This window comes from Nonomuraea bangladeshensis (assembly GCF_039529455.1).
In the GTDB taxonomy this organism is placed as follows: domain Bacteria; phylum Actinomycetota; class Actinomycetes; order Streptosporangiales; family Streptosporangiaceae; genus Nonomuraea; species Nonomuraea bangladeshensis.
In genome coordinates, this window is the sequence record NZ_BAAAMV010000008.1 from 1 (window position 1) to 55722 (window position 55722).

Here is a 55722-nt window from a genome sequence, read left to right on the forward strand (position 1 = left end):
GGGGCGCGCGCGGCGGCCCGGCGCGCGGCGGCCCGGCGCGCGGGGCGGGCCTGTGCGGGGCAGCCCTGTGCGGGGGCAGACCGGCGCGGGGGCAGACCGGCGCGGGGGCGGCGCGCGTGCTCAGCTCGTGGGTGGGCTGGCCGCGCGCCGCGCTTTCCTGGCGAGCAGCGTGATGAGGTAGCAGCCGCCGATCACCGTCGTCACCACGCCCACGGGCAGGGCGACCGGGGCGAGCAGGACCTGGGCGACCACATCGGCGGCCGGCAGCAGCACCGCGCCCGCCAGCGCCGCCGGGGCGAGCGCGACGCCGGCCGTGCCCGCCAGCAGCCGGCCGATCTGCGGCGCGGCCAGCGCGATGAACATGATCGGCCCGGCCGCCGCGGTCACCGTCGCCGTGCAGCCGACGCCGGCCAGCACGAGCAGCAGCCGCAGCGGGTTCAGCCGCACGCCGGAGGCGATCGCCTGCTCGTCGCCGAGCGCCGTCTGCCGCATCGCGGGCGAGAGCGCCGCCAGCAGCAGGGCGAGCGCGGCGATGACGGCGATCGGCACGGCGATCTCGTCCCAGTCCAGCCCGTTCAGCGAGCCCGAGCTCCAGCCGGTGGCGGCGATGGCCACGTCCAGGTCGGCGCGGAGCACGATCCAGGAGTTGAGCGCCGTCAGCATGGCGTTGACCGCGATCCCGACGACGATCAGGCGCAGCCCGCTCAGCCGCGTCCCGAGCGACAGCAGGTAGACGGCCGCCGCCGCCAGCAGGCCGCCCGCGACGGAGCTGCCCGCGAGCGTCCCGGCACCGCCGCCGAGCACGGTGATCGCGAACAGCGCGCCGGTGTAGGCACCGGCGTCCAGGCCGACGACGTCGGGGCTGCCGAGCGGGTTGCGGGTGAGGCTCTGGAAGACCGCCCCCGCCAGGCCGAGCGCCGCGCCGAACGCCAGCCCGGCGACGACCCTGGGCAGGCGCCACTCGCGTACCACGACGACCGAATCGCCGTAACCGGCCAGCGCGGCCAGCACCTCGCCGGGGGCGGTCCACGAGCCGCCGCCCAGGCAGAGGCCGAGCAGGCCGACGCCCAGGGCCGCGACCAGCAGCGCGCCGGACACCATCAGCGTCCTGCGGCCGGCACGGAAGGACCACGAGCCCACGCGCAGCACGACGGACCGGGCCAGGACGGGCGGAGCGGCGGTGGCCCGGCTCATGCGACTCCGCCTTCCGGTGGGCCGGCTCATGCGGCCACCCGCCCGCCGGTGGGCCGGCTCATGCGGCCACCCGCCCGCCGGTCAGCCGGCTCATGTCGCCACCCGCCTGCGCGCCCGTACCGCCCAGATGAGCGCGGGCGCGCCCGCGAAGGCCGTGACCACGGCCACCGGCACCTCGCCGGTCGGCAGCAGCACCCGCGCGGTGACGTCCGAGGCCAGCAGCAGCACCGGCCCCAGCACCATCGTGTACGCCATCAGCCACGGCACCGACCCACCGGCCGGCCGCCTGGCCAGGTGCGGCACCATGAGCCCGAGGAAGGCGATCGGCCCGGCGACCGCGGTGGCCGCCCCGGCCAGCAGGGTGACCAGCACCAGCACCGCCACCCGGGTGCGCACGACGTTCCCGCCGAGCGAGCGCGCGGCCTCGTCCCCCAGGGCCAGCGCGTTGAGCGGCCGGGCCACCAGGACGGCTCCGGCCAGCGCGAGCACGATCGTCGCGGTGGGGAGGGTGAGCGGCGCCTGCTCGTGCCCGGCCAGCGAGCCGATCGACCAGAACCGGTACCTGTCGAACACGTCGGGCAGCATCAGGCGCAGGCCGAGCGAGATCCCGGAGAGCACCGCGCTGAGCGCGACGCCGGTCAGCACCAGGCGCAGCGGCTCGGCCGAGCCGAGCGCGTACACGAGGACGGCGGTCAGCGCGGCGCCGAGCGAGGCCAGCGCGAGCTGCCCCGCCTGCCCGCCGGCCAGCCCCAGCAGGCCGCCGACGTTGATCGCGAAGCCGGCCCCGGAGGTGACCCCCAGGAGGCCGGGCTCGGCGAGCGCGTTGCGCGTGAGCGTCTGGACCAGCATGCCCGCGACGCCGAGCGCCGCGCCGACGCAGAGGCCGAGCAGCGTGCGCGGCCCGCGTACGTCATGCACGATCAGGTACGCCTCGCCGCCGTCGGCGCCGACGAGCGCCCGCCAGACGTCGGCCGGCGCGATCGCCCGCGCTCCCACGCAGACGCTCGCGACCAGCGCGGCCAGCAGCAACAGGACGAAGACGGCGAGAACGACCACCCGGCGCCGCGCCGCCTGGGCGGCCGGCCGGGCGGAAGAGCCGGTCCCCAGGACGCCCCGCCGCCCGGAAGAGTCAGTCCCTGGGGCGCCCCGCCGCCCGGAAGAGTCAGTCCCTGGGGCGCCCCGCCGCCCGGAAGAGTCAGTCCCTGGGGCGCCCCGCCGCCCGGAAGAGTCAGTCTTCAAGCCCGGCGACTCCGCGCTTCCAGTAGCCGGTGAACAGCGCGTCCAGCCGGCCGGTGCTCCAGGCGCGCAGCGGCTTGATGTCGCCCGCCTCCCCCGCCGCGAACAGGAACGCGGGCCCCTCCGGCAGCCGCAGCCCCCGTACGGTCTCGGCCAGCAGCGACCGCCCGCCCTCGCGGACGAGCCAGGTCACCTCCACGCCGGCGCGCTCGGCCAGCGGGTACGCGTGTTCGGCCGGATCGTCGGTCTCGATCACCAGGTGCGCGGAGACCCCGGACGGCGACTCCTCCAGCCAGCGCGCGGCCGCGGGCAGCGCGGTGGCGTCCACCGCGAACACCCAGTGCCGGTAGTGGTGCGGGAACGCCTTGGCCCCCGGCGGCCCGGCGATCGTCACCGGGTCGCCGACCGCGACGCGGGCCGCCCAGCCGGCCGCCACGCCGCCCTCGTGCAGGACGAGGTCCAGGTCCAGCTCCCGCGAGGCGGCGTCGTAGCGGCGCACGGTGTACTTGCGGGTGGTGGGATACGGCCTGGGCCAGTCCAGCTCCAGATGGTCGTTCGGGACCGGGGCGCGCAGGGTGCCGTCGGCGTCCGGGAAGACGATCTTCACGTGGTCGTCGGCCTGGTAAGTGTGGAAGCCGTCCAGCTCGGGGCCCGCCAGGGTGAGCCGGAGCATGCGCGGCGTGACGAGCTCGCGCCGGGCGACCGCCGCCGTACGGACGCCGATCGGGTAGCCGATCCTGGCCACCCCGGTGCCGCCGGCGTGGTGGGCGGCAACCCGGCCGCGCGGGTCGTGGCGCTCGATGTCCACGGCCCGGCTCACTGGGCGAGCAGCGGCGCGAACGCCTGGTCGATCGCGTCCAGGGTCTTCATGGCCGAGGAGTACGTGGCCGCCTCGCTGTAGCGGACCGGGAACGTCCGGCCCGCCTTGACCGCGGGCAGGCTCTTCCACAGCTTGGAGTCGAGGACGTACTGGACGGCCTCGTTCGGCTTGCCGTCGGCCTGCACGGTGTAGGTGATCGCGTCCGCCTCGCCGAGGCTCTCGTTCAGCTCCTCGATCGAGGGGTACTCGCTGACGTCCGCGGCGTTGCCGCCCTTCTTCTTGACCTCGCCGTAGTAGGTGACGCCGATGTCCGTGGCGATGTTGGTGCCCCAGGAGCCGGCGAACTCGCGCTGGAACGTTCCGCCGGCGATTTCGCCGTACGCGCCGACGTGGCCGAACTTCAGGTCCGCCAGCACGTCCTTGTACTTGGCGGTCAGCTCGCCGGCCTTCTTCTCGTAGGCGGCCTTGGCCTCGCCGAAGTTCACGGCGCGGCCGGCGGCGTCGCTCTGGCGCTGCGACAGCTCGCGCCACGCCGACGGGACGGTGGGGCCGATGGCGACGACGGGCGCGATGGACTTCAGCCGGTCCAGGTCGAGGTCTGCCATGGCGGGCGCAGGAACGCCGATGACGATGAGGTCGGGCTTGGCCTTGGCGATGGCCTCGTAGTTGGTCTCCGCCGCGGTCTCCCCGGCGATCTTCTCCAGCCTGTCGTAGGTCGCCCGGTCCTCGTCCGACATCAACGGCAGGCCGCGCTGCCAGGAGGAGATGCCGACCAGCGCGGCGTCGGCCTCGATGAGGGCGGGCACCGCGTAGCCCGTGGCGACGACCCGCTTGGGGTCGGCCGGGATGGTGACCTCGCCGTTGTCGGCGGCGAAGACGCGCGTGGCGGACCCGGCGCCCGCGGCGCTGTCGGCGGTGCTGTCGGCGGTGCTCTCACCGGATCCGGCTGAGCCGCAGCCGGCCGTCATCGCGAGCGTGAGTACGAGGGCTCCGGCGGCGCGCCGGAGGTGGACGTGGTGCATGGGGTTCCTTCAACTCCTAGAGATGAGGTTAGGCTACCCTTACCACTGGTTCCGCTGATGTCTCTGAGAGGCCAACCGATGTCGCCGAGACGCCAATCCGTCACCCTCGCCGACCCCGTGGGCACCGACCCGCTGTGGTGCGAGGAGTACGGCTACGGCCTCGGCCGACCGGACGGCATCCTCGTGCTCAAGTACCGCTCCGCGGCCGTGCTGGAGTTCAGCGAGGGCCGCCAGGACTTCCTGCACCAGCTCTACTGGTCCCCCGACGGCATGCTGGCGACCAGGTACGGCGCCCGCACCCAGTTCGTCGGGCCACGCGAGGCGTTCTGGGCGCACCGGGCCGTCACCCACGAGGTACGCGCCGCGGACCGGCAGAGCGTCTACCGCGTCTGCCTGCGCCAGGTGCCCGAGGCGCTCGCCGGCCTGCGGGCCGGCGCGGTCTCGATCGACCCGAAGGCGGCGCGGCTCGTCGAGGCCATCTGCCGACCCGGCCACGACGAGGGCGCCGCGCTCGCCGCCCGCGCCCGCATCATGGCCGGGCTCGGCGCGGGCGCCGCCGACTACGTCGGCCACCACGCCACCGGCACCGGCTTCGCGCTCACCGTGGCGCGGGCGCTCTCCCACGACCCTGGGGACGAGGCCGGGCTCGCCGAGTGGGCCGAACGGCTGCACATCAGCGTCAAGACGTTGCAGCGCGACTTCGAGCGGGAGTTCGGGATGCCGTACTCGAAGGTGCGGACCAAGCTGCGGCTCAGCACCTCGCGGGTGCTGCTGGAGACCCGGCCGGTCGCCGAGGTGGCGCACCGCGTGGGCTACTCCAGCCCGTCGGCGTTCATCTCGGCCTTCACCAAGGAGTACGGCTGCACGCCGGGCCGCTACGCCGACCGCCGCCCGACCATGGACGCCTGACCGCTTCAGTCCAGCGGTTCAGTCCAGCAGTTCAGTCCAGCAGTTCAGTCCAGCAAGGTGCGCTCCAGCACGTCGGTCACCCAGGAGGCCCACCGCTCCACGCCCCAGTCGCGGTCCACGACGAGCGCCCGGATCGCGGTGGTGGTGAACAGCGCCCAGACGACGTCCGCCGCCTCCGCCACGGTGATGCCATGCCTCAGGCCGGGGGCCAGGGCCTCGGCGATGGCGGTCATGTCGGTAAGGCGGCGCTCCTCGTAGGTCGCGAACACCTCCGCGATCTCAGGGTCGGCGGCGGCCGCGGTCTGGAAGGCGTGCATGACCGGCAGCGCGTACGGGATGCCCGCGACGAGGATCTCCCGCAGCCGCCGCAGGACCTCGCGGGGGTCGGACGCCTCCAGGACGCCGCGCATGCCCGGCCGCTCCAGCACCGTCTCCGGTCCCTCGTCGCCCGCCAGCGCCCGGTCCACCACCTTGAGCAGCAGCGACGCCTTGTTGCCCTGGGCGTAGACCGTCTCCACCGAGACGCCGGCCCGCGCCGCGATGTCCTTCATCGTGGTCGCGACGTAGCCCGTCTCGACGAAGCACCCGGTGGCCGCGTCGATCACCGCGGTACGCGTCCGCCGGGCCTGCTCCTCCCTGAGCGGCGATCGGTACCTTCTTGACGGCTCACGGTTTTTGGCTACAGTCATCTTGTATCCAATCCAGCTCGGCTGGGATAAACACTACCAAGGAGCCGCGATGACCGCGACCTCGGCCGAACGCCGCCACCCCTCCGACGCCGGCACCTCCCCCATGAGGCGGGAGGGAAGCGTGTCGCGGGTCATCGCCGCCGATCCCCTGCGGCTCTACCACTGGGTCTCCGACATCACGCGCACCCCCGAGTGGAGCCCCGAGACCCGGCGCTGCACGTGGACCGGCGACGTACGCACGGCCCGCGCCGGTGCCCGCTTCGCCGGGGTCAACCGCTTCGCGCTGCTGCGCTGGACCCGGCAGTGCGAGGTCGTCGTGGCCGAGCCCGGGCGCGAGTTCTCCTTCCGTACGCTGCCGGACGCCAAGGTGGCCGACTCGACGGTGTGGACCTTCCGCCTCGAACCGGCGCCGGGCGGGACGCGGGTGACGCACGCGTACGAGATGGTGGCCCACCTGACGCCCGGTCAGGAGCGGCTCGCGACGCTCCTCATCCCCCCGCACCGGGACCGGCGGCCGGACATGGCGCGCTCACTGGACCGCCTCGCCGACGCCGTCGAGGGACGCACCCACGCCCGGCAGGCCCGGCTCGGCCAGACGCACACGGCCGAGGGTCCGATCGACCTCACCGGCGTGTACGCCCTCCACCACGCCCTCCGCCGGGACCTCGACCTGCTGGCGCGCGCCGTGCCCGCCACGCCGCCCGCGGACGCCGAGGCGTGGGCGGCGCTGGCCCGGCGCTGGCATCTCTGCGCGGCCGTCCTGCGCCACCGTACGACCGGGGCCGACGCCGTCCTGCCGCTCCTGCTGGAACGTGCCGAGACCGCCGGCGACCCGGCGGCCCGCGAAGCGGCGGAACGGGCGCGGACCGAACGCGACCGCCTGACCCCGATGATCGACGCCTGCGCCGCGGCCTTCCACACCCTCACCTCCGAGCCGATCCCCGGGGCCGGGATCCGGGAGCGACTCGCCGCCGAGGTCGCCGGCCTTCGTGACGCGCTGGTCGACTTGCTGGCGTACGAGGAGAGCACCGTCCTGCCGCTCGTCCAGCGACACCTGTCGGTGGCCTCGTGGCAGGAGGCCGAGCAGGCGGCATGGCAGGCACTCGGCCGGCTCGGCCCCGACGTCACCCTGCCCCGACTCGCCCTGCCCTCGCTCGCCCTGCCCCGACTCGCCCTGCCCTCGCTCGTCCTGCCCTGGCTCGCCCAGGACACACCGCGCGACGAACTCGGCCACGTCCTCGCCCACACCGGCAGCCCCATCGCCCGCGTTCTCCTCGCTCTCACCCGGCGCCGCTTCGAGCGGGAGCACCACGTCGCCTTCCGGTGGCTGTGACGGACCGCCCCTCTCCAAATCCCTGTCAAACGACCGCGAAATCGCCCTATATGCGATATTTCGTCCCTATTTGCAAGCTAGCGTCGTGTTGAAGGGATCAGACCGTCAGAGGGAGGAACCATGGCCGGATATGGGTTCCGCGAAGGCGGAGGCTGCTGCCGCCGCCGCCGTTGGTGCGGTCGTCGCTGCCGCTACCGCAGACGGTGGTGGGGCGGCCCCTGGGGAGGGGACGACTGGGGTGGCTGGTGGTGGTGATCCATCCCCAGTGAGAGCAGCCGGCGAGAGCAGCCGGTGAAGACAGCGGGTCACGACGGCACGCGACAACCGCGCCCGTACCGGCATCGGTAGCGGCTGCGGTTCTCGCCCGACCTCACGGCCGATTCCCGTCCACACTCGGCCGTGGTCCGGCCAAGCCGCCGTGATCCGCCCTGTTGACCCCGGTCAGAAGGTGGCGATCGGGTTGACCGGGCTGCCGGACGTGCCGGCGAAGCGGACCGGCGCGACCGCGAGCTGGAAGTCCCACTGGCCGAGCTCGGCGGCCGTGCTCGCGCACGCCTCCAGGTCGCAGTTGTCGAGCATCCACAGCCCCATCGCGACGAGGCTCACGGCGTGAACCGGCATGAGCACGCCTTCGTACCCCGACGGCTGAACGTCCTGGGGCGTGTCGGCGCCGATCAGCGCGACCTCCCGTTCATGCAGCCACGGCAGGCAGGACGCGTGCCACCCGGCCTGCGTGAAACCGCCGGCCGGACCGTTCTCGTGCCGGTGGCGGCCGTAGCCGGTCCGCAGGAGCACCGCGTCGCCGGATCGCACCCGCACACCCTGACGACGCTCGGCCTCCTCGAGATCGTCGGGGAACACGCCCTCCCCCGGCTCCAGCCACGGCACCTCCCGCACGCTCGCGACGTCCAGCAGGACCCCACGCGTGACGATCCCGTTCGCCGCCGCCGTGACGGACGCCCACGCCGATCCCGTCGCGGCGTCGACCAGCTCGTGCGACCGCCCGTTGTACATCGCGCCGTCCCAGAAGATGTGGCACGGCGAGTCGAGGTGCGTGACGGTGTTGCCGTGGAAGGTGAGGCCGAGCCGCTCCGACGAGAAGCCCCAGTGCCGGTCGTTGCGGAACGTGGACGACGGCATGTTCTCGGCGCCCGGCATGTCGGCGGCGCACGGGCACGCCGTCGTCGACCGCTCCATCTCTTCCGGTACGGCGACCTCCCAGGCGCACGACACGCTCCTGCCGTGACGAACGGCTCGCGCCGCCGCCAGCCGGACTTCGTCGGTGATGTGGTTCAGAGTGCCGAGCTCGTCGTCGTCGCCCCACCGGCCCCAGTTCGACAGGGTGTCGAAGTATCCGAGCACGTCGTCCTGCGTAGGCATCGTTCGCTCTGCCGTCATCCCAGCATCGACTCCTTCAGTCACGCGGTTCGAAGCACGGCGGGCAGGTCATCCCGCCTCACCAACTGCGAGGGATCGGTCCGACCGCGCGAGATGTGACCGTACGGCTGCGCCCGATCTCCGTGGCCCGCCATCGTGGAGGTCATGCACGACGACCCACTGCCCACCACCGACGCCCCACCCCCCGCACCCAAGCCACAGGATCCGCCCGAGTCAGCAGACCCACCCGATCCCGACCCCGAACCCGTCCCCGAACCCAAGGCCGAGCTTGAGCCCGACCTCGGGCTTAGACCCGACCCCAATCCCGACTCTGATCCCGGCCTCGGAACCGAGCCCCACCCCGGCCTCGGAACCGAGCCCGCCCCCAGACCCGAGCCTGTCCCCCACCCCGAGCCGCTGCACGTCCGTGACCTGTTCACCTGGTGCGAGTCGAACCCCCCGGGCCGCTGACCGGGCCTCCCGGCCTCCTCCGGGGTCACCCCTCACACCGCGTGCACCGGCCGGGCTTCCTCGGAGCCCTCCGCGTCGCCCGTACGGGCGGGAAGCAGCAGGGCGGTGCCCACGACGGCCACCGACAGCACCGCGCCGATGACGAACGCCAGCCGCATGCCGTCGAGTTGGGCCAGCGCCTCGGGGACCCCCGCCTCCCGCAGCGAGCCGGCCCGCGCGCTCATGACGGTGATCACCAGCGCGGTGCCGAACGCCGCCGCGACCTGCTGCAGCGTGCTGAGGATCGAGCTGCCGTGGGAGTAGAGCCGCGGCGGCACCGCCCCGAGCGCGAGGGTGAACACGGGGGTGAAGGTGGCGGCCAGGCTGACCATGAGCAGCGCGTGCAGGCCGAGGATCTGCCAGTAGGGCGTGGTCATCGACACCTGGGTGAGCCCGGCGAGCGTGAGCATGATCCCGACCGCGCCCGGGACGACCAGTACCCGGCCGCCGAACCGGTCGAACAGCCGCCCGACGGTCGGCCCGAGCAGCCCCATCGCGAGCCCGCCCGGCATCACCAGCAGCCCGGTCTCCAGGGCGTTGAGCCCGCGCAGGCTCTGCAGGTAGAGGGGCAGCAGGATCATGGAGCCGAGCATCGCCATGAAGGCGATCGACATCAGGATCAGCGCGACGGTGTAGGTGCGCTGGCGCAGGGTGCGCAGGTCCAGCAGCGGCACGCCGTGCTTCTGCAGCCACAGCTGGCGGAAGACGAAGACGGCGATGGTGACCAGGCCGGCCGCCACGATCGCCGCGGCGAAGGCGGGGTCGCCGCCCTCGAACCGGCTGAGGCCGTAGACCAGGCCGCCGAACCCGGCCGCCGCGGTGACGACGCTGAACCAGTCGATGCTGCTCACCTCGGTCTCCCCGACGTCCTGGAGCCGCTTCAGCCCGCCCCAGGTGATGACGGCGGCGATGGGGAGCACCACGGCGAACAGTAGCCGCCAGGAACCGAACTGCAGGATCACCCCGGAGACCGCCGGCCCCATGGCGGGCGCGACCGACATGGCGAGGCTGACGTTGCCCATCACCCGGCCCCGGTCCTCCTCGGGGACCACCCGCATCAGCGTGGTCATCAGCAGCGGCATCATCACGGCCGTCCCCGCCGCCTGGACGATGCGGGCGCCCAGCAGCACCTCGAACGTCGGCGCAACGGCGGCCAGCGCCGTGCCGGTCAGGAACAGGCCCATCGCGGTGGCGTAGGCGTGGCGGGTGGTGACCCGCTGCAGGAACCAGCCGGTGGCGGGGATGACCGCGGCCATGGTGAGCATGAAGGCGGTCGAGAGCCACTGCGCGGTCTGCTCGGTGATGGCGAGGGCGCTCATCAGCCGGGGGATCGCGTTGATCATGATGGTCTCGTTGAGCACGACCACGAACGTGGCGAGCACCAGGAGCCGGATCACCGCCGGCGTGCCGCCAGTGGACTTGGCTCGGGAGTGGGGCTGTCGGCCGGACACGGCACCTCGTTCAGGGTCGTCGGACGGAACGTGCTCACGGCCGGCGTCGCGGCCCTCGATCGCGCAAGCGGAATTCGTTGTCATGCACAGAATGACAGCCGCCACCGACAGAACTCATCGGTGGCGGCCGGCCAAAACCGTAGGGTGTCAGTGACCGCCGGTCGGCTCCCCGGACAGGGCGCCGCGCATGCGGGCGCTGGGCTGGTTGAGCCCGACGATCCGCACGCTCTTGCCACGGGCGGCGCACTCGGCCTCGACGGCGTCCAGCGCGGCGACGGAGGAGGCTACCAGGGCGGCCGGCGAGCCGACGACCACGCCCACCGCCAGGTTGTGGGTGACGACCACGACGGCGACGGTGATGACCATGACGCCGATCTCGCCCGCGGGCATGCGCCTGAGCAGAACGTGACCGCCCGCCGGCGCTGTTCCGGCGCGCCGGTCAAGAGGTCTCCAGCGACCCGCCGCGCGGGCTCAGCAAGCCTTCGATGAGGTCGGCGGCCCGCGTGGTGCCGCCCTCGGCCCGCACCTCGGCCTGGAGCCGCGCCGAGCGGCGGCCGACCTCGGGGTCGGAGACGAGCTCGCGCAGGGCGGTGCGAAGGGCCTCCGCCGTGGCGTCCTCGGTGTCGATCCGGCGGGCGACGCCGAGCTCCACGAGCCGGTCGGCGTTCTGGAACTGCTCGGCGGCCTGCGGCACGGCGATCATGGGCACGCCCGCCAGCAGCCCTTCGCCGCAGCCGCCCATCCCCGCGTGGGTGACGAACGCGTCCGCCTGCTCCAGGATCGCCCGCTGGGGGACCCACGGGTGGACCTCGACGTTGGCGGGGATGTCGCCCAGCTCGCCGGGGTCGGTGTGGCGGCCGATCTGCAGGACGACGTGCCAGCCCGGCAGGTCGCCGAAGGCGGCCAGGCACTGGCGGTAGAACTCCGGCCGGCGGGTGTAGGCAGAGCCGAGGGAGATCAGCAGGACGTTCGCGGCGCCCGCGGGGCGGCTCCACGCGTCCTTGTCCTCGCTCAGGTCGAAGCAGGGGCCGACGAAGGTCACCCGGCGGCGATCGACCCGGTCGGCGTGCGGCTGCATGGCGTACGGGATGAGGGCGAGGGCCCGTTCGGGGCGGCTGGAGAAGGCGTCCACGTCGGTGGTGGTCGCGCCGCAGCCGGCCAGCCAGCCGGCGAACCTCTCCCGGTAGGCGGCGGCGCCCGGCAGCTCCCAGAGGTGCGCGGCCACCTCCTGGTCGTAGCCGTCCCAGCCCACGATCGTCGGCGAGAGCTGCAGGAGGGGGCGGCCCTGCGCCTCGGCGAGCGCGCGGGCGGCATAGGCGCCGATGTCGTACAGGTAGAGGTCGGCGGGGTCGTCGTCGTAGACGGCCCGGAGCTGCGGCAGGGCCTGGACGGCGTCGTCCAGGAAGAGGCTCATCGCGGCGATGGGGTCGTCGGGCCAGAGGTTGTCGGCGACCGGCAGCGTGGACGAGCACGGCACCAGCTCCGCGCCGGCCCCGGTGACCAGGTCGCGGACCGCGGGGTCGTTGGCGTAGGTCACCCGGTGACCGCGGGCGGCCAGCTCGCGGATGATGTCCAGGCTCGGCAGGACGTGGCTGACGGCGGGAATGCCGATCATGGCGATGTGGGCGCGGGAGATGTGGGCGCGGGACACGTGGGAGTCCTTCGGTTCGGTTCTGGGGACGCGACGGTGGTCAGGAGCGGCCGACGGCCGGCGCGACCGCTTCGAGCTCGGCGACGGTGCCCGACATGATCGTGCGCACGTGCCGGGTGATGTGCTCGACCGGCCAGTCCCACCAGGCGACGGCGAGCAGCCGGGCCACGTCCTCGTCGCTGTGGCGGACGCGGATGAGCCGGGCCGGGTTGCCGCCGACGATGCCGTAGTCGGGGACGTCCGAGGTGACCACGGAGCCCGCGCCGATGATCGCGCCGTGGCCGATGCGCACGCCGGGCAGCACCGTCGCGCCCCGGCCGAACCAGACGTCGTTGCCGACGACCGTGTCACCGCGGCCGGGCAGGCCGGTGAGCAGGTCGAAGTGCTCGGCCCACGAGCCGCCCATGGTGGGGAACGGGAACGTGGAGGGGCCGTCCATGCGGTGGTTGGCGCCGTTCATGATGAAGCGCACCCCGGTGCCCAGCGCGCAGAACCTGCCGATGACCAGCTTCTCCGGCCCGTAGTGGTAGAGCACGTTGCGGGTCTCGAACGCGGTCGGGTCGTCCGGGTCGTCATAGTACGAGAACTCCCCCACCTCGATCAGCGGGGACGTCACCAGCGGCCGGAGCAGCACCACCCGCGGCTGCCCCGGCATGGGGTGCAGGACGTCGGGGTCGGCGGGGACGAGCGGTTGCATCGGCCATTCCTTCACCATTAATGCGACAACTTATACATTAGGATGGTGTCATGACCTCGTCCGCAGGGCAAACGGATTCAGGGGAGACGCCCGCCCCCGCCCGTCAGGTGCGCCGCCGCCCGGGCGGCCGGACCAGCCGCACCCGCGCCCGGGTGCTCGACGCGGTGCGGGCCGAGCTGGGCGAACGCGGTTACGACGCACTCACCCTGGACGCCGTCGCGGCCCGCGCGGGCGTGCACCGCGCCACGGTGTACCGGCGCTGGCGGGACGTCGGCGGTCTGCTCGCGGATCTGCTCGCGGCCACCGGCGACGACGACTGGCAGCCCCGGGACACCGGCTCCCTGCTGGGCGACCTGACGGCGCTCAACGAGGAGAACCAGGAGGCGCTGACCGCACGGCCGTCGGTCGCGGCCGCCCTGCTCGCCGCCTCGTTCCGGTCCGAGGAGGCCGAACGCGGCCTGCTGCGGCTCTGGACGGACCGCTACACCCGCTGCGAGGTGATCGTGGCCCGCGCGGTGGCGCGGGGCGAACTGCCACCGGACACCGACGCGCGGCGGCTGCTCGTCGCCGCCACCGCGCCGCTCTACCACCAGCTCATGCTGCTCCGTACGCCACCCGACCCCGAGCTGCCCGCCCAGGCGGCCAGGACCGCCGTCCTCGCCGCGTCCGCCGGCGCCTTCACCGGCGCCGGCGAGGCGGTCAGCTGACCGCGAAGAGCAGGGCCGCGCAGATCAGGACGACCACGGCGGTCGCGAAGTGGATGCCGAACGCCGCGGCCTTCGTCCCGCCGTTGCGCAGCACGATCAGGGTGTCGCCGAACGGCACCAGCGCCACGACCAGCATGAACCATGCCTCGGCGGTGGGCCCCGCGAAGGCCAGCAGCGCCAGGCCGATCAGGCCGCAGACCCCGTCGCGCACCCCCTTGACGGCCAGGTACGCCCGGTCGCCGCCGGCCTTGGCCGGCACGCCGTAGGCGGCCGCCGCGGCCTGCGGGACGAGCAGGAAACGGGCGCCGATGAACAGGATCATCAGGTTGAGCACGACGGCCAGGCCGTAGGCGAGGTAGGTGAGCATCTTCGTCTCCAGGGGAATCTAGCAGCGCTAGGAACAAGAATCACGCTAGCAGAGCACTGACAATTCAGCTAGCGATGCTAGATTCTGAAGCATGACAATCCAGTCGCGCCGGGAGCGTGAACGCGCGGAACGCGAGAAGCTGATCATCACGGCCGCCCGCGAGCTCGCCGAGACCGAGGGATGGGAAGCGGTGACCACCCGGCGGCTCGCCGACCGGGTGGAGTACAGCCAGCCGGTGCTCTACAGCCACTTCAAGGGCAAGGACGCCATCATGGCGGCCGTCGCGGTGGAGGGCTTCGCCGAGCTGGCCGGCGAGCTGCGCGCCGCGCGCACGGCGGCGCGCGACGAGACCGGCGCCCTGGAGGGGGTCGGGCAGGCGTACGTCGCCTTCGCCGAGCGGCGGCCCGCGCTCTACGACGCGATGTTCCGGCGCGGCGTGGACCTGCCGTTCGCCACCCCGCAGGTCCCGCCCGCGCTCGCGGCGAGCTTCCAGGAGCTCGTCGAGGCCGTCCGGCCGCACGCCGGCGACGACGACCTCGCCCTGCTGGCCGAGACGTACTGGGCCGCCCTGCACGGCCTGGTGACGCTCACGCTCGGCGGCCGGCTGCCCCGCGAGCCGCACGAGCGCAGGCTGGCGCTGCTGCTGGCCCGGTTCACCGCCGGGAGAGGCTGAGGCCGGGCCAGGCGAGGTGGTCCACGGCCAGGAACGGCTCCGCGGCGAGGGCCGACGGCGTCGCCCCCGTGAACGCCATGACCTCGCGGCGCAGGTGCGACTGGTCGGCGTAGCCGCCCTCCGCCGCCACCCGGGCCGCGCCCTCCCCCGCCACCAGGCGATGGGCGGCGCGGTCGAAGCGGACCAGCTTCGCGGCGCGCTTGGGCGGCAGGCCGAGCTGCGCGCGGAACCGGGACCACAGACGTTTGCGGCTCCACCCGACCTCGCCGGCCAGCCCCTCGACCCGGACCAGGCCGCGGCCTGCGACGATCCGCCGCCAGACCCAGGCCACCTCCGGATCCACCGGCGGCCCCGCCCGGTGCCGCCGGAGCCGAACCCCGGCCCGGCGGCGACGTTCCCGACCGGCCGCGGCCCGGCGGCGTGGTCCAGGACGGGCGTCCCGTCGCCGAACCCGACGAGCAGCGTCACGGCGGGACGCGGCACCATCCGGATCGTCCGCAGGTCCGGGATGCGGAACCCGGCCATGGTGACGCCGGCGACCCCGCTGGGCCGGAACGGGCACGCCACGCCCCACGCGGCGGCGCCGTGCACGAAAGTCCGTACGCTCCGATGCCAGGTCCCGATGCCGGCGGAAGAGGCCGGGAACATTCGTCCCCCGCTGCTGACCGGCCGCGACTACCTGGAGGAGCTCCGCAGGGCCGAGCGGGTTTGTCCCGCGACGCTGAGGGCATGGTGGTGTGCCCGACCGAGGGAACGTACGTTCGAGGAGATGAGCACATGAGCCACGGACCGGTGGAGAAGGACCCGGAGGAGTGGACGACCGGCGACGAGCCCATGACCGGGCCGCAGGAGTCCTACCTGCGCACCCTCGCCCGTGAGGCGGGCAAGGAGGTGCCGGAAGGGCTCAGCAAGGCCGACGCGTCCCGGATGATCGACGAGCTCCAGCAGGACAGCGAGCGTCTGCGCGCGTCCGACGCGCCTTCCCGGGATTCGAAACCGCGCCGCACGACATGAGCGCCTCGCCGGGTGTCCGGCGAGGTCACGACTCCGCTTCACCCGCTGTTCTTCCGCGGACGCGAGAGTAACCTCGCGTCCAGCGCCGGCATCCGCGCCGGCGTCCGGCGAGGAAGGGTGATCGCGTGTCCCAGCCCGGCGGACCCCCGGCTCCGGGACGGACTCCCGCGTGGCGTTACGCCGTCGGGATGTTCGGCACCTCGATCCCGATCAACATGATCAAGGGGTCGATGATCCTCTTCTACGTGGACATCCTCGGGCTGGACGTCCGCGCGTACGGGGTGGTCATGGTGGTCTACGCGGTCATCGACGCGCTCGACAACCCCGTGCTCGGCCACCTCTCCGACCGCACCAGGACCCGGTTCGGCCGGCGCCGGCCGTGGCTGCTCGTCGGTGCGCCGCTGCTGACCGCCTGCATGATCGCGTTCTTCTCCGCGCCGTCCTCGCTGGAGGGCATGGGCCTGCTGATCTGGTTCGCGGTGTTCGCGATCCTGTGCGAGGCGTTCGACTCGATGCTCAACGCCAACTACGGCGCGCTGCTGCCCGAGCTGTATCCGCGCGAGCGCGACCGCGCGGTGGCGAACGGCCTGCGGCAGGGCTTCCAGCTCGTGGCGCTGGTGATCTCGCTCGCGGTCACCCCCGTGCTGACGACCCAGGTGTTCGGCACCGAGGACTCCACCGAGGGCTTCCGCACCACGGCGGTCATCTACGGCGTGGTGGCGCTCGCCGTGATCGTGTTCATGGCGCTCGGCGCCCGGGAGAACCCCCGCTACTCCACCCGCGAGCAGCCGATGCTGCTGCGCAGCGTGTGGTCCATCGTGCGCAACCGGCTGTTCTGGACAGTCGGGCTCACCGGCGCCTGCTACGGCATCGCCATGGCGCTCGTCCTCGCGGGCATCCAGCTGTACGTCCGCTACTCGCTCGGCCTGCCGGTCGGCAACGCGCTCTACCTCCAGGGCGTCGTCATCCTCGTCACGGCGGCCGGCCTGGTGGCCTGGACGCGGGTCGTGGCCCGGCGCGGCGCGCTGTGGGCCTGGCGGGTCGCCTTCGTGGTCCTCGCGGCCGGGTTCGCGGCGCTGTTCTTCGCGGGCGACCTGGTCACCGCCATCGCGGCCGGCGTGGTCGTCGGCGCGGGCTGGTCGGGGATGCTCGCGACGAACGACCTCATCGTCGCGCGGGTGCTGGACGCCGACGCGGCGCGTAACGGCGAGCACCGCGAGGGGCTGTTCCTGTCCGCGTTCGGCTTCTTCGGGCGGCTCAACGGGGTCGTGACCGGGCTCGCGCTCACGTCGCTCGGCGTGTTCTTCGGCTACAACTCCGGCGACGACCCCGGCGGCGATCCCGGGCTGGCGTTCCGGGTCTATCTGTGCGTGTACCCGTTCGCGTTGACGGCGATCGGGGCGGTGGCCGCGCGGTTCGTCTCGGTGCCGGTCGCGACGCCCCCCGAGGCGGCCGTACCGGAGGATCCGCCGCCCGCGGACCCGGCCGGCGAGCCCGCCGTGGAGCGTCCCCGATGAGCCGCCGCCTGGTGATCACCGCCGACGACCTCGGCAGGGAGCCCGGCTCGACCGAGGTCATCATGGGCCTGCTCGCCGAGGGTCACGTCAGCGCGACGACGCTCATCTGCCTGTCGCCGTCCGCGGCCCACGCCGCCGAACGGGTCCGCGCGCTCGGTGTCGTGCCGCGCGTGCACGTCACGCTGACGAGCGAGCGCGGGGTCCCGCCCTGGCGGCCGCTCACCGGCGGCGCGAGCCTCACCGGCCCGGACGGGGCGCTGTTCGACGACCCGTTCGCGCTCGGCGCCCGGGGCGAGGCAGGGGACGTCGAGCGGGAGGCGGAGGCGCAGCTCGGCTGGCTGCGCGAGCGCGGTCTCGCGCCGGAGGCGGCCGACTCCCACGCCGGCACCCTGTACGGCCTGCACGGCAGGTCGTGGCTGGCCGAGACCCTGCGCTGGTGCGCCCGGCACGGCCTCGCGTTCCGGCTGCCAAGGGACCCGGAGCCGTACATGGGCGGGCCGCTCCCGCCGGAGCTCGCGGCGGCGCACGGGCAGGCCGTCGCCCTCGCGGACGCGCTGGGCGTGGCCCTTCCCGAGACGATCGCCACGAACCGCAGCACGGCGGCCGAGCTGGGCGGCTACGAGCGGCTGCGCGAGGACTACCTGCGCCGGCTCGCGGCGCTGCCCGAGGGCACGAGCGAGCTGTTCCTGCATCCGTCCAGCGAGGAGGCGGTCGCGGGCCCGGACGGCGTCGTACGGTCCTGGGAGGCCCGGCTGCTGCGCGACCCCGTCTGGCACGACGCGCTGAAGAGCGAGGACATCGAGGTCGTCGGCGGCTGGTGGCCGCCCCGCCCCTGACCGGCGGCGGGAATCAGGGCAGCAGGATGATCTTGCCGCCGGTGGCGGTGCCGGCCTCGGCGCGGCGGTGGACGGCGGCCAGTTCCGTCAGCGGGAGCCGTTCGGCGACGTCCACGGCGAGCCGGCCCTCCTCCGCCAGCGCGGCGAGAGCGGCCAGGTGGGCGGCGTCGTTGCGGGCCACGAAGCGGATCGCCGTGACGCCGGGCGGCGCCTCGACCGGCACGGTGGCCGAGACCAGCACGCCCCCGGGCCGCACCAGCCGGGCCAGACCGGCCCCGTCGGCGGGGTCGAGCGGGACCAGGTTGATCAGCGCGTCGAGACCTCCTGGCAGCGGGTCCGTCCGGTGGTCCACGACCTCGTCCGCGCCGCAGGCCCGCGCCCGCGCCGCGCTGCGCGCGCTCCCGGCCGTGGCGATCACGGTGGCCCCGGCCAGCTTGGCGAGCTGCACGGCGAACCCGCCCACCCCGCCGCCGGCCCCGTTGACCAGCACCCGCTGCCCCGGCCCGATCCCGGCGTGCTCGTGGACGGCCTGCCACGCCGTCAGCCCGGCCACCGGGATCGCGGCGGCGTCGGCGAGGGCCACGCCGTGCGGCGCGCGGACGAGCACGCGGGCGGGGGCGAGCGCGTACGAGGCCGCCGCGCCCCCGTCCAGCCGGCCGACCACCTCGTCGCCCACGCGCGGCCGGCCGACCCCGGGGCCGGTCTCGACGACGGTCCCGGCGACGTCCCAGCCGAGCACGTACGGCAGCGGCAGCCCGGCGAACTCCGGCACCGCCGCCGCGAGCAGCCCGGAGCGCAGCCCGGCCTCGGACGGGTTGAACGAGGTGCCCGCCACCTTGATCAGCACCTCGCCCGGCCCCGGCGCGGGGATCGGGACCTCGTCGTGGCGGATGACGGAGGGGTCGCCGTAGGCGTGGAGGCGCGCGGCCCGCATGGTGGCGCGGAAGCGGTGGGCGTGCTCGTCCGCCCAGGCGCGGAAGGAGCGGGCGCCGGGGCGCGGGGTCACCGGCCACGGGGAGTCCACCAGCTCGGCGCGCGCCCGCAGCACGCCGTCCGCCACCTCGGCCGGCCACCCGGCCGCGACCAGGCGGCGGCGGCCCTCCTCCGGAGGCCGTTCCTCCCAGCGGGCCGGGCGGCCGGCCGCCTCGCCGACGATGCGCACCTGCTCGGCCTGCGTCAGCGTCTCCGGCCCGGTCAGCTCGTGCACGACCCCTGCGGGCCCGCGCCCGGTGAGCGCGTCGGCGGCCACCTCGGCGAGGTCGCGCTCATGGATGGGGGGCGCGGCCGACTTCCCGTACGGCTCGGCGACCACGCCCTCGGCCAGGAACCGCGGATCGGCCGCCCAGCGCAGGGCGGCGCCGGCGAACTGGTGCGGGCGCAGGATCACCCACTCCAGCCCGGAGCGCCGGACCATCCGCTCGATCTCGCGCTCGGCCGGGCGGCGGGCGGCCGAGGAGAGGTACACGACGCGGCGGGCGTGCCGGGCGAGCACGTCGAGCACCGCGCCGAACCCGTCGGCCGTGCCGAACGGCCACAGCAGGAAGGCCGCAGTGACGCCCTCGACGGCGGCGGCGAACGAGGCGGGGTCGGTGAGGTCGCCGCGCACCGGTTCGACGCGCGGCGGGAGTACGGCGGCGGGGTCGCGGACCAGGGCGAGGACGCGCGGCCCCGCGGGGTCGGCGGCCAGCTCGGTCACGAGGGCGCGGCCGACCGTGCCCGTGGCCCCCGTGACGAGGATCTTGGTTGACATGACTGCCACGCTAGGGCGGCGGCGCGAGACGACCAATGTCCTGGAATCCGGGAAACATACGCGTTCGTCGGTAGGGTGGCCGGATGGACGTGCTCAGCGACGTGATCGCCCTCATGCGCACCGGCCGGCCGAACACCGCGCGCATCGCCTGGCACGGCACCTGGGGGCGGCGTTTCCCGTCGGTGCCGGGGGCGGCCGGGTTCCAGGTGATTCTCAAGGGGGCATGCTGGCTCATCCCGCCGGAGAGCGACCCCGGCGCCGCGCCGCTGCCGCTGTCCGCCGGTGACGTCGTGTTCTTCCCGCACGGCGAGCCGTACGGGCTGGCCGACTCCCCCGGCACCCCGCTGGCCGTCACCGGCTGCGATCCCCTCGCCGAGCAGCCGGCCCTGTTCGCCACCGACACCGTCGGCAGCGGCCCCACGGGCGTGGTCACGCTGTGCGGCGGCTACCGGCTCGATCCCCGGCACGCGCACCCGCTCCTGCACGACCTGCCCGGCCTGATCCACATCCCCGGACCGCGGGGCGACGCCGCCCCGGCGGCGGCCGGGCTGCACGCCCTCGTCGAGGTGCTGGGGCGGGAGATGGACCAGCCGCGGCTCGGCACGGACACCGTCATCCCCGCGCTGCTCGACACGCTCCTGCTGTTCATCCTGCGGGCCTGGCTGGAGGAGCGGCCCACCGGGGACGACGCCACCGGCTGGGCGGCGGCGCTGACGGATCCGCCGGTCAGCGCCGCGCTGCGCGCCATGCACCGCGAGCCGGAGCGGCCGTGGACGGTCGAGTCGCTGGGGCGCGCGGCCGGGATGTCGCGGGCGGCGTTCTCGGCCCGGTTCACGGCGCTGGTGGGACGGCCGCCGCTGACGTACCTGACCTGGTGGCGCATGACGACCGCGGCCCGGCAGCTGCGGGAGAGCGACCTCGGGCTGGCGCAGATCGCCGCCGGGGTCGGCTACAGCTCGGAGTTCGCCTTCGGCACGGCCTTCAAGCGCGCGTACGGCACCGCCCCCGGCCGCTACCGCCGGGCCGCGCAGGGCGGCTGACTCCCCGGGCTCAGGCCAGGAAGTCGATCTCGGTGCCGACGCCCCGCCGCCTCGCCTCGCGCCAGGCGAGCAGGCTGAGGGCGAGGTCCTGCCACGGGAGGCCCACCGGCCCGTACACCGTGATCTGCTCGGGGCCGGTGCGGCCCGGGTGGTCGCCGCGCAGGATCTCGCCGAGGGTGGCGTGGGCGGCGCCGGCCGGCAGGCCGGTCGCGGCGAGCACGCCCATGGCGGCGGCGAGCGGGCGGTCGTCGACCGCGAGCACGCCGGCGGCCCGTACGAGGGCCGGCGAGAGCTCCTGCTTGCCCGGCTCGTCCACGCCCAGCGTGGTCAGGTGCCGTCCGGGGCGGACGTCGGCGAGGTCCAGGAGCGGGGTGCGGGACCAGGTGGCGAGCACCACGATCCCGGCGCGGGCGGCGACCTCGGCGGCCGAATCCACGACCGAGCCCACGGCTGAGCCCGCGACTGAGCCCACCACTGAGCCCGCGGCTGAGCCCGCGACGCGGCCGCCGTGCCGGGCGGCGAAGGCGGCGGCCCGCTCCGGCGACAGGTCGTGGACGACCAGGTCGCTCACCGGGCGCAGCAGGCGCAGGCCGGTCACCACCAGGTCGGCCTGAGCGCCCGCGCCGACGACGCCGACGACATCGCTCTCGCCGGCGAGGGCGTGCGTGCCGAGTGCCGCCGCGAGCCCGGTGCGCCAGGCCGTGATCGTGGCCGAGTCGAGCAGCGCCAGCAGCTCGCCGTCCGCGCCGCCGTGCAGGCAGATGACGCCGCGCAGCGCCGGTGAGGCCGCGGGGAACTTGGCGTTGACCTTCACCGTGTACGCCTCGGCGCCGGGCAGCAGGCCGGGGAGCAACGCGGTGGCGGTGCCGGGGAACGGCAGGTCCGTACGGATCCGCTGCCCCGCGACCGCCGCCCCGCCGGCGTCCCCGACGAAGCCCTCGCGCAGGGCGTCGAGGCAGGCGCCGGGATCGAGCAGGGTGAGCAGGTCGCCGCGGGTGAGGATCGTGGTCATCCGATCATGATGGCAGGCCGCTCAGGTGTCCTCCTTGGCCACCGCGGACAGCGAGATCAGGTCGTCCACGAAGCGGCGCATCAGGCGTTCGAGCTCCAGCAGGTCGCGGTCGCTCCAGTGCTCCAGCACCGGCGTGGCGATCCGCTGGCGGGCGGCGTCGAGCGCGTCGGTGACCTGGCGGCCGGCGTCGGTGATCAGCGCCTCCTTCACCCGCTTGTCCACCGCGCCCGGCCGCCGCTCGGCCAGGCCGAGCTCGGCGAGCTTGGCCACCTGCCTGCTCACGGTGGTGTGGTCGCGGCCCGTCCGCTCGGCGAGCTCGCCGACGCTGATCGGGCCGAACCGCTGGATGCCGATGAGCAGGGGGAACAGGGCCCGGTCGAGCTGGAGGCCGGCCTCGGCGAGAAGCGCCTCGTCGCGCTGCGGCAGGTTCATGAGCACGGTGAGATCGACCATGGACTCGTGCAGGCGCCTGAACGCGGCCTGCCGGCGGTGCTTGGAGGTCATGCTCGTCGTGCTGCCTTACGTAGACGGGCGGGGCGGTGCTGACGCGAGGATACCGCTACGACGAATATGTTCTCCTTACACGGATATTCATGCTGTTCACAGGCTCTATCTTGACCAGGTCTCCGAATTATGTGCAGAATACACGCACTTATCCAAGGAGGCACACACCCATGACCGCACTCGGCGTGATCATCTGCGGCGCCGGTCCGACCGGCCTGACCCTGGCCATCGACCTCGCCCGCAGGAACGTCCCCTTCCGCCTGATCGACGCGGCGACGAGCCCGTTCCCCGGCTCGCGCGGCAAGGGCATTCAGCCCCGTACGCAGGAGGTGTTCGAGGACCTCGGCGTGCTGGACCGCGTCGTCGCCTCCGGCGGCGAGTACCCGTACCAGCGCCTCTACACCGATGCCGGGCCCGTCGACCGGCCCGCCGGGCAGCTGCCCGACCCGACGCCGGCCGAGCCGTACCACCTGGCGCTGCTCGTCCCCCAGTTCCGCACCGAGAGCAGACTGCGCGAGCGGCTGGCCGAGCTCGGCCACGCCCCCGAGTACGGCCACCGCCTCACCGGCTTCGAGCAGGACCCGGACGGCGTCACCGCCACGATCGAGACGCCCGGAGGCCGCGAGACCGTACGGGCGGGCTACCTGGTCGGCGCGGACGGCGGCGCCGGCTCCGTGCGCAAGGCCCTCGGCATCGGCTTCCCCGGCAAGACGCTCGGCGTGCGGGCGCTCGTGGCCGACGTGCGGCTGGACGGGCTCTCGTCCGGCTTCTGGCACCGCTGGAACCAGGGGACGCCGGAGGACGTGTCGCTGTGCCCCCTCTACGGCACGGACCTGTTCCAGCTCCAGGCCCCCGTCCCCTTCGGCGTGGACGTCGACCTGTCGGCCGAAGGGCTCACCGCGCTGGTCCGCGCCCGCACCGCCCGCGACGACCTCACGGTCCGCGCCGTGACGTGGGCGTCGGCCTACGAGATGAACGCCCGCCTCGCCGATGCCTACCTGGACGGGCGGGTGCTGCTGGCCGGGGACGCCGCCCACTGCCATCCGCCGACCGGCGGACAGGGGCTGAACACCAGCGTCCAGGACGCCTACAACCTCGGCTGGAAGCTGGCGGCCGTGCTCGGCGGCGCTCCGGAGTCGGTGCTGGCGTCGTACGAGCTGGAGCGCCGGCCGATCGCCGAGGCGGTGCTGGGCCTGTCGGAGCGGCTGCTGCACGCGGCCATGAACCGCGACACCCGGCGCGGCCGGGAGGTGACCCAGCTCGACCTCGGCTACCCGGACTCGCCGCTGACGGTCGCCGGGCCGGACCGCGACAAGGGCGTGCGGCCGGGCGACCGCGCCCCCGACGCGCCCGTGACGGGGGCGGCCGGGGTCGCGACCCGGCTGTTCAGGCTGTTCCAGGGGCCGCACTGGACCCTGCTCGGCCACGGGAGCGACCCGGACGCCTTCACCGGGCCGCGCCGTGGCCTGCGGGTCCACGTCGTCGGCTGGGACGTGCTCGACACCGGCGGCCACGTCCGCGACGCCTACGGATTGTCGCGGGGCGAGTGGGCGCTGGTCCGCCCGGACGGATACGTGGCGGCGGTGGGCGGCCAGGACGGGCTCGGCGCCCTCGCGGCCTACCTCGACGGCGTCGGCGTCCGGTGAGCTACCAGGCGACCTCGAACGAGGTCAGCCCGTAGACGACGTTGAAGGAGCGGAAGCGCGGCGGGACGCCGCTCTCGCGCAGCCCGGGGAAACGCTCGAACAGCGCGGGGAAGGCGATGCGCATCTCCATCCTGGCGAGCGGCGCGCCGAGGCAGTGGTGGACGCCGTGGCCGAAGGCGACGTGGCCGAGGTCGCCGCGGGCGATGTCGAAGCGGTCGGGGTCGGCGATGAACGCCGGATCGCGGTTGGCCGCGGGCAGCGCGACCATCACCAGCGCGCCGGCCGGGATGCGGACGCCGGACAGCTCGGTCTCGACCTTGGTGAGCTTGCCGGTGCCGGAGTGCACGATGCTGAGCCAGCGCAGCAGCTCCTCCACGGTGGCGCCGATCCGCTCGGGCTCCTTCTTCAGCAGGTCGAGCTGGTCGGGGTGGCGCAGCAGCGCCAGGGTGCCGAGCCCGAGCATGTTGGACGTCGTCTCGTGCCCGGCCAGCAGCAGCAGCCCGGCGACGCCCACCAGCTCGTCGGTGGACAGGTCGTCGCCGTGCTCGCGCACCAGCATGCCGAGCATGTCCTCGCCCGGCTCAGCCTGGGCGCGGGCGACGAGCTCGGCCATGTAGGCACGCTGTTCGAGGCTCGCGGCCTGCCGTTCGGCCACCGGGAGCGAGATGTCGAGCAGCGCGCCGGTGCGCCGCTGGAAGTCGTCGCGGTCGTCGTACGGGACGCCCAGCAGCTCGCAGATCACGAGGGACGGGATCGGCAGGGCGAAGGCGGTGACCAGGTCGACCGGCGGCCCGGTGCGCTCCATCGCGTCCAGGTGATCCCGGACGATCTCGTGGATGCGCGGCTCCAGGCGGCGGATCCTGCGCATGGTGAACTCCGGCGTCAGGATGCGGCGCAGCCGGGTGTGCTCGGGCGGGTCGAAGGCGAGCAGGTTGCCCGCCCGCACCTGCCGCAGCTCCTCCTCGCTGAGCCGTGTCCCTCCCGTGGGACGGAAAGCCGTGCCCACGTCGTTGCTGAAGCGCGTGGAGTCACCCAGCACCTCGCGCACGTCGGCGTAGCGGCTCACCACCCACGCGTCCACGCCGAACGGGGTCGGCACCCGCCGGACGCCTTCCCCGTCGCGCATGGCCGACAGCTCGGGGACGGGGTCGAAGCCGTCACGCCGCATGTGAAGCGGCACCACCGCAGGATCGCTCATGTCATCTCCACGGAGTTCCTGACAACGCTCACATCCCGACGGTAATGCCTGCGCCCGCCCGCCGCGCGGACCCGCGGGTCACCACGTGACGGGAAGTTCGTAGACCCCGTACACCTGGCCGTCGTGCTTGAACGGGATCCGCTCCAGGTCCGTCGCCAGGGCGAGGGTGGGGACGCGCCGGTAGAGGGTGGCGTAGGCGACCTGCAGCTCCATGCGGGCCAGCGGCTGGCCGAGGCACTGGTGCACGCCGAAGCCGAAGGCCACGTGGCGGCGGGCGTCGCGGCGCAGGTCGAGCGTGTCGGGGTCGGGGAAGACCTCGGGGTCGCGGTTGCCGAGGTCGTTGGCCATGATGAGCCCTTCGCCGGCGCGGATGACCTGGCCGGCGATCTCGATGTCGGCCAGCGCGACCCGGTGGCGTCCCCGGTGGGTGATGTTGAGGTAGCGCAGCAGCTCCTCCACCGCGCCCGCGACCAGCGCGGGATCGTCGCTCTCACGCAGCAGGGCGAGCTGGTCGGGGTGCTGCAGCAGGGCGAGGGTGCCGAGGGCGATCATGTTGGCGGTGGTCTCGTGCCCGGCGACGAGCAGGAGCACGCCCATCCTGGCCGCCTCCTGCCTGCTCAGCTCGCCCGCCGTGACCTGGGCGGCCACCTTGGACAGCAGGTCGTCGCAAGGGTGCGCGAGCTTGTCGGCGACGAGCCCGTCCAGGTAGTCGGTGAGCCGGCCGCCGGCGGCGGCGCGCTCCTCGGGCGTCACGTTCCGCTTGACGATGACCTGGCTGTTCTCCTGGAAGAAGCCGTGGTCGGCGTAGGGGACGCCGAGCAGCTCGCAGATCACCAGCGACGGCACCGGCAGCGCGAACGCCTCCACCAGGTCCACCGGCTTCGGCCCGGCGAGCAGGTCGTCGACGAGGTCGTCCACGATGCGCTGCACGGCCGGGCGCATGCCCTCCACCTTGCGGACCGTGAACGAGCCCTGCACCATGCGGCGCAGCCGGTGGTGCTCGGGGTCGTCCATGAGGATGAAGCTCACCGGGCTGTCCGGGCGTCTCAGCGCCTGGCTGGGCAGCGGGTAGCCGGGCCGGGTGATGTCCGAGCTGACCTGCGGGTGGCTGAGCAGCGCCTTCTGCTCGGCGTACGCGGTGACCAGCCAGGCGGTGCTGCCGTCCCACAGCCGCACCCGGGTGAGCGGGGCGTCCTTCTGCAGGGCGCGCAGCGCGGGCGGCGGGTCGAACGGGCACGAGGCCGCCCTGACGCCCGGGAACTCGGGAAGTGTCTCGGTCATGCGGTGTTCCTTCCTGCTGCCGTGACGGGGGCCGTGACAGGGGCCGTGACGGGGGCCGTCCAGATCCCGACCACCGCGTCGATCAGCCCGGTCGCGGCGTCGTGCCAGCTCGGCCGGAGGGTCGGGCGGCCTTCGGCGAGCGCGCGCTCGCGCTCGGCGCACATGTGGACGACGAGCTGGCCCGCCATGTCGGCGCGCTCGGCGTGCACCTCGGGGGGCAGCTCGGGCAGGCAGCGCCGCAGGCCGTCCACCACGCGGCGCAGGGTCGGCGAGTTCAGCGCCTCCTCGGCCATGATCAGGCGGAGCGCGGGGTCGGTCATGACCTGGGCGGCGAAGCGGGCGTACCAGGTGGGCGGGCCGAGGTCGTCCAGGTGCCCGGTGAACGAGCGGACCAGGCAGCCCACCCAGTCGCGTACGTCGTCCGAGCCCTCGACCTCGGCCAGCAGCCGGCGGCGCAGCAGCTCGACCCGCTCGGTGTGGGCGCGCACGATGGCCCGCACGAGGTCGGCCTTGGTGCCGAAGTGGTAGCCGACGGCGGCGTTGTTGCCCTGGCCGGCCACCTGGCTGACCTGCCGGTTGGAGACGGCGTAGACGCCGCGCTCGGCGAACAGCCGCTCGGCGGCGGCGAGGATCTGCGCGCGGGTGGCGTTGACGCGCTCGGCGCGGACGGCGCTCACTGACAGCCGGCTTGACGCATGGTGTGCCCCCTTTGTCGGTTTCACTCAACCTCACAGGCCCACGCAAGTCAAGCGGCTGCTTTACGTCCTGCCGGTCACTCCTCCTTCAGCTCCACCGGCTCCAGCGGGCTGACGGCCGGGCCCTGCAGGACGCGCCCGTCCAGGCCGAAGCGCGAGCCGTGACAGGGGCACTCCCAGGTCCGCTCGGCCTCGTTGAACCCGACCACGCACCCCAGATGCGTGCAGACCGCCGAGACGGCGTGCGCGCGGCCCTGCTCGTCGCGGTAGACCGCGCACCGATGGCCGCCCACCTTGACCACCGCGCCCTGGCCGGGCCGCAGCTCCGCGACGTCGGCGGCGTCACCCGCGGCGAGCCGGTCGGCCACGAAGTGGCGGGCGACCGTGGCCTGCATCTTCGCCATCGGGACCGCCTCCTGCCGCGGGTGCAGCCGGCGCGGGTCGTACAGGCCGCCCCACGGCTCGTCCTCGCCGGTGACCAGGGCGGACAGCAGCAGCCCGGCCAGCACGCCGTTGCTCATGCCCCACCCGCCGAACCCGGTCGCGACGTAGGCGTGCCCAGCACCCGGATGCAAGGGGCCGACGAACGGCAGCCGGTCGGTGGTGTGGTTGTCCTGCGCCGCCCAGCGGTGCGTGATCCGCGCCCGCGGGAAGTGCTCGCCCGTCCAGGCGGCCAGCCGCTCGAAGCGGTCGCCCACCCGCCCGGCCCCGGGCCGGTACGACTCGCCGGTCACGATGAGCAGCCGGCGGCCCCCGGGCAGGGGCGCGGTCCTGACCGAGCGGGTGTTCTCCTCCGAGGTGATGTACATCCCCTCCGGGTCGTCCTCCGGCGGCAGCGTGCCCGCGACGACCAGCTCCCGCGTCACCTCCATCCGGGCGAACAGCAGCGCGCGGTCGAAGATCGGGTAGTGGGTGGCCACCACGACGTCGGCGGCGCTCACCACGGCCCCGCTCTCGGTCGTCACCCGGCACGGCCTGCCCTCGCTCAGGCCGGTGACGCGGGTGCGTTCGAAGAGTCGGCAGCCGCGCGCCGTCATGGCGTCGGCCAGGCCGAGCAGGTACTTGCGCGGGTGGAACTGCGCCTGGCCGTCCACCTTGACGGCCCCGGCCACCGGGAACGGCAGCGCCGTGCCGGTGACGAAGGAGGCCGCGAGCCCCGCCTCGGCGGCCGCCCGCGCCTCGGCGCGCAACTGCTCCACCTGGTCGGCCGAGCGGGCGTAGGTGTAGGCGGGACGGCGTTCCAGCTCGCAGTCCACGCCGAGCTCGGCCGCCGTGCGCGCCACGTGCTCGACGGCCTCCTGCTGGGAGCGGGCGTAGCGGCGGGCCGTCTCGGGGTCGCGGCCGGCCAGCTCGGCGTAGATCAGCGTGTGCTGCGCCGACAGCTTGGCCGAGGTGTAACCGGTGACGCCGGCGGCCAGGCGGTCCGCCTCCAGCACGGCGACGGACCGGCCGGCGCGGGTCAGCTCCCAGGCGGCCGACAGCCCCGCGATGCCGCCGCCGATGACGGCCACGTCCACGGTGACGTCCTCGGCGAGCGGCGGGTGCTCGCGCGCGGGCGCGGAGTCCATCCAGTACGACAGCATGCTCATGCCTCCCCCGCCGCCTGCGAACGCTGCTTCATCTCCGCCTCGTACACGTGCCGGCGGCCGGCCATGAGCCGGTCGCGGACCTCGCGTTCCAGCTCGCGGAAGGCCGCGTAGTAGTCGTCGTCGTACTCCTCGACGATCTGGAACGTCCACCGGCCGGGCAGGACGTCGCGGCCGACCAGCTCGGCGGCCAGCCGGCGGGCCAGGTCGTCGTGGGCGCCCCCTTTCAGCAGGTCCACGGCCTCGGCCACGGTGGCGTGGGCGGAGCCGGTGAGCTGATGGAAGGAGTAGAGGTGGCCGCGGGCGCGCTCGACCGTCTCCAGCGCCTCCGACAGCATGCCGGCGGCCTTGACCGCCTGGTCGTCGGCGCCGTCGGGGCGGCGGTGGTCCTGATCGGGTGTGTATGCCATGGACCCGCGTTACCCTCCGGAGCACGAAGGATGCGCCCGGGACGCGCGCGGGTCGGCGTGCGGACTCTGCTAGTTTTACCTTTCCGGCCGGATTCACTTCCGGCCGAAAGTGTTTTCATGACTATTTCTCCGGTTCTCGTGCGGCCCGTGACCGCCGCCGACCGTCCCGCCGTCGAACGGCTCTGGCTGATGTTCCGCCACGACATGGCCGACTACCAGGGCGGCCTGCCGAGCCCCGACGGCACCTACCACAGCGACCGGCTGCGTCAGGCGTTCGAGGACGACGACTGGGTCGCCTACCTGTTCACCAGCGGCGACCGGCCGGTCGGGTTCTCGTTCGTGCGCGCCCTGTCCGGCCCCGCGCACGTGCTGAACAGCTTCTTCGTGGTCCGCGGCGCGCGCCGGTCCGGCGTCGGGTCGGCGGTCGTCCGCGACGTGATCGACCGGCACCCCGGCCCATGGCGGATCGCCTTCCAGGACGCGAACACGGCGGCCGTCGCGTTCTGGCGGCGCGTCGCCACCGAGATCGCCGGCACGGCGTGGGCCGAGGAACGCCTCCCCGTACCCGGCCGTCCCGACGTCCCCCCGGACGTGTGGATCTCCTTCACCACCGCCTGACGGCGACGCTCAGGTCAGCTCGTTCCTGTGCAGCCGGCGGGCGATGAGGGCCAGGTGGAGGCGCAGGCGTCCGGGCGGCTCCGTCACGTCCCAGCCCAGCAGGCCGGACGCCTGGCCGAGGCGGGCCTGCAGCGTGGAGTGGTGGACGTGCAGGACCCCGGCGGCGGCCCGCAGGCTCGGGGCGGTGACGACGGCGTCCAGCGTGGCGAGCATCCAGGGCGCGGCGACGGCGGCGCGGCGCAGCGCGTCCACGTCGGGGGGCGGCGGCGTCCCCGGGTGGATGGCGGCGGCCAGCGTCGTCAGGGTGCCGAGGTCGCCGGCGTGGACCAGGCGCGGCCCCGGGTCGTGCTCGCCGCCGGCGGCGGTGAAGCGCAGGGCCGTACGGGCGCTCTCCCAGGAGGCGGGCAGGTCCAGGACGGGCACCGTGACGCCGATCCCCGCCCGCCGTCCCGCCGGCACCCCGGGGTCGGCGGGCCCGCCGCCGGGCGGCATCGGCTGGACGCGGGCCGTCTCGCCGTGGACCGCGATCGCGCGGGCCGGCCCGGTCAGGCCGAGCCGGGCGGCGGCGGCCCGGCGCTCGTGCTCGGCGGCGTGCCCGTCGACCAGGACCTCGACCCAGGCGGGATCGTCCGGCGCGGCCCGGCCGCGGGTGCGCTCCAGCACCGTACGGGCCACGCCCGCCGCCCGTTCGAGTATCACGGCGTCGAGGACGGAGGCGGGCCGCTCGCGTTCGAGCAGCAGGCGGCCCCCGCCGCCGGGGGTGAGGTCCTGCGCCGGCCAGCACGCCAGCACCGGCTCCCGGGCGTCGAGCGGCGCCCCGTCGGGGCCGATGCGGATGCGCAGGTGGCGCGCGTCGTCGACCAGGCGGGCCGGGCAGCCGGCCAGGAACGCCGCGCCGCGGACGACCGAGCCGAGACCGGCGGGGTGCCCGGCCAGCTCGTCGAAGTAGGCGATCACCCGGAGGGCGGCCCCCGCCTCGGGGTCCAGCGCGGCGACCCGCCCAGCCAGCTCTCTCATCGTCACATCATGCACTCGGGCGGCGGGAGCGTCGGCCGGGCCCCGGTCAGGAGGCCAGGATGCGCCGCAGCCAATTCGCGCGCGCCTGCTGCGAGCCGATCGAGATGGCCGCGTGCGGCGCGATCCCCTCGAAGGCGTGGCAGCCGCCGGGCCAGACGTGCAGCTCGGCGTCGCCGCCCGCCTGCCAGATGCGGGAGGCGTAGGCGACGTCCTCGTCGCGGAAGGTCTCGGCGGAGCCGGCGTCGATGTAGGCGGGCGGCAGCCCGGACAGGTCGGCGGCGCGGGCGGGGGCGGCGTAGCAGGACACGCCGGGCCCGCCGCGGTCCTCGCCGAGCAGCGCCGTCCAGCCGGTCTCGTTGGCGGCGCGGTCCCAGACGCCGAGCCCGGCCATCTGGACGGCCGACGGCGTGTCGTTGCGGTCGTCCAGCATCGGGCACAGCAGCATCTGCCCGATGAGCGCGGGGCCGCCGCGGTCGCGGGCCAGCAGCGCGGTGGCCGCGGCGAGGCCGCCGCCCGCGCTGCCGCCGGCGACGACGATCCTGCCGGGGTCGGCGCCGAGCTCGGCGGCGTGCCGGGCGGTCCACACCAGGCCGGCGTAGCAGTCCTCGACCGGTGCGGGATGGGGGTGCTCGGGCGCGAGCCGGTACTCCACGGAGACGACGGCCGCCGGGGTGCCGTCCAGCCAGTCCTGCACGTCGGCCACGCCGAGCCGGCGGTTGCCGGAGATCATGCCCCCGCCGTGGATGTGGTAGATCACCGGCACCGGGGTGGCCGCGCCGCTGGGCCGGCAGATCAGCAGCGTGAGGTCCGGCGCGCCGTCCGGGCCGGGCACCTGGCGCTCCTCGACCTCGTACGCCCCGTCGCGCCGCAGGTCCTCCAGGGTCACGTCCATGCCGGGCAGCGGCGCGCGCACCGCGTCCAGGTTGTCCAGGGTGACGCGGGGCATGAAGTCGCGCACGGTCGCGAGCGCCGCCGCCACGTCGGGGTCGAACGGCACGGGCGGGCCGGGCTTCACGCTCATGCGCACTCCTCGGGAGTCGGGATCCCACCATTCTGGCCGCCGCGCGGTGCGCGGTCCGCGCGCGGATGGCGGATGTCGCCCGCCGATCCGGCGGCGCAGGGAGACCTTAAGAAATGCGTAAGCGGGCTCCGCGAGGCTGTGACCAGACAACGACGGAGGGCCGCACACCCGGCCCCCTTCCCCCTGGAGGACCATCATGAGGACCATCGCCGCCGGCTTGTTCATCTCCCTCGACGGTGTCGTGCAGGACCCGGCCGACTGGCACTTCCCGTACTTCGACGAGGCGATGGGCGCCGCCGTGGAGGCGCAGATGGCCGACACGATGCTGTTCGGGCGGGTGACGTACGACGGTTTCGCCGAGGCGTGGCCGGAGCGGGAGGCGGAGGGCGGCGAGGACGCCGGCTTCGCCAAGACGCTCGGCGACGCCCGCAAGATCGTCGTCACGCACCGGCCCCTGGAGTCCACCTGGCGCAACTCCGAGGCCATCCAGGGCGACCTGGTCGAGGCCGTGACCGCGCTGAAGCAGGAGGAGGGCGGCCGCATCGCGATCAGCGGCTCGATCTCGGTGATCCGCCAGCTCCTGGAGGCGGGCCTGCTGGACGAGCTGCACCTGCTGGTGCACCCGATCGCGGTCCGCAAGGGCGAGCGGCTGTTCGACGAGGGCAACCCGATCCCCCTGGAGCTGGTCCGCTCCGAGACCTTCCCGACGGGCGTGCTGAACCTCGTCTACCGTCCCGCCGCGCGCAACGAACCGTAGAGAACGCCCGGTCAACCCCTCTCCCCCTGTCCCGGAGCGAACTCCGGGGCAGGGGGCGCTTCAGAGCAGGTCAGGCGGCTCAGTCGCGCGGGTCCCAGCCGTCGGTGTCGACGTCCAGGTCGAGCTCGTCGGCGATGTCGTCCCACTTGGTGAACTTGAAGTTGGTGATCTCCCGGTCTCCTTCGGCCGGCGTGTTGACGCCGTCGTGGGCGATGAAGACGCCCTCGTCGAAGTCGCCCAGCGGCACGTTGAGGACGGTCGAGCCGTCGCTGACCTCGACGCCGTCGATGCCGTTGCCCGCGCCCACCCTGAACTGGCCGAGGTAGGAGTTGGCGCCCTCCCTGCGGTAGACGGCGAAGGTGTTGTCGCCCTGGCTGGAGGCCAGCAGGTAGCCCTTGCCGTCCTCGCGGTAGTAGATCGTGAGGCCCTCGGCGTCCGCGGTCAGGTGGTGGCCGCCGAAACCCGGGTCGGCGCCGGGGGTGCACTCCTCGGTCGCGGGGTCGTAGGTGCCGGGGACGCCGTACTCCTTGACCTTGTCCACCAGCACCGGCGTGCCGGTGAGGTCGGCCCGCATCCGCCAGATGCCGACGTCCTCCTGCGCGGCGTAGAGGACGTCCCGGTCCTGGTCCACGACCATGCCCTCGACCTGCGCCTGCTCGTCAGGCTCCAGGCACGGGGTCCACGACTGACCGTTGGGGAGGGTGAACGAGGCGGGCAGGTCCAGCGTCCTGACGAGCTGGTAGCCGACCTTGCCGCCGGGCTTGGCCAGCAGCTTGACCAGGCCGATCGAGGTCTTGTGCCGGCGGCTGACCAGCGCGTACGTGCCGGTGGAGTCCTTCCACGCGCCCAGGCCGTACGCCGTCTCGCCGTCGTTGACCTGCCCCTGGCTGGTGTTGAAGACGAACGGCGCGGCCGGGTCGGTCACGTCCGTGAGGCGGCCGTTGGAGATGGAGTAGATGCGCAGGGTGTCCCGGCCGCGGTCGGAGACGATCGCGAGGTCGCGTCCGGCGAAGCCGTAGGTGACGTCGACGTTGTTGAACCGGCCGGGCTCGTCGTCGGGCCCGGGGGCGGCGGGCGCCGCGAAGTGCTGGAGCGGGCGTCCGTCGAGGTCGTAGACGTTGAGCCCGCCCTCCTTGGCCGTGGTGACCACCACGCTCCTGCCGGAGTCGGACGGGTGCACCCAGATCGCCGGGTCGTCGCCGTTGGCGTTGCCGCCCGCTTCGTCGTCGTATAAGGCGGGGGTCTCGACGTCAGGGTGCACCGTCGGGACGGTGGAGCCGGACGCGGGGACCGCCGTGCCCGCCGCGAGGGTGAACATCAGGGCTGCCAGGGTGAGCCTGGGCAGGGGACGCATTGCGCCTCCTCGTTCTGGGGAGTGATGGTGCGAAGGTAACCACTAGGTGCCAGGATTTCAACCGGTCATCCTTATGTCAGGACATAAGGACTTATAGGAGGCCCAGGGCATGCGAGGCCGGCCGCCCGGCCGAGGTCTCCGGCCGGGCGGCCGTTCCGGTGCGCCGGCTAGCTCTTGTTGACGCGCCAGAAGTCGGAGATGTTCTGGCGGTTCTGCAGGTCCCCGAGCAGGCCCTTGGGGTCGGTGTGGAAGAGCTGGCCCTGCCAGTCGGACAGCCCGGCCGGGGTGACCAGCGGCTTGACCGTGCTGTTGCCCGAGATGCCGCCCTCGCCGATCTCGTGCTTGACGCCCTCTTCGGTCATGATGAAGTGCACGTACAGCTTCGCCGCGTTGGGGTGCTTGCTCTTGCTGGCGATCGCCACGTACTTCGGGTAGCTGAAGCCGGTGAAGGGCGCCATGCCCTCGCACGTGGACTGGTGGTAGCCCTTGTCCTCGTTGTTGCGGAACTTCGAGATCGACATGAAGCCGATCTTCTTGTCGGTCGCGTTCGGCGCGCCGACCGCGCCGGAGATGTCCTCGTCGGAGCCGGTCAGCACCGGCCGGTTGCCGGCCAGCCGCTTGACCCACTCGTAGGCGGCGCTCTTCTCCTCCGTCTTCAGCGGCTTGCCGTACTTGGCCTGGAACGCCTGCTCCAGCGCCTGGTTGCCGTGCGCGTCCAGCTGGGTGAAGAACGACAGCACGGTCGGCTTGCCCAGCGGGTCCTGCATCACCAGCTTGCCGGCCCATTCCGGCTCGGTCAGGTCCCAGATGTTCTTGACCGGGCAGCCGCCGGGCGACAGCTTGGTGTTGTAGGCGAAGACGGTGGCCTTGGACAGGGCGAGCAGCGGGTTCTGGTTCTCGGCGGGGATCTGGTCCTTCAGGTCCGAGGGGATCCAGGTCTGCGTCACGCCCTGCGGCGCGAGCTGGCCGACCAGCACGCCGCCGTCCTCGTACATGGCCGCGTCGATGGTGACGTTGTCGGCGGCGTGCTCCCTGAGCATCTTCTCGGCGGTCTGCGGGGTGTCGGACTTCACGCCCTCCATGGCGATGCCGTACTTGGCGGTGAAGGCCTTCGCCACCTCCTCGATGTCGCCGCTGGAGTCGTAGACCAGCAGGCTGCCTTCCTTCTTCGCGGCGGCGACCAGCGCCTCCAGGTCGAAGTTCGCGTCGAGCGAGGGGCCGGGCAGCGCCTTGGCGGTCGCCGTCGACGGGGCGTTGCCGGCCGTGGAAGGCGCGCACGCCGCAGCGGCCGCCGCCAGCACCGCCACGGAGATGATCTTCGCGGTACGCCTCATGATGGCGTCACTCCTCTTACCTAGCAAGGGTGAAGCGTCGCACCAGCCCCGACGACGCCATGGTGAGCTCACGATGAACGTCGCGTGAACAGTTTGTCAAGACATTCTTACGTCATATTGCCACTCTCTTATAGGCAGAAATTAGGCCCTGTCCTCACATAGTCAGGACATACAGACATCACTTACGTTCGGCCTCGTGACTCCGAAACTGGACATCGACCTCGACAGGACGAGTCCCATCCCCCTCTACTTCCAGGTGGCCGAGCGCATCGCCCACGCCATCCGGACCGGCGAGCTGGCTCCCGGCTCCTGGCTGCTCAACGAGGTCGAGCTGGCAGGACAGCTGGGGCTCTCGCGCCCGACCGTGGGCAGGGCCATCCAGTACCTGGTGGACAGGGGCCTGGTCGTCCGCAAACGCGGCGTGGGCACCCAGGTCGCGCACAGCCAGGTCAAGCGGGCGGTCGAGCTCACCAGCCTGTACGACGACCTGCGCAGGTCAGGGCAGGAGCCGAGCACCAGGGTGCTGTCCATCGGGACCGTCGCGGCCGAGGACGACGTGGCGGTCGCGCTGGGGATCGCGCCGGGCGCCGACGTGGTCCGGCTGGAGCGGGTCAGGTACGCCCGCGGCGAGCCGCTGGCCCTGTTACGCAACTGGCTGCCGCTCAGGCCCCAGTCCCCGCCGGCCCGCGTGTCGGCCGAGGCTCTTGAGGAACACGGGCTCTACGAGCTGCTGCGCTCAGGCGGCGTGCGGCTGCGGGTGGCCAACCAGCGGATCAGCGCCCGCGCCGCCAGCCAGGAGGAGGCCACGCTGCTCGGCGAGCGGCCGTCCTGCCCCCTGCTCACCCTGGTCCGCACCGCCTACGACGACCAGGGCGGAGGCGTGGAGCACGGCTCGCACCTCTACCGCGCCTCCCACTACTCACTGGAGGTCACCCTCGTGGAGCGATGAGCAACTTTCTCCTTATGTCAGGACAAACTGTTGACTGTTCATCTCCCGTTCATCTACAACTGGAGACCCCTGGATGAGGAGCGATCATGCGTGTGGGTCTACTGGGCCTCGGGCGGATCGGCATGTTCCATGCCGCGACCCTGTCCGCTCTCGTCGACGAGCTCGTCGTCACCGACGTGGACGCGAGCAGAGCCGAGGAGGCGGCGCGACGGCTGGGAGCCCGGGTCGGCGACCCCTTCGACGCCGACGCGGTGGTGATCACGACCCCGACGTCCGCCCACGCCGAGGCGCTGCTGCGGGCCTGCGAGCTGAAGGTGCCGGCGTTCTGCGAGAAGCCCGCCGCCCCGACCGTGGCCGAGACCCTGCGGGTCGCCGCGGCGGCCGAGCGCAGCGGCACCCCCGTGCACATCGGCTTCCAGCGCCGCTTCGACGCCGGCTACACGGCCGCGCGCACCGCGCTGCGCGCCGGGGAGCTCGGCGAGCTGCACCGGGTCCACCTGCTGACCGGCGACCCCGCGCCCCCTCCCGCCGCGTACGTCGCCCAGTCGGGCGGCATCTTCCGCGACTGCCACATCCACGACTTCGACATCCTGCGCTGGGTCACCGGCCACGAGGCCGACAGCGTGTACGCGATCGGCGCCAACCGCGGCGCCGAGTTCTTCGCCGAGTCCGACGACGTCGACAACAGCGCCGCGCTCATCACCATGGACGACGGCACCCTGGTCACGCTGCAGGGCTCGCGCTACAACGGCGCGGGTTACGACGTGCGCATGGAGCTCGCGGGCACCCGCGGCACCTGGACGGCCGGGCTGGGCGACCGGACCCCGCTGCGTTCCGCCGAAGGTCTCGATCCCGCCGGGCCGCCGTGGCCGGACTTCCAGAGCAGGTTCGAGGCCGCGTACGTCGAGGAGATGAAGGCGTTCCTCGCGATGGCGCGGGGCGAGATCGAGAGCCCCTGCACCGTCCGGGACGCCCTGGCCGCGCTCCACCTCGCCGAGGCGGCCGACCTGTCGCGCCGCGAGGGCCGCAGCGTGCGCGTCACGGAGGTGACCAAGTGAGGATCGCCGCCGCCCCCATCTCCTGGGGGGTCTGCGAGGTCCCCGGCTGGGGCCACCAGCTCCCCGCCGGACGCGTGCTCGCCGAGATGGCCGAGCTCGGTCTGACCGCCACCGAGCTGGGCCCCGAGGGCTTCCTGCCCGCCGACCAGGACCTGCTCGGCCGCCACGGGCTGCGGCCGGTGGGCGGATTCGTCCCCGTGGTCCTGCACGACCCCGGCCACGACCCGCTGCCGGGACTGCGGGCCACGTGGTCCGGGTTCGAGGCGGGCACGGTCGTGGTGCTGGCCGCCGCCACCGGCCAGGACGGCTACGACACCCGCCCCGAGCTGGACGAGACCGGCTGGCGCACCCTTCTCGGCAACCTGGATCGGATCGCCGCGGAGGCGGCGCGGGCGGGCCGCGTCGTCACCCTCCACCCGCACGTCGGCACCATGGTCGAGAGCCGCCGGGAGGTGGACCGGGTGCTCGAAGGCAGCTCCGTCGCGCTCTGCCTGGACACCGGCCACCTGCTCATCGGCGGCACCGACCCGCTGGACGTCGTCGGCCGCGCCCCCGGCCGCATCGCCCACGTCCACCTCAAGGACGTGGACGCGGCACTCGCGGCGCGCGTGCGCTCCGGCGAGCTGTCCTACACCCAGGCCGTGCGCGCCGGGATCTACCGCCGGCTCGGGCTGGGCGACGTGGACGTCAAGGGCATCGTCGCGGGCCTGACGGCCGCCGGTTACACCGGCTGGTACGTCATGGAGCAGGACGTGATCCTCGACGCCGAGCCCCCGGCGGGGGCGGGCCCGGCCGACGACGTCCGCGCGAGCGTGGCGTTCCTGCGGGGCCTCGCGTGAGGCCGCCGGAGGTGCTGACGATGGGCCGGGTCGGCGTGGACGTCTACCCGCTGCAGGTCGGCGTGCCGCTGCGGCAGGTGGAGACGTTCGGCAAGTACCTGGGCGGCAGCGCGACGAACGTGGCCGTGGCCGCCGCCCGCCTGGGCCGGCGCAGCGCGGTGATCACCAGGACCGGGGACGACCCGTTCGGCGCGTTCGTCCACGACGCGCTGCGCGCGTACGGCGTGGACGACAGCCTCGTCACCGCGGTGCCGGGGCGGCCGACCCCGGTGACGTTCTGCGAGATCAGGCCCCCCGAGGACTTCCCGCTCTACTTCTACCGCGACCGGGCCCCCGACCTGGAGATCTCGCCCGGCGAGCTGGACCTGACCGCCGTCACGCGGGCCGGGCTGTTCTGGGCCACCGTGACCGGGCTGTCGACCGAGCCGTCGCTCAGCGCGCATCTGGCCGCGTGGCGGGCCCGGGGGCGCCGGCCGTACACGGTGCTCGACCTGGACTACCGGCCCATGTTCTGGCCCGACGCGGCGCTCGCCCGCGAGCGGGTGCGCGCCGCGCTCCGGCACGTCACCGTCGCGGTCGGCAACCTCGACGAGGCCGAGGTCGCCACCGGAACCCGCGACCCGGTCGCGGCCGGCGCGGCCCTGCTCGCGGCCGGCGTCGAGCTGGCGATCGTCAAGCAGGGCTCGGCCGGCGTGCTGGGCATGACCGCGACGGAGACGGTACGGGTCCCGCCCGTCCCCGTCGAGGTCGTCAACGGCCTCGGCGCGGGCGACGCCTTCGGCGGCGCGCTCTGCCACGGCCTGCTCGCCGGCTGGCCGCTGGAGCGCACGCTGCGCTTCGCCAACGCGGCGGGCGCCATCGTCGCGGGACGCCTGGCCTGCGCGCCCGCGATGCCCACGGTGGACGAGATCGAGGCCGCCCTGTCCACCCACTCGGAAGGAGGTCTCACCCATGCGTGAGCAGGACTACCGCAGACTGCTCGACGAGCGGGCCTGGCAGCCGGAACTGGTCGCCGAGGCGGCCGCCGCGCGCAGGCGCAGGCCGCTCAGGAACGGCAGGGAACACCTGCTCATCATCGCCGCCGACCACCCCGCGCGCGGCTCGCTCGGGGTCGCCGGTCACCCCATGGCCATGCGCAACCGCGTGGACCTGCTGGACCGGTTGATGACCGCCCTGGCCAGGCCGGGCGTGGACGGCCTGCTGGCCACCCCCGACATCGTCGAGGACCTGCTGCTGCTCGGCGCGCTCGACGACAAGCTCGTCATCGGGTCGATGAACCGCGGCGGCGTGCAGGGAGCGGTGTTCGAGTTCGACGACAGGTTCACGGCTTACGACGCCGACTCGATCGCGGCGATGGGGCTCGACGGCGGCAAGATGTTGTGCAGGATCGCCCCCGAGGACGCCGCCACCGCCGCCACCCTGGCCCACTGCGGCGAGGCCGTGACCCAACTGGCCGGCCACGGCCTGATGGCGATGGTCGAGCCGTTCTGGTCCAGCCGTCACGAGGGCGTGGTCAGGCACGACCTGTCGCCCGAGGCGGTGATCCGCAGCGTCAGCGTCGGCCAGGCGCTCGGCGCGACCTCCGCGCGCACCTGGCTCAAGCTCCCGGTCGTGGCGGACATGGAGCGCGTCATGGAGGCGACGACCCTGCCCGTGCTGCTGCTGGGCGGCGACTCCGGCCAGGACTCCGACGAGATGTTCGGCTCGTGGAGCAGGGCGCTGCGCCTGCCCGGCGTGCGCGGCCTGGTCGTCGGCAGGACGCTGCTCTACCCGCCGGGCGGCGACGTCGAGGGCGCGGTCGACACCGCGCTGAGCCTGCTGGAGGCGACCGGCCCCCGGCCGGTGCCCGCGGGAGGTGCGTCATGAGGCTGACCACGGCGCAGGCGCTGGTGCGCTTCCTCGCCAACCAGTGGTCGGAGCGCGACGGCGTCGAACACCGGCTCATCGCCGGCGTCCTCGGCATCTTCGGCCACGGCAACGTGGCGGGGATCGGCCAGGCCCTGGCGGAGGAGGGCGCGGGCACGGGCGATCCGCTGCCTTATTACCTGGCGCGCAACGAGCAGGCCATGGTGCACACCGCCGTCGGCTACGCGCGCACCCGGCGCCGGTTGTCGACGTTCGCCTGCACGGCCTCCATCGGCCCCGGCGCCACCAACCTGGTCACCGGCGCGGCCCTGGCCACGATCAACCGCCTTCCCGTGCTGCTGCTGCCCGGCGACATCTTCGCCACGCGGGCCGCGGGACCGGTCTTGCAGGAGCTGGAGGACCCGCGCTCCTACGACGTGTCGGTCAACGACTCGCTGCGCCCGCTGTCACGCTTCTTCGACCGGATCAACCGGCCCGAACAGCTGCCCTCCGCCCTGCTGGCGGCGATGCGGGTGCTGACCGACCCGGCCGAGACGGGCGCCGTCACGCTGGCGCTCCCCCAGGACGTGCAGGCCGAGGCGCACGACTGGCCGGAGGAGCTGTTCGCCAGGCGGGTGTGGCACGTGCCGCGCCCGGTGCCCGAGCCCGCCGCGCTGGCCAGGGCCGTCGAGCTGCTGCGGGAGTCGCGGCGGCCGCTGATCGTCGCCGGGGGCGGGGTCAGGTACAGCGAGGCGTGGACGGAGCTGGCCAGGTTCGCCGAGAACCACGGCGTCCCGGTCGGCGAGACGCAGGCGGGCAAGGGCGCGCTGCCGTACGACCACCCCTGCGCGGTCGGCGCGATCGGCCACACGGGCACGCGGGCCGCCGACACCCTGGCCCGCGAGGCGGACCTGGTCATCGGCGTCGGCACCCGCTACACCGACTTCACCACCGCCTCGCGCACGCTGTTCGGGCAGGCCAGGTTCCTCAACGTGAACGTCGCCGCCTTCGACGCGGCCAAGAACTCCGGCCTGATGCTCGTCGCCGACGCCCGCGCGGCCCTGCGCGCGCTCGACGAGGTGGACTGGCGGGCCGACGCGGACTGGACCCGCCGGGCCACGACCCTGGCCACCGCCTGGCAGGCCGAGGTCGGCCGCGCCTACGCGGGGACGCAGCTCACGCAGCCCGTCGCGCTCGGCATCGTCAACGAGATCGCCGCGGGCGGCGTGGTGGTCAACGCCGCCGGCTCGATGCCCGGCGACCTGCACCGCCTCTGGCGCGCGAGCGACCCCGAGCAGTACCACGTGGAGTACGGCTACTCGTGCATGGGCTACGAGATCGCCGGCGGGCTCGGGGTGAAGCTCGGCGCGCCGGAGCGCGAGGTGATCGTGCTGGTCGGCGACGGCTCCTACCTGATGATGGCCCAGGAGATCGCCACGGCCGTGCAGGAAGGCGTCAAGCTCGTCATCGTCCTGGTGGACAACCAGGGCTTCGCCTCGATCGGCAGGCTCAGCGAGTCCGTGGGCGCGCGCAGGCTCGGCACCGCCTACCGGGCGCGCGGCGCGGGCGGCGAGCTCGACGGCGCGCCCCTGCCCCTGGACCTGGCCGTCAACGCCGCCAGCCTGGGCGCCGACGTGCTGCGCGCCGACACTCCCGAGTCCCTGCGGGCGGCCCTGGTCAAGGCCAAGGAGTCCACCAGGACCACCGTCGTCCACGTGGAGCCCGTCCCCGGCGACGGCCCTGACGCCGAGGCATGGTGGGACGTGCCGGTCGCCGAGGTGTCCGCGCTGCCCGAGGCCCGGGCCGCGCGCGAACGCTACGACGAGGCCAAACGCGACCAACGGTCCTACCTCTGATGGGCTGGACGCTGGCCTTCGCCCTGGTGGCCGTCCTGTTCGTGCTGATCAGCGGGGCCAACGACGCGGCCACGCTGATCGGGCTCGGGCTGCGGTTCCCGCACATGCCCGGCTGGGTGGCCGTCACGCTGCTCGTGACGATCCTGTTCGCGGTGCCGTACGTGCTGGGCGTGGCGGTGGCGCGGACCTTCACCGAGGGGCTGGCGGGCCTAGGCACCAGCATCGGCGCGGCGGTGTTCCTGGTCGGCGTGGTGGTCGCGATCGTGGTGGTGGCGGTGCTGACCGGCAGAGGACTGCCGACCAGCCTCACGCTGGCCGTGATCGGCGGCATCTCCGGCGCGGGCCTCGGCGCCGGCGTGCCGGTGTCGTGGGGCAGCCTGGCCGGCGTGCTCGCGATCGGGCTCTGCGCTCCCGTGGTCGGCCTGGTCCTCGGCTACCTGCTGGGGACCGCCTCCCGCCGGGTGCCGTCCTACCGGCGGATGCCCAGGCTCGTGCTGGCCGCCCACCTGGTGGCGTACGCGGCCCAGTGCACCGCGTACGCCGTCAACGACGGCCAGAAGATGATCGCGGTCGTGAGCGTGGCGCTCGACGTGGGCCGCAACGGACTCGGCGGGGTCGGGCCCGTCGCCGTCTCCCCCGCGTGGATGGCCGTCCTCGTGGCGCTGTTCCTGGCCGGGTCCCTGACCAGTCTCGACCGGGTGGGCGAGCGGATCGGCCGCGGCCTGGTCATCGCCCGGCCGCTGCACGTGCTGTCGGCCGAGACGGCGGCCACCGGCGCCGTGCTCGGCAGCTCGGCCCTGGGGAGCCCGGTGAGCATGACCCAGTCGGTGACGGCCGGCGTCGTCGGCGTGGCCGCCAGTGAGGGAAGCAGGAGGGTGCGATGGCAGGGCGTGGTGAACATGGGCACGGCGTGGCTGGTCACCCTCCCGTCGTCCCTGGTGCTGGGCTGCCTGGCCGGACTCGGGCTGAGGCTGCTGTGAGCGGCGCGAAGGGCCGCGCCGGCCGGCTCGGCAGGGTCCTGGACGACCTGCGGGGCCGTACGGGACGGCGGGTGATCGACCTGCTCCGCCGCCAGGTCGCCAGCGCGCGGGAAGGCGCCGAACTGGCGTGCACGGCCGCGTCGGGCACGGTCGAGAGCACGCGGGCCCGCGCCCGCATGTCCGTGGTCGAGCACGAGGGCGACGAGGCGCGGGCCGAGCTCGTCCGGGCGCTGTCGCGGACGCTGGCCACCCCCCTCGACAGGGAGGATCTGTTCCGGCTCTCCCGCTCCATCGACGACGTGCTCGACCAGCTCCGGGACTTCGTCCGCGAGGCCGACCTGTTCGGGCTGCCCGACCTGAGCTTCGCCGTCGAGCCGTTGCGGGCCGTGATCGACGGGCTGGACGAGCTGGAACAGGCCCTCGTGAAGATCCTCGGCGATCCGGGCTCCGTCATGGCCGCCCTGCTGGCCACCAGGAAGTCCCAGAGCCGGGTGCGCCAGCTCTACCAGGCGAGGCTCACCGCGCTGTTCGCGGGGCGTCTGGAGATGGACACCCTGCGCGAACGCGAGCTGCTGTCCCGCCTGGACGCGGTGGGCCGGCGGCTCGGAGAGTCGGCCGACGCCCTCGCCGACGCGATGCTCAAGAGAAGTCACTGAGCTCAAGAGAAGTCACTGATGCCCAACCCCCCGAAGGAAACGCCATGGCTGTTGTGACGAAGACGGAGCCGCCACCTCGCCCGCCGAGACGGCGCAGACTGCTCTACCGCCTGCAGGTCATGCGGCACGACCCGACGGCCGCGCTCGGCCTGATCCTCGTCGTCCTGCTGGCCTACCTCGTCGTGGCCCCGCTGTTCGCGGTGCTGTCCGACGCCTTCCGCCTGCAGTACGGCGACGAGGTGCACGCCGGCCAGCAGCCCGGCGAGTGGACCGGCTACTACCTGTGGCGGGTCTTCCGCTCCCAGATCAGCGAGCTGCTGTTCTGGGAGCCGCTGGTCAACACGCTCGTCGTCGCCGTGGGCACCACCCTGTTCGCGCTGGTGCTCGGCGGCGGCATGGCGTGGCTGGTGACCCGGACGAACGTGCCGGGGCGCAAGTGGCTGGCCGGGGCGCTGGTGGTGCCGTACATGCTGCCGTCGTGGACGTTCTCGCTGGCCTGGCTGACGCTGTTCAAGAACGAGCGGGCCGCGGGGCAGGTGGGCTTCCTCCAGGCCCAGGGCATCCGCACGCCGGACTGGCTCGCCTACGGCCCGCTGCCGATCATCGTCACGCTCGGGCTGCACTACTACCCGTTCGTGCTGCTCCTGGTGGGCAACGCGTTGCGCCGCATCGACGTGCAGCTGGAGGACTCGGCACGGATCCTGGGCGCGCCGCGGCGCGTCGTCGTCCGGCGGATCGTGATCCCGCTCATGCTGCCCGCGTTGTCGTCGGCCGTGCTGCTCGTGGTCGGGCGGGTGCTCGGCACGTTCGGCACGCCGTACGTGCTGGGGCTGCCCACCGACTACCGGGTGCTGTCCACCGGGCTGTTCCAGTCGATCCGCGACCGCAGCACCGGCGTGGCCTCCGTGCTAGCCACCGTCATCGTGATCATCGGCATCGTGATCGTCTTCACCGACATGCGGCTGATGCGCGAGCAGCGCAGGTTCGTCACCGTGGGCGGCAAGGGCGCGATGGACCGGCTGAGCGACCTGCGTCACTGGCGCTGGCCCGCCTACGCGCTCGGCATGGCGGTCTTCGCGGTGAGCGTGCTCGTCCCCGTGCTCACCCTGCTGCTGTCCACGGTGACCAGGACCCCGCTGGACCTGTCGACCTTCACCCTCGACTTCTGGATCGCCGAGAAACTCCCCGGGGCGGTCGGCTTCCCGCACGGCGTGCTGCGCGGCTCGGAGCTGTGGGAGGCCGCGTGGAACTCGGTGCGCATCGTCGGACTGGCCTCGCTGATCTGCGCCGTCGCCGGCCTGCTCGTCGGATACGTGGTGGTGCGCGGGACGGCCCCGCGCATCGCGGCCTTCCTGCGGCAGGTCTCCTTCCTGCCCTACCTCATCCCCGGCATCGCCTTCGCCGCCGCCTCGCTGTCGCTGTTCGCCGTCGCCCGCGGGCCCGTCCCCGCGCTGTACGGGACGACGTTCCTGCTCATCCTGGTCATGGCCGTCACGCACCTCCCCTACAGCTCACGCTCGGGCATCGCGGCCATGATGCAGCTCGGCAGGGAGCCGGAGGAGGCCGCGCAGATCGCCGGGGCGTCCTGGTGGCAGCGGATGCGCCGGATCATCTTCCCCATCCAGAAGGGCGCGCTCGTCACCGGGATCGTGCTGCCCTTCATCTCGGGACTCAAGGAGCTCAGCATCGTCATCATGCTGACCACCACCGGGACCCAGCTGCTCACGACACTGTCGATCGGCCTGGTCGACTACGGCTACACCCAGCTCGCCAACGGCGTCGTCCTCATGATCGCCTTGCTCTCCTTCACCATGACCTACCTGACCCAGCGCCTCACCAAGAGCAGCCTGGCTTCCGGACTAGGAGGATAGATGCCGGACATCACCCTCAGCGCGATCTCCAAGAGCTACGGCGGCGGAGAGTTCGCGGTGAAGAACCTCGACCTCGTGGTCCCCGACGGCGCTTTCATGTGCCTGCTCGGCCCTTCCGGCTGCGGCAAGACCACCACCCTGCGCATGATCGCCGGTCTCGAACAGCCCACCGCGGGCAGCATCGCCGTCGGCGACCGGGTCCTCGACTCCGTCGAGCAGGGGATCTACGTCCCTCCCGAGAAACGCGCCATGGGGCTGGTCTTCCAGAACTACGCCCTCTGGCCGCACCTGTCGCTGCGCGAGAACGTGGAGTTCGGCCTGCGCATGCGCAAGGTGCCCGGCCCGGAACGGCGGGCGCGGGCCGAGGCGGCGCTGAAGATGGTCCACGTCGACGCCGCCATGGACCGCTACCCCTCCCAGCTGTCCGGCGGCCAGCAGCAGCGCGTCGCCCTGGCCAGGATGCTCGCGGTCAACCCCACGGTGCTCCTGCTCGACGAGCCGCTGTCGAACCTCGACGCCCGGCTGCGCCTGGAGATGCGCGCCGAGCTCAAGCGCATCCACGAGGAGAGCGGCGCGACGATCGTCTTCGTCACCCACGACCAGCTCGAAGCGCTCACCATGGCCACCGACGTGGCCGTCATGAACGAGGGCGAGCTGCAGCAGCTCGCCGCCCCGATGGAGATGTACGCCAGGCCCGCCAACCGGTTCGTCGCCGAGTTCGTCGGCAGTCCGCCGATGGCGATCGTGGATGCGGGCGCCTCCCCCGGCGGGCTGGCCGCGTCCCTGCTGCGCTTCGTCGAGTCGCGCGGCGCGCAGAGCACCCCGGCCGCCGTCGGCATCCGGCCGGAGGCGCTGCGCTTCGGCACCCCGCCCGCCGCCGCCTGGAGCGAGGAGGCGGTGGTGGAGGCCGTGCTGCCGGCGGGCTCCTCCTGGACGGTACGGCTGCGCGTGCTCGACACCGAGCTGTACGCCGTGTCCTACCAGCCGGTCCAGGCCGGCCCGGGCGACGTGCTGACCTGCTGGACCGAGCAGCTGCACCTGTTCGGCGCCGACGGCGCGCGGATCACCTCCTGGGACCGGGCGGAGGTCAGCGCGTGAACCGTCCCGAGGCGCTGCTCCTCGACTTCGGCGGCGTGATCGTCGAGACCGTCAAACGCCCGTCCTGGGCCGCCGAGCTGGCCGCCGAGGTGCACGCGCTCCTCGCCAGGACCGGGTTCGACGGGCTCACGGCCGAGGAGGTCGAGAGCGACATCCGGGCCGCCGCGCGGGCCGACAAGTACTGGAAGGACTCCACCTCCCGGCAGTTCGCCCCGGAGGAGATGACGCACCGCAGGTTCTGGGCCGAGTTCGTGGCCACGGACTGGCCCGAGCGGGCCCGCACGCTGGTGACCGTCGAGGCGACGCCCCTGTGCAAGCGCATGGGCGAGCTGCGCAGCGACCGCAAGCTCCGCACCGGCATGACGGAGCTGCTGGCCGCCTGCTGGGAGCACGGCGTCGTCCCCGGGGTGGTCAGCAACTCCCTGTCCGGGGCCGTGCACCGCGACTACATGACCGCCGCCGGGCTGGACGACCAGGTGGCGGTGCAGGTGTACAGCGACGAGGTCGGCGTCCGCAAGCCGAACCCCGAGATGATCCGGCTCGCCTGCCGGTCCCTGGGCGTGGACCCGGCCGACGTCTGGTACGTCGGGGACAACTACGACCGTGACGTCATCTGCGGCGCGCGGGCCGGGGTGGGCGCGACCGTCCTGATGGTCTCCGCGAGCACCGACAAGATCCCGTACGCGGTGCGGCAGAGCCCTCAGGCCACCGTCGAGGACCCCCGCGCCCTGCTGAGACTCCTGGAGCAGACATGGATGTGAACACCTCTCGCGAGCTGGCCGACATCGCCGTCGAGGCGGCGAGGGCGGTCGGCGACCGCCTGCGCGGCGCCTTCCGCTCCCGCCCCGAGATCCAGACCAAGCGTGACTTCCACGACCCGGTCACCGTGCACGACAAGGCGGCCGAGGAGGACATCCGCGCCTTTCTGGAACGGCGCTGCCCCGACAGCGTGGTGGTCGGCGAGGAAGGCGGCACGCGCGGCGAAGGCGCCGTCCGCTGGTACGTCGACCCGATCGACGGCACCGCGAACTTCGCCGCCGGCCTGCCGTTCTTCTGCACCTCGATCGCGGCGGCGCTCGACGGCGAGGTGGTGGCCGGGGTGGTCTACGACCCCGTACGCGACGACGAGTTCACCGCCTGGCTCGGCGGCGCCGTCTGCAACGGCGAGCCGATCCGCAGCGCCGGCGCCGCCACCGAGCGCGAGGCGATGCTGCTGTCGAGCTACCCCACCCCCCGCGACCTGGCCGAGGACGAGGAGGGCGCGCTGCGCCGCTTCTCGCGGATGACCCAGGCGTTCGCCGCCATCCGGCGTCCCGGCAGCGCGGCGCTCAAGCTCGCGCACGTCGCCGCCGGCTGGTCCGACGTGGCCTACGGCACGCGCGTCAACGCCTGGGACGTGGCCGCGGGCTCCCTCCTGATCGAGCAGGCCGGCGGCGTCTACATCCCGCTGTCGGGCAGCGTCTTCGAGCCGGGCGGTTACCTCGCCACCGTGGGCGGCTTCGACCTCGCGGGCTCCGTGCTCGCCGACGTCGCGGAGTCCGCGCGGGCCGGCAGGGCGGAGTCCGCGCCGGCCGATGTCGCGGGGGCGGGGAGCTCCCGGTGATCCGCTGGATCGTGACGGACCTCGACGGCACCCTCGTCGGCCGCGACCTGGCCATGGTCCCGGCCAGCCGGGAGGCCCTGCGCCGCTTCCGCGCCGCGGGCGGCGAGGTGATCCTCGCCACCGGCCGCATGGCGTGCTCCGCCCGCCCCTACTACGACGAGCTGGGCCTGGACGGGCCCGCCATCCTCTACAACGGCGCCGCGACCGTGAAGCCGGCGGCGGGCGCCGTGCTGCGCTCGCGCAACCTGCCGGCGAGCGCGTGGAAGACGCTGCTCGGCCTGTTCGGCGAGCTCCCCGAGGGGGTCTACCCGGTCGCGTTCTCCGGCGGGGAGGCGCTGGCCGTGCACGACGTGCCCGAGCTGCGCGAGTACGCCAGGCGGGACGGGATCACGCTGCGCGACCCCGGCGACTGGGCGGCGCTGCCGCCCGACGAGATCGTCAAGTGCATGCTCATCGGCGGCCCGTTCCCCGAGCTGGACATCCCGGGAACGGTCACGGTCCGCTCCGAGGAGACCTACCTGGAGGTGCTGTCGGAGCAGGCGACCAAGGGCACCGCCCTGCGTGCGCTGGCCGCGGCCATGGGCGTGCCGATGGAGCAGATCGCCGCCATCGGCGACAACCCGAACGACCACGACATGATCGCGGCGGCCGGAGTGGGGTTCGCCGTCGGCGACGGCCACCCGGACGTCGTCGCCGCGGCCGACGTCGTGGCGAGGGCCTGCGCCGACGGCGCGCTCGTGGACGTCGTGGAGCTGGCGTTCCGGTCCAACGGTTGGGCCGGGGGGAAGGGAGAGCTGTGAGGTCGGTCAGGCATTGGATCAACGGCGCCCGCGCGGACGGCGACGCCCGTTCCGCCGAGCTGTTCGACCCGGCGACCGGGGAGGTGGGCGGGCATGTCGCGCTGGCCTCGCCCGCCGACGTGGACGCGGCCGTGGCGGCCGCCGCGGCCGCCTTCCCCGCCTGGCGTGACACCTCGCTGGTCAAGCGGGCCCGGGTGCTGTTCCGCTACCGCGAGCTGATGGAGGCCCACCGCGACGAGCTGGCCGCGCTGATCTCGGCCGAGCACGGCAAGGTGCACTCGGACGCGCTGGGCGAGGTGGCGCGCGGGCTGGAGGTGCTGGATTTCGCGTGCGGGATCCCGCACCTGCTCAAGGGCGCTTTCTCCGAGGGCGTCTCGACCCGGGTCGACTCCTGGTCGATGCGTCAGCCGCTGGGCGTGGTGGCGGGGATCACGCCGTTCAACTTCCCGGTCATGGTGCCGATGTGGATGTTCCCGATCGCGGTCGCGTGCGGGAACACGTTCGTGCTGAAGCCGTCGGAACGCGATCCGTCGGCGTCGCTGCTCATGGCGCGGCTGTGGAAGGAGGCGGGGCTGCCGGACGGGGTGTTCAACGTCGTGCAGGGCGACAAGGTCGCCGTGGACCGGCTGCTCGAACACCCCGGTGTCCGGGCGGTGTCGTTCGTCGGCTCCACCCCGATCGCCAGGTACGTCTACGAGCGCGGCACCGCGCACGGCAAGCGGGTGCAGGCGCTCGGCGGGGCCAAGAACCACATGCTGGTGCTGCCCGACGCCGATCTCGACCTGGTCGCCGACGCCGCCGTGTCCGCGGGCTTCGGTTCGGCGGGCGAGCGGTGCATGGCGATCTCGGTGGTGCTCGCGGTGGAGCCGATCGGCGACGAACTGGTACGGAAGATCGTCGAGCGGGTCGAGCGGCTGGTGGTCGGGCCGGGCGACGACCCGAAGTCGGAGATGGGGCCGCTGGTCACCCGGGCGCACCGGGACAAGGTGGCCTCCTACCTGGACCTGGGGGTTCAGGAGGGCGCCACGCTCGTGGTCGACGGCCGCGGCGCCCCCGTGCTCGGCGGCGGCAGGGCCGCGGAGACGCCGGGCTTCTGGCTGGGCCCGACCCTGCTCGACCACGTGCCCGTCGGCTCGCGGACGCACGTGGACGAGATCTTCGGCCCGGTGCTGTCCGTCGTGCGGGTGTCGTCGTACGACGAGGGGCTGAAGGTCATCAACGACTGCGAGTACGGCAACGGCACGACGATCTTCACCAACGACGGCGGCGCGGCCCGGCGTTTCCAGAGCGAGGTGGAGGTCGGCATGGTCGGCGTCAACGTGCCGATCCCGGTGCCGATGGCGTTCTACAGCTTCGGCGGCTGGAAGGCGTCGCTGTTCGGCGACACGCACGTGCACGGCACCGAGGGCGTGCACTTCTACACCAGGGGCAAGGTCGTCACGTCCCGCTGGCCCGACCCTTCGCACGGCGGCGTGAACCTGGGCTTCCCCACGAACGCGTAGCCCGCCCGCCGTGACGGGTGGACCCCGGGCTCGGCCGGCGTGAGCCGGCCCGGGGTGTGGGCGGGGTCCGGCCGGGGGGCGCCAATCCCGTCGGCCAGGCCGCGGCCCGCGGCCCTCTTCTTTCAGGGCCGCCGCGAAGGAAGCTCAAGAAGCTCGCTGCCGGACATTCACCACGGTAAGCGGATGATCGGCAGAGAGCCATCCATTTATCCGGCCGTCCCTTTATCCGGCCGTCCCTTCATCCGGGCAGCCCCGCGCTCTCGACGCGGAAGCGGGGCAGCGCCTCCGGATGGTTGTCGCGCACGTAGTCGACCAGGAACTCGCGCACGTCGCACTTGAGGTCCCACGCCGAGGGCGAGTCGGCGGCGCTCATCAGGCAGCGCAGCTCGACCAGCCCGTTGGGCAGCACGTCGGTGACCTGCAGCGTCCAGTCCTTCTGGTCCCACAGCGGGTTGCCCTGAAGGAACTCGTACAGCGCCTCGCGCAGCCGTTTGACCGGCACCGACCAGTCCACCCGCAGCTGGACCGCGGCCAGGACGCGGCTGCCGTGCCGGGTCCAGTTCTCGAACGGGTTCTGGGTGAAGTAGCTGACCGGCAGCACGAGCCGCCGCTCGTCCCAGAGCCGCAGCACCACGTACGTGAGCGTCAGCTCCTCGATCCGCCCCCACTCCTCCTCCACCACGACCACGTCGTCCAGCCGGAGCGCGTCGCTGAAGGCGAGCTGCAGCCCGGCGAGCACGTTGCCGATCGTGGGCTGGGCGGCGATGCCGACGACGGCGCCGGCGATGCCGGCCGAGGCCAGCAGGCCGGCGCCGAGCGCGCGCACGCCGGGGAAGGAGAAGAGCATCGCGCCGACCGCGATCACGATGATGACCGCGGCGGCGATGCGGCGGACCAGCGCGATCTGGGTCATGATGCGCCGGGCCCGCCGGTTGCGCTCGCCCTCGATCTGCACCAGCCGGTCGAGGACGACGTCGGTCAGCGCGTACGAGGCCTGCACGATCAGCCAGGTCACCGCGGCGATGGTGAGCAGCCCCAGCACCCGGTCCACGCCCTCGGCGAGCGCCCGCTGCCGGCCCGACTCGCCGAGGATGCCCACCCCGAACACCACGTTGGTGGCCACCACGGCGGCCACCGCGAACGCCGGCCACGTGCAGCGCTCCACGAGGTGCTGGGCGAGCGCCCATTTGCGCCCGATCCTGCCGAGCACCCGCCGGACCACTTCGACCAGGAGGATGGATCCGATCACCGAGAACACGAGGATCGGCCAGTCCGCCGGATGCTGCACGCTCTTGCCCCCTAAAAATCCTAGAACGTCTCGTCGAAGCTCACATTGCCCTCAACCGCCACCTGGTAAGCGGAGACACGCCTTTCGAAGAAGTTCGCCAGCTCCTGCACGTCCTGGAGCTCCATGAACGCGAAGGGGTTGGCCGAGCCGTACCTGCGGGGCAGGCCGAGCCGGGTCAGCCGCTGGTCGGCGACGTATTCGAGGTATCGGCGCATCTGGTCCACGCCCATGCCCGGCATGCCCTCGCCGCACAGGTCCTCGGCGAAGGCCAGCTCGGCGGCGACCGCCTCCTCCAGCATGGCGGTCACCTGCTTGCCCAGCTCGTCGTCGAAGAGCGACGGCTCCTCGGCGCGCACGGTGTCGACCACGCTGAAGGCGAACTCCATGTGCATGGACTCGTCGCGGAACACCCAGTTCGTCCCGGTGGCCAGGCCGCCGAGCAGGCCGCGGGAGCGGAACCAGTAGACGTAGGCGAACGCGCCGTAGAAGAACAGGCCCTCGATGCAGGCGGCGAAGCAGATGAGGTTGAGCAGGAACTGCCGGCGCTGACCGGCGTCCTCCAGCCGGTCGAGCCCGCCGATCGAGTCGATCCACTTGAAGCAGAACTCCGCCTTGTCCCTGATGGACGGGATGTGCTCGACCGCGGCGAACGCCTTGACCCGCTCGTCGGGATCCGGCAGGTACGTGTCCAGCAGCGTCAGGTAGAACTGCACGTGCACCGCCTCCTCGAAGAGCTGCCGGCTCAGGTAGAGCCGCGCCTCGGGCGCGTTGACGTGCTGGTAGAGGTTGAGCACGAGGTTGTTGGCCACGATCGAGTCGCCGGTCGCGAAGAAGGCGACCAGCCGGTTGATCAGGTGCCGCTCCTGCGGCGTCATCCGCGCCAGATCGGCGACGTCGCTGTGCAGGTCCACCTCCTCGACGGTCCAGGTGTTGCGGATGGCGGCGCGGTAGCGCTCGTAGAAGTCCGGATAGCGCATGGGGCGCAGGGTGAGGTCCATTCCGGGGTCGAGCAGCATGACGTGGGACTCCTTGACGTCGGTGAGGGGGCTACTACTGGCAGGCTTCGCAGGTCTCGGGGTTCTCCAGCGAGCACGCGATCGCGTCCAGGGCGGCCGGGGCGGCGGCCACGGTGGTCTGGGCGATGCGGGTCGCGGGGCGCGAGCGCAGGTAGTAGGTGGTCTTGAGGCCCTTCTTCCAGGCGTAGGCGTACATCGAGGAGAGCTTGCCGATGGTCGGCGCGGCCATGAAGAGGTTGAGCGACTGCGACTGGTCGATGTACGGCTGGCGGGCCGCGGCGAGGTCGATGAGCGCCTTCTGCGGCAGCTCCCAGGCGGTGCGGTAGAGCGTCTTCAGGTCGTCGGGGATGCCGGGCACGTCCTGGACCGAGCCGTCGGCGCGCTTGATCGCGTCGCGCATCTCCTGCGTCCACAGCCCGCGCTCCCGCAGGTCGGCCACCAGGTAGCGGTTGACCTGCAGGAACTCGCCGGACAGGGTCTCGCGCTTGAACACGTTGGACACCTGCGGCTCGATGCACTCGTAGCAGCCGGCGATGGAGGCGATGGTGGCGGTCGGCGCGATGGCGACCATGAGGGAGTTGCGCAGCCCGGTCCGCGCGATCTTGGCGCGCACCGCGTCCCAGCGGGGCGTGGCCGGCAGGTAGTGGTCGGGGTGCAGCACGCCGCCGGCCGCGCGGGTGTCGGCGTAGGAGGGGTGCCGGCCGCGCTCGGCGGCCAGGTCGGCCGAGGTGTCGTACGCGGTGAGCGCGATCTCCTCGGCGATCCTGGTGGACAGCTCCAGCGCCCGCGGCGAGTCGAACGGCAGCCGCAGCGCGAAGAACACGTCGGCGAGCCCCATGACGCCGAGCCCGATGGGCCGCCAGCGCCGGTTGGCCGCCTCGGCCTCGGGCGTCGGGTAGAAGCCGAGGTCGATGGTCCGGTCGAGGAAGCGCACGGCGGTGCGTACGGTGCCGCGCAGCCGTTCCCAGTCCAGGTCGCCCTCCGCCAGGTGGGCGGCCAGGTTGACCGAGCCCAGGTTGCAGACGGCGGTCTCGCCGTCGCTGGTGACCTCCAGGATCTCGGTGCACAGGTTCGATAGGTGGATGACGTTGCCGGGGCGGGCGGTCTGGTTGGAGGTGCGGTTGGCGGCGTCCTTGAAGGTCATCCAGCCGTTGCCGGTCTGGGCGAGGGTGCGCATCATCCGACCGTAGAGGGTGCGGGCGGGGATCTGCCGGACGAAGCGGCCGGCCGCCTCGTACGCGCGGTAGGCGGCGGTGAACTCTTCGCCGTACAGGTCGGTGAGGTCGGGCGTCTCCTTCGGGTCGAACAGCGACCAGACCTCGTCGGCCTCGACCCGGCGCATGAACTCGTCCGGCACCCAGTTGGCCAGGTTGAGGTTGTGGGTGCGGCGGGCGTCCTCACCGGTGTTGTCGCGCAGCTCCAGGAACTCCTCGACGTCGGCGTGCCAGGTCTCCAGGTAGACGCAGGCCGCGCCCTTGCGCCGGCCGCCCTGGTTGACCGCCGCCACCGAGGAGTCGAGGGTGCGCAGCCACGGGACGATGCCGTTGGAGTGGCCGTTGGTGCCGCGGATCAGCGAGCCGCGCGAGCGGACCCTGGTCCAGGAGATGCCGATGCCGCCGGCGTACTTGGACAGGCGGGCGACCTGGCCGTAGCGCTCGTAGATGGCCTCCAGCTCGTCGCGCGGCGAGTCGAGCAGGAAGCACGACGACAGCTGCGGACGCCGGCTGCCGGAGTTGAACAGCGTGGGCGAGCTGGGCAGGTACGACAGCGTCGACATCAGCCGGTACAGCTCGGCCGCCTCCGCCACGGTCTCGGCGAGCCCGCAGGCGACGCGCAGGAAGAAGTGCTGCGGCCGCTCCAGCACCGCCCGGGTCTCGGGGTGACGCAGCAGGTAACGGTCGTGGACGGTGCGCAGGCCGAAATACTCGAAACGGTCGTCGGCCGCCGGGTCGACGAGGGCGTCCAGCTCGGCGGCGTGCTCGGCGACGAACGCGGCCAGCCGGTCCTGCAGCAGCCCGGCCGCGTGGCAGGCGGCCACCGACTCGGAGAAGGCGCGCACTCCCTGCCCGGCCGCCTCCTCGGCGATCTCCTCGGCCAGCAGCCGGGCGGCGACCCGTGAGTTCTCCGGGTCCGTGATCACCCGGGCGGCGGCCTCCTCGATGGCCAGCCGGCGACCGGCCGCGTCCAGGTGCCTGGCGGCCTCGACGGTCTGCGTCACGTGCTCTCCTCGCGAGCTCATTCCCGGGGAAGGGCACGCCAGAGCCACGCGGGCAGGCCGCGTCGCCCCGCCGGCCCTCCCTCGGGGCCATGGACGGTCACGTCGCGGGCAGGTCTTCGGGCTCGCGGGCACGCCTCATCGGCTCCTACTGGCCGTCGCTTCCCGGATCACTCCAGTGCTCATGACGGCGGTCGTTCCCGCTCACCGCTGCGGGGCAGCCCCGGAATCGCACCGGGTTCCCTTTCACTCCGCCCCGAGGGGCGAACCAGCGACGACCTGGATCCTACATCTAGTGGCCGTTCCCGCAACTGCCCCTACAGGTTGTGGCTCGCGCCGAGTTGATCAGCCCCAGGTCATGGAGCACGGCCCGGGTGCGCTCGACCTCGGAGGCCAGCCAGAGCACGAAGTCGTCGCCGCCGAGCGGGATCGAGACCCAGCCGGCGGCGCGGCAGGCGGCCAGCCAGCGGGTGGAGGAGGTCGCCTCCTCGCACATGCGCACGGCCGCGTCGCGGCTCTCGTCCGGCATCTCTTCGGGACCGAAGGCGGCGGTCCAGTCGGTGAAGTCGACCCGTACGCCGGACTCCAGCAGCGTCGGCGCGTCCACCTCGGGCACCCGGTGGGCGCACGAGACCGCGAGCGCCCGGAGCCGGCCGCGGGCGAGGCCCTCCCGCCAGTCGGCGAGCGCCCCGGTGGCCGCCGCGGCCTTGCCGGACAGCAGGGCGGTCACGACCTCCTGGCTGCCGGGATAGCCGGTGTAGTCGACCTGACGGGCGTCGGCGCCGATACCCTTGGCGATCAGGCCGAACAGCAGGTGGTCGGGCGCGCCCTGCGGGCCGCCGGCCAGCGGCGTGGCGCCGGGCCTGGCCAGCAGCTGGGCGGCGAAGCCCTCGAAGTCCTTGAAGCGGGAGTCGCCGGGC

53 protein-coding genes and 1 riboswitch (1 of these 54 only partly in view) are annotated in these 55722 nt (G+C 73.3%); of the genes, 25 read left to right on the forward strand and 28 right to left on the reverse strand.

The window, feature by feature from the left end; translation table 11 throughout:
• Window positions 1-120: 120 nt before the first annotated feature.
• From ABD292_RS26100 to ABD292_RS26115, 4 genes are all read right to left on the reverse strand, one after another.
• Window positions 121-1194: a FecCD family ABC transporter permease gene (locus ABD292_RS26100; protein ID WP_344211670.1), complete on the reverse strand. Its 1074-nt coding sequence runs from the start codon at window positions 1192-1194 to the stop codon at window positions 121-123.
• Between the two features lie 90 nt (window positions 1195-1284).
• On the reverse strand, window positions 1285-2250 hold the full coding sequence (locus tag ABD292_RS26105; RefSeq protein ID WP_344211672.1) for a FecCD family ABC transporter permease: 966 nt from the start codon (window positions 2248-2250) through the stop codon (window positions 1285-1287).
• 172 nt (window positions 2251-2422) lie between these two features.
• Window positions 2423-3238, reverse strand: a complete 816-nt coding sequence (locus ABD292_RS26110) for a siderophore-interacting protein (RefSeq protein WP_344211674.1) — start codon at window positions 3236-3238, stop codon at window positions 2423-2425.
• An 8-nt stretch (window positions 3239-3246) separates the two neighbouring features.
• Window positions 3247-4272 (reverse strand): ABC transporter substrate-binding protein, encoded by a 1026-nt coding sequence (locus ABD292_RS26115; protein ID WP_344211676.1) that lies wholly within the window; start codon window positions 4270-4272, stop codon window positions 3247-3249.
• Between the two features lie 78 nt (window positions 4273-4350).
• Between ABD292_RS26115 and ABD292_RS26120 the strand changes: the two genes are divergently transcribed.
• Window positions 4351-5181: a helix-turn-helix transcriptional regulator gene (locus ABD292_RS26120; protein ID WP_344211678.1), complete on the forward strand. Its 831-nt coding sequence runs from the start codon at window positions 4351-4353 to the stop codon at window positions 5179-5181.
• 44 nt (window positions 5182-5225) lie between these two features.
• On the opposite strand, the gene ABD292_RS26125 is transcribed toward ABD292_RS26120, so the two are convergent.
• The gene (locus tag ABD292_RS26125) at window positions 5226-5870 is read right to left on the reverse strand and encodes a TetR/AcrR family transcriptional regulator (protein ID WP_344211680.1); all 645 of its coding nucleotides are present in this window, start codon (window positions 5868-5870) and stop codon (window positions 5226-5228) included.
• A gap of 49 nt (window positions 5871-5919) precedes the next feature.
• Here ABD292_RS26125 and ABD292_RS26130 point away from each other — a divergent pair, with 49 nt between their 5' ends.
• Entirely contained in the window at window positions 5920-7203 is a 1284-nt protein-coding gene (locus tag ABD292_RS26130) for an SRPBCC family protein (protein WP_344211682.1), read from the forward strand.
• Between the two features lie 441 nt (window positions 7204-7644).
• Here the strand turns inward: ABD292_RS26130 and ABD292_RS26135 are convergent, their stop codons facing one another.
• The 5 genes from ABD292_RS26135 to ABD292_RS26155 form a co-directional block, all read right to left on the reverse strand.
• Window positions 7645-8601, reverse strand: coding sequence for a cyclase family protein (locus tag ABD292_RS26135; protein ID WP_344211684.1), 957 nt, complete (start codon window positions 8599-8601; stop codon window positions 7645-7647).
• 482 nt (window positions 8602-9083) lie between these two features.
• Complete coding sequence (locus ABD292_RS26140) at window positions 9084-10541, reverse strand: MDR family MFS transporter (RefSeq protein WP_344211686.1); 1458 nt, start codon at window positions 10539-10541, stop codon at window positions 9084-9086.
• A 147-nt stretch (window positions 10542-10688) separates the two neighbouring features.
• Window positions 10689-10931 carry a hypothetical protein gene (locus ABD292_RS26145; protein WP_344211688.1) on the reverse strand — a complete coding sequence of 81 codons (243 nt, stop codon included), beginning with the start codon at window positions 10929-10931 and terminating at the stop codon, window positions 10689-10691.
• 49 nt (window positions 10932-10980) lie between these two features.
• Window positions 10981-12156, reverse strand: a complete 1176-nt coding sequence (locus ABD292_RS26150; RefSeq protein ID WP_344212795.1) for a macrolide family glycosyltransferase — start codon at window positions 12154-12156, stop codon at window positions 10981-10983.
• A 76-nt stretch (window positions 12157-12232) separates the two neighbouring features.
• A complete protein-coding gene (locus ABD292_RS26155; protein ID WP_344211690.1) occupies window positions 12233-12889 on the reverse strand; it encodes a CatB-related O-acetyltransferase in 657 nt (218 codons plus the stop codon).
• A 50-nt stretch (window positions 12890-12939) separates the two neighbouring features.
• On the opposite strand from ABD292_RS26155, the gene ABD292_RS26160 reads away from it, so the two are divergent.
• Window positions 12940-13596, forward strand: a complete 657-nt coding sequence (locus tag ABD292_RS26160) for a TetR/AcrR family transcriptional regulator (RefSeq protein ID WP_344211692.1) — start codon at window positions 12940-12942, stop codon at window positions 13594-13596.
• Here the strand turns inward: ABD292_RS26160 and ABD292_RS26165 are convergent.
• On the reverse strand, window positions 13589-13963 hold the full coding sequence (locus ABD292_RS26165) for a DUF4267 domain-containing protein (protein WP_344211694.1): 375 nt from the start codon (window positions 13961-13963) through the stop codon (window positions 13589-13591). The genes ABD292_RS26160 and ABD292_RS26165 overlap by 8 nt on opposite strands.
• 91 nt (window positions 13964-14054) lie before the next feature.
• Here ABD292_RS26165 and ABD292_RS26170 point away from each other — a divergent pair, with 91 nt between their 5' ends.
• Window positions 14055-14636 carry a TetR/AcrR family transcriptional regulator gene (locus tag ABD292_RS26170; protein WP_344211696.1) on the forward strand — a complete coding sequence of 194 codons (582 nt, stop codon included), beginning with the start codon at window positions 14055-14057 and terminating at the stop codon, window positions 14634-14636.
• Here the strand turns inward: ABD292_RS26170 and ABD292_RS26175 are convergent.
• A complete protein-coding gene (locus ABD292_RS26175) occupies window positions 14617-14967 on the reverse strand; it encodes a helix-turn-helix domain-containing protein (RefSeq protein WP_344211698.1) in 351 nt (116 codons plus the stop codon). The two genes, ABD292_RS26170 and ABD292_RS26175, sit on opposite strands and share 20 nt — an antisense overlap.
• Before the next feature lie 446 nt (window positions 14968-15413).
• Here ABD292_RS26175 and ABD292_RS26180 point away from each other — a divergent pair, with 446 nt between their 5' ends.
• The 3 genes from ABD292_RS26180 (at window position 15414) to ABD292_RS26190 (ending at window position 18003) form a co-directional block, all read left to right on the forward strand.
• Window positions 15414-15650: a DUF3072 domain-containing protein gene (locus tag ABD292_RS26180; RefSeq protein WP_344211700.1), complete on the forward strand. Its 237-nt coding sequence runs from the start codon at window positions 15414-15416 to the stop codon at window positions 15648-15650.
• 125 nt (window positions 15651-15775) lie between these two features.
• Window positions 15776-17167, forward strand: coding sequence for an MFS transporter (locus ABD292_RS26185; RefSeq protein WP_344211702.1), 1392 nt, complete (start codon window positions 15776-15778; stop codon window positions 17165-17167).
• On the forward strand, window positions 17164-18003 hold the full coding sequence (locus ABD292_RS26190; protein ID WP_344211704.1) for a carbohydrate deacetylase: 840 nt from the start codon (window positions 17164-17166) through the stop codon (window positions 18001-18003). Before ABD292_RS26185 ends, ABD292_RS26190 begins: the two co-directional genes overlap by 4 nt.
• Before the next feature lie 13 nt (window positions 18004-18016).
• Here the strand turns inward: ABD292_RS26190 and ABD292_RS26195 are convergent, their stop codons facing one another.
• A complete protein-coding gene (locus ABD292_RS26195; protein WP_344211706.1) occupies window positions 18017-19753 on the reverse strand; it encodes an NAD(P)H-binding protein in 1737 nt (578 codons plus the stop codon).
• 83 nt (window positions 19754-19836) lie between these two features.
• Here ABD292_RS26195 and ABD292_RS26200 point away from each other — a divergent pair, with 83 nt between their 5' ends.
• Window positions 19837-20793: an AraC family transcriptional regulator gene (locus ABD292_RS26200; RefSeq protein WP_344211708.1), complete on the forward strand. Its 957-nt coding sequence runs from the start codon at window positions 19837-19839 to the stop codon at window positions 20791-20793.
• A gap of 10 nt (window positions 20794-20803) precedes the next feature.
• On the opposite strand, the gene ABD292_RS26205 is transcribed toward ABD292_RS26200, so the two are convergent.
• Together ABD292_RS26205 and ABD292_RS26210 are read right to left on the reverse strand one after the other, a co-directional pair.
• Window positions 20804-21805 (reverse strand): ornithine cyclodeaminase family protein, encoded by a 1002-nt coding sequence (locus tag ABD292_RS26205; protein WP_344211710.1) that lies wholly within the window; start codon window positions 21803-21805, stop codon window positions 20804-20806.
• Window positions 21806-21826: 21 nt separating this feature from the next.
• Window positions 21827-22309, reverse strand: a complete 483-nt coding sequence (locus ABD292_RS26210) for a MarR family winged helix-turn-helix transcriptional regulator (RefSeq protein WP_344211712.1) — start codon at window positions 22307-22309, stop codon at window positions 21827-21829.
• 170 nt (window positions 22310-22479) lie between these two features.
• Between ABD292_RS26210 and ABD292_RS26215 the strand changes: the two genes are divergently transcribed.
• Window positions 22480-23955 carry an FAD-dependent oxidoreductase gene (locus tag ABD292_RS26215; protein ID WP_344211714.1) on the forward strand — a complete coding sequence of 492 codons (1476 nt, stop codon included), beginning with the start codon at window positions 22480-22482 and terminating at the stop codon, window positions 23953-23955.
• A gap of 1 nt (window position 23956) precedes the next feature.
• Here ABD292_RS26215 and ABD292_RS26220 read toward each other — a convergent pair whose 3' ends face one another.
• The 5 genes from ABD292_RS26220 to ABD292_RS26240 form a co-directional block, all read right to left on the reverse strand.
• Complete coding sequence (locus tag ABD292_RS26220; RefSeq protein WP_344211716.1) at window positions 23957-25153, reverse strand: cytochrome P450; 1197 nt, start codon at window positions 25151-25153, stop codon at window positions 23957-23959.
• A gap of 78 nt (window positions 25154-25231) precedes the next feature.
• The gene (locus ABD292_RS26225) at window positions 25232-26434 is read right to left on the reverse strand and encodes a cytochrome P450 (protein ID WP_344211718.1); all 1203 of its coding nucleotides are present in this window, start codon (window positions 26432-26434) and stop codon (window positions 25232-25234) included.
• Window positions 26431-27111: a TetR/AcrR family transcriptional regulator gene (locus tag ABD292_RS26230; protein WP_344211720.1), complete on the reverse strand. Its 681-nt coding sequence runs from the start codon at window positions 27109-27111 to the stop codon at window positions 26431-26433. The genes ABD292_RS26225 and ABD292_RS26230 overlap by 4 nt, the downstream gene beginning before the upstream one ends.
• 95 nt (window positions 27112-27206) lie before the next feature.
• The gene (locus ABD292_RS26235) at window positions 27207-28718 is read right to left on the reverse strand and encodes an FAD-dependent oxidoreductase (RefSeq protein ID WP_344211722.1); all 1512 of its coding nucleotides are present in this window, start codon (window positions 28716-28718) and stop codon (window positions 27207-27209) included.
• Window positions 28715-29125 (reverse strand): hypothetical protein, encoded by a 411-nt coding sequence (locus tag ABD292_RS26240; RefSeq protein ID WP_344211724.1) that lies wholly within the window; start codon window positions 29123-29125, stop codon window positions 28715-28717. Before ABD292_RS26240 ends, ABD292_RS26235 begins: the two co-directional genes overlap by 4 nt.
• 117 nt (window positions 29126-29242) lie before the next feature.
• Between ABD292_RS26240 and ABD292_RS26245 the strand changes: the two genes are divergently transcribed.
• A complete protein-coding gene (locus ABD292_RS26245) occupies window positions 29243-29743 on the forward strand; it encodes a GNAT family N-acetyltransferase (RefSeq protein WP_344211726.1) in 501 nt (166 codons plus the stop codon).
• 9 nt (window positions 29744-29752) lie between these two features.
• Here ABD292_RS26245 and ABD292_RS26250 read toward each other — a convergent pair whose 3' ends face one another.
• A complete protein-coding gene (locus ABD292_RS26250) occupies window positions 29753-30760 on the reverse strand; it encodes a helix-turn-helix domain-containing protein (protein ID WP_344211728.1) in 1008 nt (335 codons plus the stop codon).
• Window positions 30761-30806: 46 nt separating this feature from the next.
• Window positions 30807-31781 carry an alpha/beta hydrolase gene (locus ABD292_RS26255; protein WP_344211730.1) on the reverse strand — a complete coding sequence of 325 codons (975 nt, stop codon included), beginning with the start codon at window positions 31779-31781 and terminating at the stop codon, window positions 30807-30809.
• Between the two features lie 196 nt (window positions 31782-31977).
• Between ABD292_RS26255 and ABD292_RS26260 the strand changes: the two genes are divergently transcribed.
• The gene (locus ABD292_RS26260; RefSeq protein ID WP_344211732.1) at window positions 31978-32538 is read left to right on the forward strand and encodes a dihydrofolate reductase family protein; all 561 of its coding nucleotides are present in this window, start codon (window positions 31978-31980) and stop codon (window positions 32536-32538) included.
• 79 nt (window positions 32539-32617) lie between these two features.
• Here ABD292_RS26260 and ABD292_RS26265 read toward each other — a convergent pair whose 3' ends face one another.
• Window positions 32618-33892 carry a phytase gene (locus ABD292_RS26265; protein WP_344211734.1) on the reverse strand — a complete coding sequence of 425 codons (1275 nt, stop codon included), beginning with the start codon at window positions 33890-33892 and terminating at the stop codon, window positions 32618-32620.
• Window positions 33893-34059: 167 nt separating this feature from the next.
• Window positions 34060-35226, reverse strand: a complete 1167-nt coding sequence (locus ABD292_RS26270; RefSeq protein WP_344211736.1) for an ABC transporter substrate-binding protein — start codon at window positions 35224-35226, stop codon at window positions 34060-34062.
• A 196-nt stretch (window positions 35227-35422) separates the two neighbouring features.
• On the opposite strand from ABD292_RS26270, the gene ABD292_RS26275 reads away from it, so the two are divergent.
• From ABD292_RS26275 to ABD292_RS26340, 14 genes are all read left to right on the forward strand, one after another.
• Window positions 35423-36175, forward strand: coding sequence for a GntR family transcriptional regulator (locus ABD292_RS26275; protein WP_344211738.1), 753 nt, complete (start codon window positions 35423-35425; stop codon window positions 36173-36175).
• Between the two features lie 86 nt (window positions 36176-36261).
• Window positions 36262-37233: a Gfo/Idh/MocA family protein gene (locus tag ABD292_RS26280; protein ID WP_344211740.1), complete on the forward strand. Its 972-nt coding sequence runs from the start codon at window positions 36262-36264 to the stop codon at window positions 37231-37233.
• Entirely contained in the window at window positions 37230-38072 is an 843-nt protein-coding gene (locus tag ABD292_RS26285; RefSeq protein ID WP_344211742.1) for a TIM barrel protein, read from the forward strand. The genes ABD292_RS26280 and ABD292_RS26285 overlap by 4 nt, the downstream gene beginning before the upstream one ends.
• A gap of 20 nt (window positions 38073-38092) precedes the next feature.
• Window positions 38093-39031 (forward strand): 5-dehydro-2-deoxygluconokinase, encoded by a 939-nt coding sequence (gene iolC / locus ABD292_RS26290; RefSeq protein WP_344212797.1) that lies wholly within the window; start codon window positions 38093-38095, stop codon window positions 39029-39031.
• Entirely contained in the window at window positions 39024-39938 is a 915-nt protein-coding gene (locus tag ABD292_RS26295; RefSeq protein WP_344211744.1) for a Cgl0159 family (beta/alpha)8-fold protein, read from the forward strand. Before iolC ends, ABD292_RS26295 begins: the two co-directional genes overlap by 8 nt.
• The gene (gene iolD, locus ABD292_RS26300; RefSeq protein WP_344211746.1) at window positions 39935-41773 is read left to right on the forward strand and encodes a 3D-(3,5/4)-trihydroxycyclohexane-1,2-dione acylhydrolase (decyclizing); all 1839 of its coding nucleotides are present in this window, start codon (window positions 39935-39937) and stop codon (window positions 41771-41773) included. Before ABD292_RS26295 ends, iolD begins: the two co-directional genes overlap by 4 nt.
• A complete protein-coding gene (locus ABD292_RS26305; protein WP_344211748.1) occupies window positions 41773-42753 on the forward strand; it encodes an inorganic phosphate transporter in 981 nt (326 codons plus the stop codon). The genes iolD and ABD292_RS26305 overlap by 1 nt, the downstream gene beginning before the upstream one ends.
• Window positions 42750-43409, forward strand: a complete 660-nt coding sequence (locus ABD292_RS26310; RefSeq protein ID WP_344211750.1) for a DUF47 domain-containing protein — start codon at window positions 42750-42752, stop codon at window positions 43407-43409. Before ABD292_RS26305 ends, ABD292_RS26310 begins: the two co-directional genes overlap by 4 nt.
• Before the next feature lie 44 nt (window positions 43410-43453).
• Window positions 43454-45280 carry an ABC transporter permease gene (locus ABD292_RS26315; protein ID WP_344211752.1) on the forward strand — a complete coding sequence of 609 codons (1827 nt, stop codon included), beginning with the start codon at window positions 43454-43456 and terminating at the stop codon, window positions 45278-45280.
• Window positions 45281-46378, forward strand: a complete 1098-nt coding sequence (locus ABD292_RS26320; protein ID WP_344211754.1) for an ABC transporter ATP-binding protein — start codon at window positions 45281-45283, stop codon at window positions 46376-46378. It begins immediately after the preceding gene.
• The gene (locus ABD292_RS26325) at window positions 46375-47139 is read left to right on the forward strand and encodes an HAD family hydrolase (RefSeq protein WP_344211756.1); all 765 of its coding nucleotides are present in this window, start codon (window positions 46375-46377) and stop codon (window positions 47137-47139) included. Before ABD292_RS26320 ends, ABD292_RS26325 begins: the two co-directional genes overlap by 4 nt.
• A complete protein-coding gene (locus ABD292_RS26330; protein ID WP_344211758.1) occupies window positions 47130-47981 on the forward strand; it encodes an inositol monophosphatase family protein in 852 nt (283 codons plus the stop codon). Before ABD292_RS26325 ends, ABD292_RS26330 begins: the two co-directional genes overlap by 10 nt.
• Window positions 47978-48781, forward strand: coding sequence for an HAD-IIB family hydrolase (locus ABD292_RS26335; protein WP_344211760.1), 804 nt, complete (start codon window positions 47978-47980; stop codon window positions 48779-48781). Before ABD292_RS26330 ends, ABD292_RS26335 begins: the two co-directional genes overlap by 4 nt.
• Entirely contained in the window at window positions 48778-50283 is a 1506-nt protein-coding gene (locus ABD292_RS26340; RefSeq protein WP_344211762.1) for a CoA-acylating methylmalonate-semialdehyde dehydrogenase, read from the forward strand. Before ABD292_RS26335 ends, ABD292_RS26340 begins: the two co-directional genes overlap by 4 nt.
• A gap of 238 nt (window positions 50284-50521) precedes the next feature.
• Here ABD292_RS26340 and ABD292_RS26345 read toward each other — a convergent pair whose 3' ends face one another.
• The 4 genes from ABD292_RS26345 to ABD292_RS26360 all read right to left on the reverse strand — a co-directional run.
• Window positions 50522-51571 carry a mechanosensitive ion channel family protein gene (locus ABD292_RS26345; protein WP_344211764.1) on the reverse strand — a complete coding sequence of 350 codons (1050 nt, stop codon included), beginning with the start codon at window positions 51569-51571 and terminating at the stop codon, window positions 50522-50524.
• 20 nt (window positions 51572-51591) lie between these two features.
• Window positions 51592-52587 (reverse strand): ribonucleotide-diphosphate reductase subunit beta, encoded by a 996-nt coding sequence (locus ABD292_RS26350; RefSeq protein WP_344211766.1) that lies wholly within the window; start codon window positions 52585-52587, stop codon window positions 51592-51594.
• Between the two features lie 34 nt (window positions 52588-52621).
• Entirely contained in the window at window positions 52622-54805 is a 2184-nt protein-coding gene (locus ABD292_RS26355) for a ribonucleoside-diphosphate reductase subunit alpha (RefSeq protein WP_344211768.1), read from the reverse strand.
• Window positions 54806-54895: 90 nt separating this feature from the next.
• A riboswitch (cobalamin riboswitch) is annotated at window positions 54896-55090 on the reverse strand.
• Between the two features lie 4 nt (window positions 55091-55094).
• Window positions 55095-55722, reverse strand: partial view of a Bug family tripartite tricarboxylate transporter substrate binding protein gene (locus ABD292_RS26360; RefSeq protein WP_344211770.1) — the 3' portion only. Its footprint extends 332 nt past the window's final position; the window shows 628 of its 960 coding nt (coding positions 333-960); its start codon lies off the right edge, out of view — the gene reads right to left on this strand; the stop codon is at window positions 55095-55097.

Bases quoted from the DNA above. Each gene is read 5' to 3' on its own strand.
- ABD292_RS26100 (WP_344211670.1), bottom strand. From the start codon at position 1,194: ATGAGCCGGGCCACCGCCGCTCCGCCCGTCCTGGCCCGGTCCGTCGTG.
- ABD292_RS26115 (WP_344211676.1), bottom strand. From the start codon at position 4,272: ATGCACCACGTCCACCTCCGGCGCGCCGCCGGAGCCCTCGTACTCACG.
- ABD292_RS26120 (WP_344211678.1), top strand. From the start codon at position 4,351: ATGTCGCCGAGACGCCAATCCGTCACCCTCGCCGACCCCGTGGGCACC.
- ABD292_RS26125 (WP_344211680.1), bottom strand. From the start codon at position 5,870: ATGACTGTAGCCAAAAACCGTGAGCCGTCAAGAAGGTACCGATCGCCG.
- ABD292_RS26130 (WP_344211682.1), top strand. From the start codon at position 5,920: ATGACCGCGACCTCGGCCGAACGCCGCCACCCCTCCGACGCCGGCACC.
- ABD292_RS26135 (WP_344211684.1), bottom strand. From the start codon at position 8,601: ATGACGGCAGAGCGAACGATGCCTACGCAGGACGACGTGCTCGGATAC.
- ABD292_RS26145 (WP_344211688.1), bottom strand. From the start codon at position 10,931: ATGCCCGCGGGCGAGATCGGCGTCATGGTCATCACCGTCGCCGTCGTG.
- ABD292_RS26150 (WP_344212795.1), bottom strand. From the start codon at position 12,156: ATGATCGGCATTCCCGCCGTCAGCCACGTCCTGCCGAGCCTGGACATC.
- ABD292_RS26155 (WP_344211690.1), bottom strand. From the start codon at position 12,889: ATGCAACCGCTCGTCCCCGCCGACCCCGACGTCCTGCACCCCATGCCG.
- ABD292_RS26160 (WP_344211692.1), top strand. From the start codon at position 12,940: ATGACCTCGTCCGCAGGGCAAACGGATTCAGGGGAGACGCCCGCCCCC.
- ABD292_RS26165 (WP_344211694.1), bottom strand. From the start codon at position 13,963: ATGCTCACCTACCTCGCCTACGGCCTGGCCGTCGTGCTCAACCTGATG.
- ABD292_RS26170 (WP_344211696.1), top strand. From the start codon at position 14,055: ATGACAATCCAGTCGCGCCGGGAGCGTGAACGCGCGGAACGCGAGAAG.
- ABD292_RS26180 (WP_344211700.1), top strand. From the start codon at position 15,414: ATGAGCCACGGACCGGTGGAGAAGGACCCGGAGGAGTGGACGACCGGC.
- ABD292_RS26190 (WP_344211704.1), top strand. From the start codon at position 17,164: ATGAGCCGCCGCCTGGTGATCACCGCCGACGACCTCGGCAGGGAGCCC.
- ABD292_RS26195 (WP_344211706.1), bottom strand. From the start codon at position 19,753: ATGTCAACCAAGATCCTCGTCACGGGGGCCACGGGCACGGTCGGCCGC.
- ABD292_RS26200 (WP_344211708.1), top strand. From the start codon at position 19,837: ATGGACGTGCTCAGCGACGTGATCGCCCTCATGCGCACCGGCCGGCCG.
- ABD292_RS26205 (WP_344211710.1), bottom strand. From the start codon at position 21,805: ATGACCACGATCCTCACCCGCGGCGACCTGCTCACCCTGCTCGATCCC.
- ABD292_RS26210 (WP_344211712.1), bottom strand. From the start codon at position 22,309: ATGACCTCCAAGCACCGCCGGCAGGCCGCGTTCAGGCGCCTGCACGAG.
- ABD292_RS26215 (WP_344211714.1), top strand. From the start codon at position 22,480: ATGACCGCACTCGGCGTGATCATCTGCGGCGCCGGTCCGACCGGCCTG.
- ABD292_RS26220 (WP_344211716.1), bottom strand. From the start codon at position 25,153: ATGAGCGATCCTGCGGTGGTGCCGCTTCACATGCGGCGTGACGGCTTC.
- ABD292_RS26225 (WP_344211718.1), bottom strand. From the start codon at position 26,434: ATGACCGAGACACTTCCCGAGTTCCCGGGCGTCAGGGCGGCCTCGTGC.
- ABD292_RS26235 (WP_344211722.1), bottom strand. From the start codon at position 28,718: ATGAGCATGCTGTCGTACTGGATGGACTCCGCGCCCGCGCGCGAGCAC.
- ABD292_RS26240 (WP_344211724.1), bottom strand. From the start codon at position 29,125: ATGGCATACACACCCGATCAGGACCACCGCCGCCCCGACGGCGCCGAC.
- ABD292_RS26245 (WP_344211726.1), top strand. From the start codon at position 29,243: ATGACTATTTCTCCGGTTCTCGTGCGGCCCGTGACCGCCGCCGACCGT.
- ABD292_RS26250 (WP_344211728.1), bottom strand. From the start codon at position 30,760: ATGAGAGAGCTGGCTGGGCGGGTCGCCGCGCTGGACCCCGAGGCGGGG.
- ABD292_RS26255 (WP_344211730.1), bottom strand. From the start codon at position 31,781: ATGAGCGTGAAGCCCGGCCCGCCCGTGCCGTTCGACCCCGACGTGGCG.
- ABD292_RS26260 (WP_344211732.1), top strand. From the start codon at position 31,978: ATGAGGACCATCGCCGCCGGCTTGTTCATCTCCCTCGACGGTGTCGTG.
- ABD292_RS26265 (WP_344211734.1), bottom strand. From the start codon at position 33,892: ATGCGTCCCCTGCCCAGGCTCACCCTGGCAGCCCTGATGTTCACCCTC.
- ABD292_RS26270 (WP_344211736.1), bottom strand. From the start codon at position 35,226: ATGAGGCGTACCGCGAAGATCATCTCCGTGGCGGTGCTGGCGGCGGCC.
- ABD292_RS26280 (WP_344211740.1), top strand. From the start codon at position 36,262: ATGCGTGTGGGTCTACTGGGCCTCGGGCGGATCGGCATGTTCCATGCC.
- iolC (WP_344212797.1), top strand. From the start codon at position 38,093: ATGGGCCGGGTCGGCGTGGACGTCTACCCGCTGCAGGTCGGCGTGCCG.
- ABD292_RS26295 (WP_344211744.1), top strand. From the start codon at position 39,024: ATGCGTGAGCAGGACTACCGCAGACTGCTCGACGAGCGGGCCTGGCAG.
- iolD (WP_344211746.1), top strand. From the start codon at position 39,935: ATGAGGCTGACCACGGCGCAGGCGCTGGTGCGCTTCCTCGCCAACCAG.
- ABD292_RS26305 (WP_344211748.1), top strand. From the start codon at position 41,773: ATGGGCTGGACGCTGGCCTTCGCCCTGGTGGCCGTCCTGTTCGTGCTG.
- ABD292_RS26315 (WP_344211752.1), top strand. From the start codon at position 43,454: ATGGCTGTTGTGACGAAGACGGAGCCGCCACCTCGCCCGCCGAGACGG.
- ABD292_RS26320 (WP_344211754.1), top strand. From the start codon at position 45,281: ATGCCGGACATCACCCTCAGCGCGATCTCCAAGAGCTACGGCGGCGGA.
- ABD292_RS26330 (WP_344211758.1), top strand. From the start codon at position 47,130: ATGGATGTGAACACCTCTCGCGAGCTGGCCGACATCGCCGTCGAGGCG.
- ABD292_RS26350 (WP_344211766.1), bottom strand. From the start codon at position 52,587: ATGCTGCTCGACCCCGGAATGGACCTCACCCTGCGCCCCATGCGCTAT.